The organism is Faecalimicrobium sp. JNUCC 81 (assembly GCF_053667625.1).
In genome coordinates this window covers 2017737-2075407 of sequence record NZ_CM132203.1, presented here as the reverse complement: position 1 = coordinate 2075407, position 57671 = coordinate 2017737, and the positions used below count along the sequence as shown (strand labels likewise).

58 protein-coding genes, 2 pseudogenes and 1 riboswitch (2 of these 61 cut by a window edge) are annotated in these 57671 nt (G+C 26.2%); of the genes and pseudogenes, 41 read left to right on the top strand and 19 right to left on the bottom strand.

The genetic code is table 11. The features are described from left to right. From JNUCC81_RS10260 to JNUCC81_RS10215, 10 genes are all read left to right on the top strand, one after another. A protein-coding gene (locus JNUCC81_RS10260; RefSeq protein WP_454096391.1) for a sensor histidine kinase crosses the window boundary here: on the top strand, positions 1-996 show its 3' portion. It extends 345 nt beyond the left edge of the window; the window shows 996 of its 1341 coding nt (coding positions 346-1341); its start codon lies beyond the left edge, outside the window; the stop codon is at positions 994-996. 151 nt (positions 997-1147) lie between these two features. Further along, complete coding sequence (locus JNUCC81_RS10255) at positions 1148-1912, top strand: hypothetical protein (protein ID WP_454093378.1); 765 nt, start codon at positions 1148-1150, stop codon at positions 1910-1912. A gap of 8 nt (positions 1913-1920) precedes the next feature. After that, positions 1921-3465, top strand: coding sequence for a hypothetical protein (locus JNUCC81_RS10250; protein ID WP_454093377.1), 1545 nt, complete (start codon positions 1921-1923; stop codon positions 3463-3465). A gap of 20 nt (positions 3466-3485) precedes the next feature. Beyond that, positions 3486-4157, top strand: coding sequence for an ABC transporter ATP-binding protein (locus JNUCC81_RS10245; protein ID WP_454093376.1), 672 nt, complete (start codon positions 3486-3488; stop codon positions 4155-4157). Positions 4158-4442: 285 nt separating this feature from the next. Continuing rightward, entirely contained in the window at positions 4443-4637 is a 195-nt protein-coding gene (locus JNUCC81_RS10240; protein WP_454093375.1) for a hypothetical protein, read from the top strand. Between the two features lie 393 nt (positions 4638-5030). Next, positions 5031-5210, top strand: coding sequence for a hypothetical protein (locus JNUCC81_RS10235; protein ID WP_454093374.1), 180 nt, complete (start codon positions 5031-5033; stop codon positions 5208-5210). A 175-nt stretch (positions 5211-5385) separates the two neighbouring features. Further along, positions 5386-5946: a sigma-70 family RNA polymerase sigma factor gene (locus tag JNUCC81_RS10230; protein ID WP_454093373.1), complete on the top strand. Its 561-nt coding sequence runs from the start codon at positions 5386-5388 to the stop codon at positions 5944-5946. Position 5947: 1 nt separating this feature from the next. Beyond that, positions 5948-6946 (top strand): DUF4179 domain-containing protein, encoded by a 999-nt coding sequence (locus JNUCC81_RS10225; RefSeq protein ID WP_454093372.1) that lies wholly within the window; start codon positions 5948-5950, stop codon positions 6944-6946. Between the two features lie 428 nt (positions 6947-7374). Then, a complete protein-coding gene (locus tag JNUCC81_RS10220; protein WP_454093371.1) occupies positions 7375-7524 on the top strand; it encodes a hypothetical protein in 150 nt (49 codons plus the stop codon). A gap of 228 nt (positions 7525-7752) precedes the next feature. Beyond that, positions 7753-7908 carry a hypothetical protein gene (locus tag JNUCC81_RS10215; protein ID WP_454093370.1) on the top strand — a complete coding sequence of 52 codons (156 nt, stop codon included), beginning with the start codon at positions 7753-7755 and terminating at the stop codon, positions 7906-7908. A 155-nt stretch (positions 7909-8063) separates the two neighbouring features. Here JNUCC81_RS10215 and JNUCC81_RS10210 read toward each other — a convergent pair whose 3' ends face one another. The 3 genes from JNUCC81_RS10210 to JNUCC81_RS10200 form a co-directional block, all read right to left on the bottom strand. Continuing rightward, positions 8064-8387, bottom strand: coding sequence for a hypothetical protein (locus tag JNUCC81_RS10210; protein WP_454093369.1), 324 nt, complete (start codon positions 8385-8387; stop codon positions 8064-8066). A gap of 80 nt (positions 8388-8467) precedes the next feature. After that, entirely contained in the window at positions 8468-8782 is a 315-nt protein-coding gene (locus JNUCC81_RS10205) for a hypothetical protein (RefSeq protein WP_454093368.1), read from the bottom strand. A 461-nt stretch (positions 8783-9243) separates the two neighbouring features. Next, positions 9244-9756 (bottom strand): N-acetyltransferase family protein, encoded by a 513-nt coding sequence (locus JNUCC81_RS10200; protein WP_454093367.1) that lies wholly within the window; start codon positions 9754-9756, stop codon positions 9244-9246. A 478-nt stretch (positions 9757-10234) separates the two neighbouring features. On the opposite strand from JNUCC81_RS10200, the gene JNUCC81_RS10195 reads away from it, so the two are divergent. Next, positions 10235-10585 (top strand): hypothetical protein, encoded by a 351-nt coding sequence (locus JNUCC81_RS10195; protein WP_454093366.1) that lies wholly within the window; start codon positions 10235-10237, stop codon positions 10583-10585. Positions 10586-10675: 90 nt separating this feature from the next. Here the strand turns inward: JNUCC81_RS10195 and JNUCC81_RS10190 are convergent, their stop codons facing one another. After that, positions 10676-11614, bottom strand: a complete 939-nt coding sequence (locus JNUCC81_RS10190) for a DMT family transporter (RefSeq protein WP_454093365.1) — start codon at positions 11612-11614, stop codon at positions 10676-10678. A 148-nt stretch (positions 11615-11762) separates the two neighbouring features. Between JNUCC81_RS10190 and JNUCC81_RS10185 the strand changes: the two genes are divergently transcribed. After that, complete coding sequence (locus JNUCC81_RS10185; protein WP_454093364.1) at positions 11763-12665, top strand: AraC family transcriptional regulator; 903 nt, start codon at positions 11763-11765, stop codon at positions 12663-12665. Positions 12666-13359: 694 nt separating this feature from the next. On the opposite strand, the gene JNUCC81_RS10180 is transcribed toward JNUCC81_RS10185, so the two are convergent. Both JNUCC81_RS10180 and JNUCC81_RS10175 read right to left on the bottom strand, forming a co-directional pair. Further along, the gene (locus JNUCC81_RS10180) at positions 13360-13833 is read right to left on the bottom strand and encodes a hypothetical protein (RefSeq protein ID WP_454093363.1); all 474 of its coding nucleotides are present in this window, start codon (positions 13831-13833) and stop codon (positions 13360-13362) included. Between the two features lie 75 nt (positions 13834-13908). Next, a complete protein-coding gene (locus tag JNUCC81_RS10175; RefSeq protein ID WP_454093362.1) occupies positions 13909-14274 on the bottom strand; it encodes a hypothetical protein in 366 nt (121 codons plus the stop codon). 577 nt (positions 14275-14851) lie between these two features. On the opposite strand from JNUCC81_RS10175, the gene JNUCC81_RS10170 reads away from it, so the two are divergent. The 3 genes from JNUCC81_RS10170 to JNUCC81_RS10160 all read left to right on the top strand — a co-directional run bounded on the left by JNUCC81_RS10170 (position 14852) and on the right by JNUCC81_RS10160 (position 16656). Further along, positions 14852-15241 carry a hypothetical protein gene (locus JNUCC81_RS10170; RefSeq protein ID WP_454093361.1) on the top strand — a complete coding sequence of 130 codons (390 nt, stop codon included), beginning with the start codon at positions 14852-14854 and terminating at the stop codon, positions 15239-15241. Between the two features lie 65 nt (positions 15242-15306). Next, complete coding sequence (locus JNUCC81_RS10165; RefSeq protein ID WP_208335040.1) at positions 15307-15597, top strand: hypothetical protein; 291 nt, start codon at positions 15307-15309, stop codon at positions 15595-15597. Between the two features lie 39 nt (positions 15598-15636). After that, a complete protein-coding gene (locus tag JNUCC81_RS10160) occupies positions 15637-16656 on the top strand; it encodes a hypothetical protein (protein WP_454093360.1) in 1020 nt (339 codons plus the stop codon). 54 nt (positions 16657-16710) lie between these two features. Here JNUCC81_RS10160 and JNUCC81_RS10155 read toward each other — a convergent pair whose 3' ends face one another. Beyond that, on the bottom strand, positions 16711-17403 hold the full coding sequence (locus JNUCC81_RS10155) for a hypothetical protein (RefSeq protein ID WP_454093359.1): 693 nt from the start codon (positions 17401-17403) through the stop codon (positions 16711-16713). Positions 17404-17433: 30 nt separating this feature from the next. Further along, positions 17434-17478, bottom strand: a pseudogene (locus tag JNUCC81_RS10150) (hypothetical protein); the annotation flags it as partial. Positions 17479-17793: 315 nt separating this feature from the next. Here JNUCC81_RS10150 and JNUCC81_RS10145 point away from each other — a divergent pair. Further along, positions 17794-17979 carry a hypothetical protein gene (locus tag JNUCC81_RS10145; RefSeq protein ID WP_454093358.1) on the top strand — a complete coding sequence of 62 codons (186 nt, stop codon included), beginning with the start codon at positions 17794-17796 and terminating at the stop codon, positions 17977-17979. Positions 17980-18091: 112 nt separating this feature from the next. After that, a complete protein-coding gene (locus tag JNUCC81_RS10140; protein WP_454093357.1) occupies positions 18092-18844 on the top strand; it encodes an AAA family ATPase in 753 nt (250 codons plus the stop codon). A 194-nt stretch (positions 18845-19038) separates the two neighbouring features. Here the strand turns inward: JNUCC81_RS10140 and JNUCC81_RS10135 are convergent, their stop codons facing one another. Both JNUCC81_RS10135 and JNUCC81_RS10130 read right to left on the bottom strand, forming a co-directional pair. Next, positions 19039-19452 (bottom strand): flavodoxin, encoded by a 414-nt coding sequence (locus JNUCC81_RS10135; protein WP_454093356.1) that lies wholly within the window; start codon positions 19450-19452, stop codon positions 19039-19041. Positions 19453-19646: 194 nt separating this feature from the next. Beyond that, a complete protein-coding gene (locus JNUCC81_RS10130; RefSeq protein WP_454093355.1) occupies positions 19647-19871 on the bottom strand; it encodes an HAD family hydrolase in 225 nt (74 codons plus the stop codon). A 105-nt stretch (positions 19872-19976) separates the two neighbouring features. Between JNUCC81_RS10130 and pdxS the strand changes: the two genes are divergently transcribed. The 6 genes and pseudogenes from pdxS to JNUCC81_RS10100 form a co-directional block, all read left to right on the top strand. Beyond that, positions 19977-20855 (top strand): pyridoxal 5'-phosphate synthase lyase subunit PdxS, encoded by an 879-nt coding sequence (gene pdxS / locus JNUCC81_RS10125; protein WP_454093354.1) that lies wholly within the window; start codon positions 19977-19979, stop codon positions 20853-20855. A gap of 1 nt (position 20856) precedes the next feature. Beyond that, positions 20857-21426, top strand: a complete 570-nt coding sequence (pdxT, locus tag JNUCC81_RS10120) for a pyridoxal 5'-phosphate synthase glutaminase subunit PdxT (protein WP_454093353.1) — start codon at positions 20857-20859, stop codon at positions 21424-21426. A 303-nt stretch (positions 21427-21729) separates the two neighbouring features. After that, positions 21730-22491: a CPBP family intramembrane glutamic endopeptidase gene (locus tag JNUCC81_RS10115; RefSeq protein WP_454093352.1), complete on the top strand. Its 762-nt coding sequence runs from the start codon at positions 21730-21732 to the stop codon at positions 22489-22491. A 183-nt stretch (positions 22492-22674) separates the two neighbouring features. After that, a riboswitch (cyclic di-GMP riboswitch) is annotated at positions 22675-22758 on the top strand. A 161-nt stretch (positions 22759-22919) separates the two neighbouring features. Continuing rightward, positions 22920-29771, top strand: coding sequence for an NPCBM/NEW2 domain-containing protein (locus tag JNUCC81_RS10110; RefSeq protein ID WP_454093351.1), 6852 nt, complete (start codon positions 22920-22922; stop codon positions 29769-29771). A 348-nt stretch (positions 29772-30119) separates the two neighbouring features. Continuing rightward, positions 30120-30569, top strand: coding sequence for a hypothetical protein (locus JNUCC81_RS10105; protein WP_454093350.1), 450 nt, complete (start codon positions 30120-30122; stop codon positions 30567-30569). 222 nt (positions 30570-30791) lie between these two features. Then, a pseudogene (locus JNUCC81_RS10100) lies at positions 30792-30983 on the top strand (hypothetical protein); the annotation flags it as partial. A gap of 51 nt (positions 30984-31034) precedes the next feature. Here JNUCC81_RS10100 and JNUCC81_RS10095 read toward each other — a convergent pair. After that, positions 31035-31892: a patatin-like phospholipase family protein gene (locus JNUCC81_RS10095; protein ID WP_454093349.1), complete on the bottom strand. Its 858-nt coding sequence runs from the start codon at positions 31890-31892 to the stop codon at positions 31035-31037. A 538-nt stretch (positions 31893-32430) separates the two neighbouring features. Between JNUCC81_RS10095 and JNUCC81_RS10090 the strand changes: the two genes are divergently transcribed. The 6 genes from JNUCC81_RS10090 to JNUCC81_RS10065 all read left to right on the top strand — a co-directional run bounded on the left by JNUCC81_RS10090 (position 32431) and on the right by JNUCC81_RS10065 (position 37709). Next, positions 32431-33282 carry a class I SAM-dependent methyltransferase gene (locus JNUCC81_RS10090; RefSeq protein WP_454093348.1) on the top strand — a complete coding sequence of 284 codons (852 nt, stop codon included), beginning with the start codon at positions 32431-32433 and terminating at the stop codon, positions 33280-33282. A 67-nt stretch (positions 33283-33349) separates the two neighbouring features. Continuing rightward, on the top strand, positions 33350-34153 hold the full coding sequence (locus JNUCC81_RS10085) for a class I SAM-dependent methyltransferase (RefSeq protein WP_454093347.1): 804 nt from the start codon (positions 33350-33352) through the stop codon (positions 34151-34153). Positions 34154-34384: 231 nt separating this feature from the next. Continuing rightward, positions 34385-35101 carry a PadR family transcriptional regulator gene (locus tag JNUCC81_RS10080; RefSeq protein WP_454093346.1) on the top strand — a complete coding sequence of 239 codons (717 nt, stop codon included), beginning with the start codon at positions 34385-34387 and terminating at the stop codon, positions 35099-35101. A gap of 88 nt (positions 35102-35189) precedes the next feature. Then, positions 35190-35936: an ABC transporter ATP-binding protein gene (locus JNUCC81_RS10075; protein ID WP_454093345.1), complete on the top strand. Its 747-nt coding sequence runs from the start codon at positions 35190-35192 to the stop codon at positions 35934-35936. Positions 35937-35946: 10 nt separating this feature from the next. Continuing rightward, a complete protein-coding gene (locus JNUCC81_RS10070) occupies positions 35947-36693 on the top strand; it encodes an ABC transporter permease (protein WP_454093344.1) in 747 nt (248 codons plus the stop codon). Continuing rightward, a complete protein-coding gene (locus tag JNUCC81_RS10065) occupies positions 36690-37709 on the top strand; it encodes an ABC transporter permease (protein ID WP_454093343.1) in 1020 nt (339 codons plus the stop codon). The genes JNUCC81_RS10070 and JNUCC81_RS10065 overlap by 4 nt, the downstream gene beginning before the upstream one ends. 29 nt (positions 37710-37738) lie before the next feature. On the opposite strand, the gene JNUCC81_RS10060 is transcribed toward JNUCC81_RS10065, so the two are convergent. The 4 genes from JNUCC81_RS10060 to JNUCC81_RS10045 all read right to left on the bottom strand — a co-directional run bounded on the left by JNUCC81_RS10060 (position 37739) and on the right by JNUCC81_RS10045 (position 42409). Further along, on the bottom strand, positions 37739-39829 hold the full coding sequence (locus JNUCC81_RS10060; protein WP_454093342.1) for an FtsX-like permease family protein: 2091 nt from the start codon (positions 39827-39829) through the stop codon (positions 37739-37741). Then, positions 39819-40586, bottom strand: a complete 768-nt coding sequence (locus JNUCC81_RS10055) for an ABC transporter ATP-binding protein (protein WP_454093341.1) — start codon at positions 40584-40586, stop codon at positions 39819-39821. The genes JNUCC81_RS10060 and JNUCC81_RS10055 overlap by 11 nt, the downstream gene beginning before the upstream one ends. A gap of 165 nt (positions 40587-40751) precedes the next feature. Then, a complete protein-coding gene (locus JNUCC81_RS10050) occupies positions 40752-41585 on the bottom strand; it encodes an ATP-binding protein (RefSeq protein WP_454093340.1) in 834 nt (277 codons plus the stop codon). 158 nt (positions 41586-41743) lie between these two features. Then, entirely contained in the window at positions 41744-42409 is a 666-nt protein-coding gene (locus JNUCC81_RS10045; RefSeq protein ID WP_454093339.1) for a response regulator transcription factor, read from the bottom strand. Between the two features lie 273 nt (positions 42410-42682). Between JNUCC81_RS10045 and JNUCC81_RS10040 the strand changes: the two genes are divergently transcribed. Next, positions 42683-43417 (top strand): class I SAM-dependent methyltransferase, encoded by a 735-nt coding sequence (locus JNUCC81_RS10040; protein ID WP_454093338.1) that lies wholly within the window; start codon positions 42683-42685, stop codon positions 43415-43417. A 189-nt stretch (positions 43418-43606) separates the two neighbouring features. Here the strand turns inward: JNUCC81_RS10040 and JNUCC81_RS10035 are convergent, their stop codons facing one another. Both JNUCC81_RS10035 and JNUCC81_RS10030 read right to left on the bottom strand, forming a co-directional pair. Continuing rightward, complete coding sequence (locus JNUCC81_RS10035; RefSeq protein ID WP_454093337.1) at positions 43607-44041, bottom strand: DMT family transporter; 435 nt, start codon at positions 44039-44041, stop codon at positions 43607-43609. A gap of 10 nt (positions 44042-44051) precedes the next feature. Continuing rightward, positions 44052-44474, bottom strand: coding sequence for a DMT family transporter (locus tag JNUCC81_RS10030; protein WP_454093336.1), 423 nt, complete (start codon positions 44472-44474; stop codon positions 44052-44054). Between the two features lie 132 nt (positions 44475-44606). On the opposite strand from JNUCC81_RS10030, the gene JNUCC81_RS10025 reads away from it, so the two are divergent. The 8 genes from JNUCC81_RS10025 (at position 44607) to JNUCC81_RS09990 (ending at position 52243) form a co-directional block, all read left to right on the top strand. Beyond that, positions 44607-45320 (top strand): cyclic nucleotide-binding domain-containing protein, encoded by a 714-nt coding sequence (locus tag JNUCC81_RS10025; RefSeq protein WP_454093335.1) that lies wholly within the window; start codon positions 44607-44609, stop codon positions 45318-45320. 52 nt (positions 45321-45372) lie between these two features. Then, positions 45373-47166: a glycerophosphoryl diester phosphodiesterase membrane domain-containing protein gene (locus tag JNUCC81_RS10020; protein WP_454093334.1), complete on the top strand. Its 1794-nt coding sequence runs from the start codon at positions 45373-45375 to the stop codon at positions 47164-47166. Between the two features lie 310 nt (positions 47167-47476). After that, a complete protein-coding gene (locus JNUCC81_RS10015) occupies positions 47477-48334 on the top strand; it encodes a polysaccharide deacetylase family protein (RefSeq protein WP_454096390.1) in 858 nt (285 codons plus the stop codon). A gap of 110 nt (positions 48335-48444) precedes the next feature. Continuing rightward, positions 48445-49890, top strand: a complete 1446-nt coding sequence (locus JNUCC81_RS10010) for a sensor histidine kinase (protein WP_454093333.1) — start codon at positions 48445-48447, stop codon at positions 49888-49890. After that, the gene (locus JNUCC81_RS10005; protein ID WP_454093332.1) at positions 49890-50540 is read left to right on the top strand and encodes a hypothetical protein; all 651 of its coding nucleotides are present in this window, start codon (positions 49890-49892) and stop codon (positions 50538-50540) included. The genes JNUCC81_RS10010 and JNUCC81_RS10005 overlap by 1 nt, the downstream gene beginning before the upstream one ends. Next, the gene (locus tag JNUCC81_RS10000; RefSeq protein ID WP_454093331.1) at positions 50541-51191 is read left to right on the top strand and encodes a response regulator transcription factor; all 651 of its coding nucleotides are present in this window, start codon (positions 50541-50543) and stop codon (positions 51189-51191) included. 177 nt (positions 51192-51368) lie between these two features. Beyond that, positions 51369-51692: a PadR family transcriptional regulator gene (locus JNUCC81_RS09995; RefSeq protein ID WP_454093330.1), complete on the top strand. Its 324-nt coding sequence runs from the start codon at positions 51369-51371 to the stop codon at positions 51690-51692. 2 nt (positions 51693-51694) lie between these two features. After that, positions 51695-52243, top strand: a complete 549-nt coding sequence (locus JNUCC81_RS09990; protein WP_454093329.1) for a DUF2812 domain-containing protein — start codon at positions 51695-51697, stop codon at positions 52241-52243. Between the two features lie 76 nt (positions 52244-52319). On the opposite strand, the gene JNUCC81_RS09985 is transcribed toward JNUCC81_RS09990, so the two are convergent. Beyond that, positions 52320-52736 (bottom strand): cytidine deaminase, encoded by a 417-nt coding sequence (locus tag JNUCC81_RS09985; RefSeq protein ID WP_454093328.1) that lies wholly within the window; start codon positions 52734-52736, stop codon positions 52320-52322. Positions 52737-52927: 191 nt separating this feature from the next. Here JNUCC81_RS09985 and JNUCC81_RS09980 point away from each other — a divergent pair, with 191 nt between their 5' ends. From JNUCC81_RS09980 to dhaK, 3 genes are all read left to right on the top strand, one after another. Continuing rightward, positions 52928-53965, top strand: coding sequence for a PocR ligand-binding domain-containing protein (locus tag JNUCC81_RS09980; RefSeq protein ID WP_454093327.1), 1038 nt, complete (start codon positions 52928-52930; stop codon positions 53963-53965). Between the two features lie 309 nt (positions 53966-54274). Then, positions 54275-55414 carry a glycerol dehydrogenase gene (locus tag JNUCC81_RS09975; protein ID WP_454093326.1) on the top strand — a complete coding sequence of 380 codons (1140 nt, stop codon included), beginning with the start codon at positions 54275-54277 and terminating at the stop codon, positions 55412-55414. A 24-nt stretch (positions 55415-55438) separates the two neighbouring features. Beyond that, on the top strand, positions 55439-57199 hold the full coding sequence (dhaK, locus tag JNUCC81_RS09970) for a dihydroxyacetone kinase subunit DhaK (protein ID WP_454093325.1): 1761 nt from the start codon (positions 55439-55441) through the stop codon (positions 57197-57199). A 73-nt stretch (positions 57200-57272) separates the two neighbouring features. Here dhaK and JNUCC81_RS09965 read toward each other — a convergent pair whose 3' ends face one another. After that, on the bottom strand, positions 57273-57671 hold the 3' end of the coding sequence (locus JNUCC81_RS09965) for an anaerobic sulfatase maturase (protein WP_454093324.1). 717 nt of this gene lie beyond the right edge of the window; 399 of the gene's 1116 nt are visible here — the last part of the coding sequence; its start codon lies off the right edge, out of view — the gene reads right to left on this strand; its stop codon occupies positions 57273-57275.

The following is a 57671-nucleotide window of genomic DNA, read 5'->3' as shown; positions in this document are numbered from 1 at the left end:
TTTCTTAGGTTAATCATAATATCTATATTTAAATATATTGGTTTAACTAACACAAGTGTTTATGAATATGGATATAGGATTTTGATGATCTTTATCTTATACTTCACATTAATTTTTCTTAAATTACCTCTTTACAAATTTAGAGAGTATTTAATAAGCAGTCAATATATATTTAAAATTGTGGTTGTTAATTCTTTTATATTTTTAATATCATTAGTATCATTTTATAATTTTAATACAGCTGCCTTATTAAAAAATATCGTTTTCGTTTTAGTATTTTTACTTATTATTTTATTTATTAATTTCGCTACAGTAATAGTTCAAAGAGAAAAGCTAATTCAAAAGAGAAGACTTGATACTATTGAAAAATATGTTCCAGTAATAGATGACTTAATAGATGAAGTAAGGTCTAAGCAACATGAATTTGATAATAAAATATTAGCTATTTATAGTATTCTTGAAACCTCACAAAATTTAGATGAGGCTAAGAAAAAACTTGGTTCGTATAGTGATAGTATAAAAATAGATTATGGAATTAAGAAGATTATGGTTATCGATAATAAGGTTATAGCCGGATTTATTTATTCTAAGCTTAAACTAGCTAATTTAAGAAATATAACATTAGATGTTAATATAATCACTAAATTAGATAAAATTCCTATTGAGGAATATGAGCTGATTGAAATATTGGGAATATTAATAGATAATGCTATTGAAGCAAGTGTTTATAATGATGTTATATATTTAGATATAAATAAAAATAATGATAGTTTAGAAGTCTTATTAAGAAATCCTTATAAGTATATTTCTAATTTAGAATTTAGGAAAATGTTTGAATTAGGATATTCTACGAAATCAAAAAAATCAAGAGGATATGGACTATATAACGTAAAGAGTATCGTCCAAAATAATAAAGGAAATGTATTGTTTTATAACTCTACCATAAACGATAATAACTATATTACAATAGGTGTGTCATTACCATACTATTATTAAAAAGTAAATAATTTGAGAACAAAAAGAGGTTTTAAGGGTATAAAAAAATTACATATCTTTAAAACCTTCTTTTATGGCTATTTCATTGAATAAGAATTTTTTATGCTTATACTATAGTTATAAACTAATTGACCTAAGGAGTGTGATTAATTTGATAAATTTAATTAAATTAGAAATAAAAAAAGTATTTAAACCAGTAATTACAACATTAATAATTACTACCTTGTTGTTTTTGGCTAATGTTATGAGAGTATCAAATGAGTACTACGTACAACAAAGTTTTGAGTTTTGGAATGTATCAATTGATTATATAGCTGTAATATTTCCAATTTTAGTTGTATGTCCTACTTGTTGGGTTATGTATTATGAAAGGAAAAACAACTTTTTACTATATACAGTTACTAGAGTATCTAAAAAACAGTATATACTTTCAAAATGGATTGTTTGTGTATTAAGCGCCTTTTTTATTGTATTTATACCTATGTTTATAGGTGGATTAGTATCATTATTATTTTTAAACAATGTACATACACCAGCATCTTATGAGCCTCTTTTTCACACGAATTTATTTATGGAGGAGTTTTTAATAAATCATACTTATTTATACGTATTTATTCATTGTTTATGGGATGGATTTTTAGCAATGATTATAGCTACTATGGGATTTATATTTTCTATTTACTTAGATAATATATTTGTAATTCTTACAGGACCATTTATTTACGTTACTTTAGATAATTTTATAATGGCTACATTAGGTTTTCATAAACAAAGATTAATTGTGTCGTTTTATGTTAATTGTATGACTGATACTAATATATTTAATTTATTAGTAGGACCTGCTATATCTATTCTATTTATAATCATACTTTTGATAAGCTTTAAATGGAAAAAAGCGAAAGTATATAATTTATAGGTGATATTATGAATTCTTTATACAAATTAGAAATTAATAAACTTTTATCTAAAAAATTAATATTTCTATGGCTAGTTTTAATTATTTTTAATCTAGACACTAGGATAAACTGCAATTTATCTTCGCAACAATTTATATTAGAAGCATTATCTAATCACTACTATACAATATACTTTATGATTCCTATGTTTTTATTAATGATTATTTCTGGTCTAGATGATGATTATAAATATGCACTAATTAGAAGTAAAACATATTGGAACTACTTCAAATCAAAAATATATGCTTATGGGATATTTTCAATATTATTTGTCTTATCTCAAGTTTTAATAATAGCAATTATGTCAATTGGATTAAGAAATGATAATAGTTTTAACAATATAAACTCTACGTTGTATAGTGTTTTATATTTTTATTCTAGTAAATTTGCAAATCCAAGTGAGATTGTTTTGTATATGACTATTTATATGGTTTTAGGATTTTTTATGACTAGCTTACTTATATGTACTATAAGTCGCTATTTTAGTAAAAGAACATCTATAAAAATAATTATATTTGTTTATTTACTTTCTGCTATTAGCATTAAAATAACTAGCTTAAAATTTATATCTTTTTTATTTATTAACACTTACATAATTTTTCATCATAGCTTTATTTTTGGTTTTGGGATTATACTGAATTTAATAATAGAAATTTTATTTATTTTAATGCTTTGCAAAATAAATAAAGATTATTGGAATAAGGGTATTGCCTTAAATATAAATTGTATATTTGATAACAACCTTATAAAAAAGACTTCAAACAATAGGGGTCTTTATAGATATCATAGTAAGTCTTTATTTAATAAATCCAATATAATGTCAATTATATTTGTATTAATAATAATGAGCATGTGGAAATTAGTATCTTCAGAGGACAATCTATCAGTAAATGAATACTTAATAAATGTTTTTTCAGGTTCTTTTATTGGAGAACTTAATCCACTTATTATATTAGAAATGCTTGTATTAAATTTAACACCTATATATTTATTAAGTGTGTTTATTGAACGGGAATGTAACGATAGAACACTATTTTTAAATATAAGGTTAAAAAGTAGCTTAACATGGTTTAAGTCTATAATTACTGTTTCGTTAAAATTTATATTTTTATACACAATATTAAATATATTAATACCTATTTCTATAGGTATATTGCTTGGAATAAACTTTGAAGATGGTTTTTATAATTTACTTTTTACAGTATTTATTACAAAGTTACTGAGTATAGTATTTGAATTTCTTATTTTATTTTTAGTTTATAGCTTTACTAATAATATAACTTTCTCATTTTTTAGTTTAATACTATTTAATTTAATCAGTGTAATTTTATCTAAATTGATTTATTATATACCTTTTGGAATTTCGAGCTTAGTAAGATACCAATTTATATTAGATGAGTACGGAATAAATTATGGTCTAAATTTAAAAGATGTTATCTTAGAGCTACTAATATTAATTACAATAACGATTATTTATCTAAATTCAAAATACAAAAAGTTAATAATTAAATAAACTTAAAGGAGTGAATTAACATGAATGTTGCAATAAAATTAGAAAATGTAACTAAGTCATACAATGGTATAACTATTTTAAATAATATAAATCTAGAAATAAATAAGGGGGAAACTATTGGTATTATAGGGGCTAACGGTAGTGGTAAATCAGTTTTATTTAAATCAATATGTGGATTTGTGTCACCAGATAATGGAGCTACATTTATTAGAGGTTTAAGACTAGGTGAAAAAATAGATTTTCCTGAAAATGTAGGTGTTTTCATTAATGAACCAGGATATATAAGCATATTTAATGGTTTTAAAAATTTAAAGTTTTTGGCTGATATAAATAATAAAATAGATAACAAAAAAATAAAATATACAATGGAAAAAGTCGGTCTAAATCCAAATAATAAAGCGAAGGTTCAAGATTATTCTCTTGGTATGAAGCAAAAGTTGGGAATTGCTCAAGCTATAATGGAAGATCAAGACATTTTAGTTTTAGATGAGCCTTTTAATGCATTAGATTATAAAACATATGAAGATATAAAAAATATTATAAAGTCCCTTAAAGATGAAGGTAGAACTATATTATTAACAAGTCATAATTTTGAGGATATACAACAACTTTGTGATAGGATTTATATAATGGAAGAAGGTAAATTAAAACTTGCGACGAAAGAAATTATTGATAGATATAGGAAAAGATAGCTTATACTATTAATTAAAGTAATGGGGATTACTTTTATAGCTATTTTTCTATTAAATTTATACGTTGGAATTGAGTAGATTCAAATTTATATATTTAAACATAGCTGATTATAATTTTATTAACATAAATTTAGATAATAAAATAAATATATTTAAAGTGTTGAAAATACTAGATTAATTTAAACTATTTCCGAAACGTAAATTTTAAGGTTAGTTAATAAATTTACTTTTCTTTTATCAATGAGATAGATACCATAAAGATTAAAAGGGGGGGAAATAAATTTTATGGAATGCCAGAAATGTAAAATTGAAATGAAGATGGTTGATTTTAGGGCTGTAGTAGTTGGAGTAAAACCATACATAAGTGCCAGAAAAAAAGGTACCTTTAGAGGTGAAAAGATAAGTGATGTTTTATGTTATGTATGTGCAACATGTGGACATATAGAGTTTTTAGCAGAGAATCCCGGGGAATTTAAGTAATCAAACTAATCGCTAAAAACTTATTTAAAGGTATCTAGTAAAAAAGCCCTTAGAATCCATTTATTTGGACTCTAAGGGCTTTAACTTTATTCTAAAAATGTAACTAGTACCTAAAGTAAAAGTTAAGAAATAGCTATTATTTTTACTAGTTTGTATCTATGGAATATTTAATAGAAATCATATGATTTCTATTAATGGAACAGAAATTAATAATACAATATATATTGAGATATTTAGATTTATAATTTTAGTTACAATAATAATACTTGGATATAAATTATATAAGAAAAAAGAACTATTTTAAGTTGACTACTCCTTAAAAAACTCGTTCAAAGATCAATGATAAAAATATCCTTAAAATTCATTGATTTAAATTTTAAGGATATTAACTTTATGCAAAATAAAAAACATAAAGTAATTAAACTTAATTTAATGTGTTTTGATTTTCTTAATTTAAAAGCAATAAAAGATATTATAAAGAGTATTGTTGATAACAGAATAGAACTATTAAATGCTAGTAAATTTAAAAATAATAATGTTGGAAATAACATTATTATTGCAGCTTTATTATAATTAAAACTCATACTTGTTCACCTCTTTTATTAAATAATGCCAGTTATTTATCTGTAATTCAACTAGTCCCTATCAACTAGTTTATTTTTTTATAATTAACAAAAAATATTATTATTTGAAACTTTTTGCATAAGAATAAAGTCTAACCAAGGTAAAAACCATAAGGAGGATTGGCATGACTAATCTATTATCAATAAAAAGATTGCCATTTATAAACAAGAGAAAAGAACTCAGTTTAGAAGAAAGGGCAATAAATGGAGATAAAGAATCATTTGAAAAATTAATGAATCAAGAGCAAGAATATTTATATAAAATGGCTTTTTTATATACAAAGGATGAACATGATGCACTTGATATATATCAAGATACAGTATATAAAGCATTTTTAAATATAAAAAAATTAAAAGAACCTAAGTATTTTAAAACGTGGATTACAAAGATATTAATAAATAATTTTAATACTAAAATCAAAAAAAATATTAATCACATGGACATTGACATTTACTCGGAAAAAATAGCAGATGTAAGTTATGAAGCAATAGAAGATAAAATTGACTTATACGATGCAATTGATAAGTTGGATGAAAAATATAAAACTCCAATAATACTTCAATACTTTCAAGACATGCCTATAAACGAGATAGCTAAAGTACTTGAATGCAATGAGAACACTGTTAAAACATACTTAAGGCGTGGAAGAAAAAAACTTTACAATATAATAGTGGAGGGAAAATAATATGAGTAAATTTGATGAAATAAAAATACCAAGTAATTTAAGTAGTATTACAAATTCAGCTATAGAAAGAGCTGATAGAGATAAAAAAAGAAAGGGGCATAAAAAAGGATTTATTGTGGCAGCAAGTGTATGTATTATCTGTGCAGGGGCATTAGGTGTAGGAACATTAAATCCATCATTAGCAGAATCTGTTCCTATAGTTCATGACTTATTTAAAGAACTAAATAATAAGTTAAATTTAGGGTATGAAAAACCTAATAAAATACAGGGCATAGGAGATACTAAAACTTCTAATGGCGTAAGTCTAACTATAGATGAGGCTTCAAGTGATGGATATAGCATATATCTTACTTATACAATAAAAAGTGAGGAAAAATTGCCAAGAAATGAACAATTTAAACCTTATGGAGAAGATAGTGGGTTTCTTGATTTTGATGGAGTTAAAAGAATAAAAACTAAAGGAATCGAGATGGTAACTGCATCGAGTTCTGGAGGATATTTTAAGGATAATTATACTTACGTTGGAATAAAAAAATACGGCTTACATCAAGGTAATAAGAATATTCCTAAATATATAGATTTAGATTTAAATATAAGCTCAATAGGAATACATTCTAAAAACTCATATATTAACGGGGAATGGAAATTTAAATTAAGAGTAAACACAAATGATACTATAAAGAATATAAAACCGAAAAATACATCAAATATTTATAATGTAACTAATGTTGGAATAAGTTCATCAAACATTGTATTTGACATAGAAGTTCCAAAGGAAAAGTACTCAGATTATAGCTTGAATTTAGATGAATTACTTAAGGTATATTTAGATGATGAGCAGACTCTCTCATCAGAAGGATATAAAATATCAGAAGACAAAAATCGCGTTACTTATAGAGCAGTTATTGTATATAATGATTATCCAGGAAAAAACCATCCAAATAAATTAATATTTGAGTTTGATGATAAAAATAAGGTAGAAGCGTTTTTAAATGATTAGGCCTTCAGAGTACATTTTCGAAAAAAGTCACCAAAGTTTATTTAATATAAGTATTACCAACGCTTAGGAGTGTATTTTATATTAAAGTGACTTAATCTGAATTAGGACACTACTAAAAATACTCTATGTATTGCAACTACTTTAGTGATGTCATTAACTAGTGCCACTGACGGTATTTTTACTTAAAAGATGTAAATATAGTAATTGGCAGGGGAAGTTTCAGAAGGGATGCTTTTTGATATTGGATATGCCGATGGTATTATTCCTGTGTTAGCACAGCCTGAAAAAGCAGTACCTAATGGAACAAGAGTTGGGTAGAATAAAATTTAACTACTAATTAATAAATATATTTATCTAAAACTATATTATTTTTTTAGTTAATACTCTAATATTAACTATAGAATAGTTACAAAAAGGGGGGGAAATAATTGAAAGAAAAAATAATAATACTTTCTGGACCTGCTGGTGTTGGTAAATCAACAACGGCTGATATTCTAGCAAGTAATTTTAATAAAAGCGCTTACATAAGTGGAGATATAATAAGTCATATGCCTGTATCTGGATATGAAAAGCCATGAGAATCTCAAAGTGCTAAGGGTTTAGTATTAAAAAACATTATAGATTTAAGTAAAAACTTTTTAAGCCAAGGATACAATGTTATTAGCGACTGGGTTATATTTTGGGATGATGCAAAAATAATATCAAAACCAATATTAGATTTAGGTTATGAAGTTCATTATGCTGTCTTATGGTCAGATGAAGTTACAAATTTAAAAAGAGATAAATTAAGAGAAATAGACTGTCAAATGGAAGAAAGAGTAAAAGTTCTTAGAAGTGAGTTTAAAACTTCTAATATTCCAAATCAATATTTTTTAGATAATACTAATTTAGACCTAGATCAAGTAGCTTCAACAATACTATCAAATGAAAATTTTATAATAAGTTTAGATAATTTTAACTAGTTCTTAAACATACATTTGAAGATATATAGTAAAAAAGCCCTTAAAATCTATTTATTTTGATTCTAAGGGCATTAACTTTATGTAAAATATGTAACTCTATAGTCCCTAAAGTAAAATTTTAAGGATTATTAAAATTCAATAATATTTATTAAATTTTATTCTTTATTTAAATCTACATTTTCTTTAAAACCACCATCTGAATAGTTTATAGATACTTTTACTTTTTTATCTATTCCGTTACAAAAAATAGCGTAGATATTATTTTGAGGTTTTCCTTTTATTTTACAATCTAATCCGAAATCTCCGCTACTTAAAGTTAAAAGATACCATCGTTTATCTACCTCTATTATTTCGTTTTTTGTAATATTATGCATCTCTAAATATTTATAAATATAATGATATGCTCTCCATCTTATTACAAAGAAACTGCCAAGGATTAAACCCAATAATATTAAAATACTTATTATGGTTTTTTTCATTTATTAACCTCCCTTACAGGAAACCAAGATATGTGCGTAAATCGGCCACATAGTAAATCTGCATTTTCCCGACGTTACCCCTATAAGAATCGGTAAAGCTCCATGTAAAATGCCACAAAAATAAAAAGCCACATAATTACAGATATTGAAGCTATTAAGAATTTACCTGTTGTATTTTTTTCAATATTTTTATATGTGCGATTTTTATATGCGCAACAAAACTCATATTGATATAAAATTCCCACTAGTAGAAGTAGTATAAATAAACTTAAATTAAATATTAAAATATTTGAAATTTCAAATATAGGAAATACAAATAATCTTACCCCTAAAAGGATTGTAAGTATTGTAGAAATATATGATGCTAGTTTTTGAAGTTTTTTTCTTAATGTCATAAAAGTTTCACCCCTTTATATTAAATAATAGAAACTTCTTACCATCCAAAATATTCTCCTCAATAGAATAGTCCATATTTTGATAGAACCCAATTTTCTAACGGTGTTTGTGTTTGCGCTTCAAATGGAGGATTGGCAATAGTATAGAAAGTTTGATTTCTTTTACTACAAATTTGTAAATATATTTTTCAATCGAGGACTAATATAGCATAAAAATCTTTAAATAGATAAAAAATGGATTGAAATGTATTATTTTAGGATTAAAACATAAAAAATTAGATAATTTACTGAAAATACAGTTAAAATATAAATATGAAAATTAATAAAGCTTAGAGTTTTTTTATTTAAAGATATATAATAAAAAGCCCTTAGAATCCATTTATTTGGATTTTAAGGGCTTTAACTATAAAAATGAAATTTAAGGGATATTAAATTAATAGTTTATATTGAAAATAAAATAGTTACTCATTCAGACCATTAGCTAAATCGATAAGAACTTGGTTCTCGACTCTATAAACAGTCCATTCATCCATAGGAATTGCTCCCATTTTTTTATAGAATTCTATAGAAGATTTATTCCAATCAAGACACCACCAATCTAATCTACCACAGCCTCTATCTATAGCTATTTTTCCTAAAGCTGAAAGTAATGCTTTTCCAGCTCCAATACCTCTTATGCTCGGTCTTACATATAAGTCTTCTAAGTATAAATTAGCTTTACCTAAGAAAGTAGAGAAGTTATGGAAGAATAATGCAAATCCAACTGGCTCATTATTATATTCACCTATTATTACTTCAGCCTGTTTTTTAACAAATAAAGATTCATATAATATTTCTTCTGTTGCAACTACTTCATTTAATAGATTTTCATAATCTGCTAATTCTTTAATAAATGTAAGTATTAATTTATTATCTTCTTTCGTTGCAAATCTAATTTTGAAATTAGGAATGTTAGTATTAATATAGTTTTTCATAATCTAGGCTCCTTTTATTTAATCAGTAATTATATTTAAAAAACAACATTTAAATATCTTTATAACTAAAATTATTTTATTACTATCTCTTTATTGCTAATATCAAGAATAGATATACTACATGTTCCACCTAAATTATCTTGTACTAATTTAGATAAATCTTTTAAAGCATTCTCAAAGTCTTCTATTCTTTTTTTATCTACTAATTCAATATTTAGTGAAATAGAGTTATAAAACTGCTCAACCCTAGAAAACTCATTATAATTTACAAGTTTATATTAATAATATAATTTTAGTATACTATTAAATTTATTTCAATTAGTATCATTGGCGTGTATATGTATAGTACTTATCTAGTATTATAAGTGTTATTAATAGGATACTAACTATTAATGTTGCAGATTTATTAAATAATGGATAATTAATATTTCTTCCTATACTATAATTAGTTAAAATAAGTTAAAAAGGAGGAATTGGTATGGATGCTCCAGTTAAAGCGAATATCAATATGGACGTAATTGATAAGATTGATATTAGAGTTGGAACAATTAAATTAGTTGAGGATGTTGAAAAATCAGACAAGTTAGTTAAACTATCTGTTGATTTTGGGGAATTTACAAGAACTATATTAGTAGGAATGAAAGGTGAAAGAGATAATCCTAAAGAAATTGAAGGCCAACAGGCGTTATTTATAGTTAATTTAGCTCCAAAGAAAATGGCAGGTGAAGTTTCAGAAGGGATGCTTTTTGATATTGGATATGCTGATGGTATTATTCCTGTGTTAGCACAACCTGAAAAAGCAGCACCTAATGGAACAAGAGTTGGGTAGAATAAAATCAATGCCATTATAATTCAAATAAATGAATTGTAATGGCATTAATTTTGTTACAAATATACTAACTAGTAACTAGAGTAAAATTTAACTAGTAATATTTTCATCATATTCTTTATTCATTGAACTATTTTCTTTCTTAGTAAGTGAAAGCATAGTAATTGTAATAATTATACATAATGTTCCTATCCACTGTATTAGATTAAAAGTTACATTTAAAAATATTATTGAAAGAATAGATGCTGACAATGGTTCTACACAAGTAAATACGCTAGCCTCATATGGTTCAATATATTTTAGACTTTCTAAATAGCAGTAAAAAGCTGTTAAAGTTCCAAATAATACTACAAATACAATAGCCAAAACTGACTCAAATGACCAGTTTCCTACAACATCAAAAGGTGACTGTATAAAACTAAAAGCAATTCCTCCAATAAGCATTCCCCAACCGACCACACATAAGGAACCATATCTTTTTAATAAAGATGAAGGCTGTAGTGTGTATATAGCACATGCAAAAGCAGATAGCACTCCCCAGAAAATAGCCGGTTTTGATATTGCCAAACTGTTTAAATTTCCTTTTGTAATGATTAAAAAAGTTCCTAAGATTGCCATAATTACGCAAGATATTTGTTTTAATGTTGGGAGCTTTTTATTATAAAGAGCTAAATAGATTGTGATAATAATTGGTGATAAATATTGAAGTATTGTTGCAGTAGCAGCATTTCCATGGTGTATAGCTGCAAAATAAGAATATTGAACTCCAAGCATTCCAAGTAAAGAAAATATTAAAATCTTTATAATATTTTCTTTGTCTTTCCATATTTCAATTACATTTTTATCACCTTTAAGTAAAGAAAAAATTAAAATAATTGCTCCAGAAAAAAACATTCTTATAACAACAAGCCACTCTGGTGTAAAGTTCTTACTTTGAAATAAATATTGAGCTACCACTCCAGAAACTCCCCAAAGTAATGTAGCAAACATTACTAGAAATAGACCTTTTGCCCTTAAAGAATCATTCATAAAATTTATTTCCTTTCTATGTAAAATTTATTTAATTGATAGTATAATTATATTGATATTGAAAATGTATTTATACAAAAATATAAGCTATAAATATAACTATATTGATATAAGGCTTATAATCTAACTTTTAATAAAGGAGAATATTATGCAAATTCATAATATAATTATTGATGAAAATCAAAAAGAAACAACTAAACATGGATCTTTTGAGTTTCCACTTGCTATATATTCAACTCAAATTAACAAAAATGTATTGGGTTTTATTGATTGGCATTGGCATGAGGAACTTCAATTTTGTATTGTTACAAAAGGAACTGTGAGCTTTAACATTGAAGGAGATATAGTAATTTTATCTGAAGGAGAGGGGCTATTTATTAACTCGCAGCAGCTACATAGTGCAAAGAACTATAAAGACATTGATAGTTCTTTTATTTGTTTTGATTTTCATCCAAATTTAATTTATGGTTTTACAGGAAGTATAATAAATATAAAATATGTACGACCATATGTAGGCAACTCAATGGTTAAGTATTGTATCTTAAAAAGTGATACTAAGTGGAAATCTGATATTTTAAAAGATTTGTTAGAGATTCATAAAGAGTATACAAAGAAAAATTCTGGGTTTGAATTACAAATACTTATATCACTTTTGAATATATGGAATAGTTTAATAAAAAATTGCCTCATATTATACCATGACGATAAAAATATTAACGATAGTTCTAGATTAAAAAAAATCATTAATTATATTCATAATCATTATATGGAAAAGATCAACTTAAAAGATATATCGGGCCAAGTTAATTTATCTAATAGTGCATGTTGTAGAGAATTTAAAAAACATATGAATTGTTCTATTTTTGAATATATTACTAATTATAGATTAATAGTCAGTGAAAATTTATTAATTACAACAAATGAGTCTATTACTAATATAGCTTACCAATGTGGATTTGGAAGTGCTAGCTATTATATTGAAAAGTTCAAGTTACAAACTGGAGTTTCACCTTTTGTTTATCGAAAGAAAAAACAATCAATATCTGATTAAAATATACTTGCATATAATATTTTGTTAGTATATACTATCTTTAGTATATTTTGGAATTATAGTTATGTATCATAGAAACTCAGTTAAGAGGGGTGACAACCTGCTGAGAGCTGACGGTGCCGGGAGGGATTTATAAGGATACTTTGAAAATTCCATCCTCTTATGATTTGTGAAAATCATAATGAATGGTAAAAGCCAAAAGAATAAGTCAGTTTGCCAAACTTTAGTGCATATAAAAGTAATAGCCTTGTGGTGGCTGCAATAGACGACTCAGTGAGGAATAATCCAACGGGGTATAAGCGTGGTACCTTATATGACATTGGAAATACCAAACAAAACCATTTGTCTTGAAGCAGAGAAATCTGTGTATAACACAAGAACTATGTTAAAGTAGCCTTAGGACAATATCGATAGAATATAGATTATATTTCTGAAAGTTAGGTGAAATTTATGAGTAATCATTCTCATGTAGGAGTATCGTACTTTGTACTGGGGTAAGAAGCCTAGGGTCGCTCCCAACAGCTCAGACTTATCTCCCTAGTGACTGAATATATATGAAATTATTGTGAGGTACAGTGAAAACTGTCTATGGTGTATAATTATAATTCTAAAATTTATCTAAATAAAAAGAGTAAGTTATGACTATTAAATTTATATGAGTAGCCATAACTTACTCTTTTTATTCTTTTATTTATTAATTCATAGATTTAACAAATTGTTCTAAAAAATTAAAATCTATATTCTCTTCAATAACATTATATATACGTACAGTATCAATACCTGGTATCACCTTAAAATTCTTATAGACCTTAAAATTCTTCTTGTATAAGACTATTGTAGTTAAAAACTCTTTACCATTTTTAAAATTTATAACATAGCTTTCCTCATCATCGAGTTTTTCTTCTAGCTTATTTTTTAGCAATAATACTGGTATACTTTTATATTGTTTTAAAAAGTTTTCTAATTTCCCAATTCTTGTTATATCTGTTGTTGATGTTACAGTACCACCTTCAAGTATATTATTTCTATGGATTACTTCAATAGTTAAATTATTTTTCGGCAAGTTATCTAAATTAGCTCTTGATGATAAGTTCTTTGGGAAAAGTACAAAGGCTAAAATCACAATCACAATTATAACTTTCCATGGGATAGCATTTCTTTTTTTCATATTTATCCCTCCCTTTAACGGTATTGTCAAAAATATTCAGTATGTTCGCCAATTTACCACACAGAAAACTGGAAATTAACCTCTTTCAGTAATTTCATTTGTTATCAATGATTTTGAAACATACATTGCTTTTATTATATTCTTGAAGCGGGTGTGATGAGAGGTACCCTCTACGAATTTTAGCTGCGCTTTTTCACATTTGCTGATAACTGAAGATACAGGTCGTAGCGCCTCTAACAATTCTTCTTTTGTATATTTGTCCGAAATATTTTCACCTGTTATCAATGATTTTGAAATATACAATGCTTTTATCCTGTTCTTAAGAAGTGTGTGATGAGAGGTACCCTCCGCAAATTTGGGATGTATTTTTTCACAGTTACTGATAGTTGAAGATACAACTTGTAGTGCCTCTAACAATTCTTCTTTTGTATATTTGTCCATAACATTTTCACCTCAAATTCTTATTTATATTATATTACAGTCTTTAACTTAATTATATCTAAATTTAAAGTTTAATAAAAGGTCTACAAAATAGCTGTTTTCATGGACACTTTTATTCTAAATAATACAAATTCATAAAGTGAAATTTAGAAACTAATACAGTTTTAAAATTAAATCTTGTATTATAGAGCACTAAATATAAAGTAGGTGATATATACAATGGAGTTAAACGTGTTAAAGGATTTTATAAAATTATACCCATTTAGGTACAAAAAATGGCCTTTCAGGCATAATGTATTGCAAAATTAAGGTTCATCTGGTAGTTTAGTAGTGGAATCAAGAAATTATCATAAGCAAAGAGGAGAACTAATAAACTGTGAATGTAGAAAACTTATGCTTAGATGAGAATATAAAATTAAGATTTATAGGAAAAAATCAGGATGCGATATAACTACAAGAAATAAGGCATATTACTATGACATTATAATGATAAATTACAGTTTAATATTTGATTGGTTTTTATAGGTGCTAAATTTAAATGATATAAATATTATATATAGTACTTAGGGGGCAGGAGATGAGTAAAATAAGTAAAATTATAGTAAGTGTAACTACAATAGTAGCAGTACTTATAGCGTTGGCTTTGATTAAAAATATTAACGATGGATACAAATTATCTATTACAAATACAACTGATTCAACTATTATTGATTTAGAATTAAGGTATAAAGTTGGTGGAGTAATAAAAACAATTTCTAAAATAGATCCAAATAAATCTTGGAAAGAAAAAGTAGATACTAAACAAATTCAAGGAGAAAATTCAATATTCTTAATATATAAAGATAAAAAGGGTAATATACATGATGAATGCTTAGTTGGATATTTGGAAAACGGATATAGTGGACAAGTTTATGCAGTTATTAATAAAATTGATGAAGATGGAAAATTAGAGATAAGTTTAGAATAAAAAAATATTTTACTATTCAATTAGTAATAGCAATAAAATATGAAGTAATATTGGGGGAGGATAAGATGAAAATTAAATCAGAAAATATAGCATCTATTATAATAATATTAACTATAGTATATGTTATAGGAACTCCTACTGGAGCATTAAGGTTTGCAATTGCAAGAACAGGAAATCCAATTACTGCAGTAAACCTTAAAATATCAGATAAGCCTTATAAGAAGAAAATAGGAAAAAATCAAATGATATATACTCTAATAAACCCTCCTGTTGAAAAATCTACTTATAGTGAATTGAAAAACTGGATTATAACAAAGTATGGACTAATATACTGGGGTAACTTTTATGGTTTGTAAAATTAAATCCTAACCATAGTAGAAGGAGGATTGTAAAGTATGTCTGAAAAAGTAATGATTAAACCAAATAGTATAATAAAGTATATAATAATAGTAATTTTTTCTATGATAGGATCTATAATATTTTATTCGTCTAAATTTCTTGGAACATTTCCAATACCTGTCATAATTCCATTTTTACTGGTTCTTATATATAAAGAAGTACTAAGTATAATAATAATAGGGTCTATTAGTATTTTAGTTACTAAATTATTTATGCCAGAATTAGGATATAATATAGTTTTAATAATAATGGGTATACCTTGGCTAGCCTTAATTGCTTATTCAGGAAAATATGTAAATGAATATATACATGAAGAAAATAGATTAAAAAGATTAAGTATAATAATATCAGTTGTATTATTTATGATAATCAGTGTTTTCTTTTATATGGGGTTAAAGAGAGATCCTATAACTTACTTAAAATCTAAGTCTGTACTTGAAGAATATGTTAATAAAAATTATAAAGGGAAGTTTATTTTAAAAGACTTTAATTGTTATACATTTCCAGAATTATATTATACGTATAGTATTAAGGATAAAAAGGATGGAAAAGTTTATTATTTATCTTATAATTTATGCAGTAAAAATATATTAGATGGATATCAAAGTGATAAAATAGATCAAAATGTTGAATCAAAGTTAATAAATAAGATAATTTCAAAAACTAATTTTAAAAAAGAAAATATAGAAGTTATGTATATAAGTACAGGAGAAAAATATGATATAGATTACGATTTAGAGAAAAACTATTCAAAGAAAGAAATAGAGTTATTAGACTTATGTTTATATAAAGATATAAATAAGATAAGTAGTGAAGAATATCTTTATAATAATTATGATGAATTTTCAAAGGGTGCCTATGAAATAATAAATGCACTTAAAGAAACTGATTATAAATACAAAGAAATTTATATTAGTTCAAGTTCATCTAAAGAAAATTATAGTATAAATATTAATAATATAAATAAAGTTAACTCTTTAGAATACATAAAAAATAATGTAGAAATACAAAAATAACAAACCGAATAAATAAAAACGACTGTATTGTATAAATACAGTCATTTTTATTTATCATTCATTGCTAAATTTCATATCTTTTACAATATTTTCATTACTATCTAAAAATTTAATTGTAAAATCTTCGCTATTTACACCATTATGAATATTATTTATTGTATTTTCAGCTATTTCTAAATACTCTGGATATACGGCTAAGAAATAATCGTTGATTTTTAGGTCAATTTTATAATCTTTTTTACCTAAAGTAATAACCAATTTAGAAGCATTGCTATTTTTACCGTAAACAATAACACTATAAGTAATTTTATCTGTTGATGGTTCTAATTTAGACATAAAATCTATAGTATAGCCCACATCATTTCCAGTATAATACCCATAGCCTTCATATGAATTTGCATATCTAGATTTACCATATTTAACTAAGGCTTGCGTAGCTAATCCGTCTTCGTTTTTGAAAAGATAAAATTTCTTATCTTCTAAATCTTTAGAATCAATAAATTTGCCACTATTATCTTTGAAAATTTCTATGGCTAATTCTTCATTAGATAATTTATCAGACCCTGTTTGATCATAAACATAATAAGTATACACACTAAATATCAATATACTTATCATAGATAGGACTTTTATACTTTTGTTAAATATGTTTTCTGTATAAGAATCATTTATACTTTCTAAAGTATTATTAAGTTTAGTCTTTTTAACTACTTTTTTTAATAACTTATAACATAATAGACCTAACATTGCACCAGTAGTATTAAAAATAATATCATCTATATCAGATACATTATATCCTACAAATAGCTGAACTACCTCTATACTTAATGATGAAATAAATCCTAGAAAAAGTATTTTAGATATCTTATTATACTTTTCATAATATTATACTAATTTTATGAAATTATACCTATTTAGGTACAAAAAACGGCATTTTAAGCACAATGTATTGAAAAGTTAAAGTTAATTTGATAGTTTATTAGTAAATCTAAGAAATTAAATTATGCTAAGATAGAAAATATAGTAATTAATTATGACAATTACCTAAAATGAATTAGAAAAAGTTAAAGAAGAAACTTTAAAAATAGATAAATTATACTATAAAATACAAATATTATAATTAAGGAGAATGAATATATGATAAACATTGATAAATGTCCAAATTGTGGTTGCGATGAAATAGAGAGAGGAATACAAAAAGGTTATGGAAGTATGCAGCCAATGGATTCATTTGGACTGAGCTCAAATATAATAGCATATATATGCACAGAATGTGGTTATATAATAGCTATGAGAGTAGAGAAGCCAAAGAGATTTAAATAAATTTTTAGGGTGTTAATCTTATGGTTTTAAGTAAGTTTACTTTTATAGCTTATGAATAATATTAATTAAAATCAATAACGTGTTATACTAAGTTTGCAAGGAGTGATTACTATTGGAAGAGATAAATATTAAACAATACATTAGATATGTAAAATTAAACAAAGATAAAATAGATAATATAAATAAGTATCCATTTTGTCTACCAATTATAAAAAATTTAGACAAATTAGAATTTCATCCTAAAGTTACATTCTTAGTTGGAGAAAATGGGAGTGGAAAATCCACACTATTAGAAGCAATAGCAGTATCTTACGGATTTAATCCAGAAGGTGGTAGCAAAAACTTTAACTTTTCAACTTGTGATAGTCATTCAGACTTACATAAATACATAACACTATCAAAAGGATTTAAAAAGCCTAGGCAAGGATTTTTTCTAAGAGCAGAATCCTTATACAATGTTGCATCTAATATAGATGAACTAGATAAAGAGACTATGGGTATGCCGATTATAAACGCATATGGAGGAGTATCCTTACATAAGCAATCTCATGGAGAATCATTTTTATCTATTTTTCTAAACAAGTTTTCAAGAAATGGAATTTATATTCTTGATGAACCAGAAGCAGCTTTATCTCCAGCAAGGCAAATGGCAGTATTAACTAGATTAAATGAACTTGTTAATGAAGGATGTCAATTTATAATAGCAACTCATTCGCCAATACTTATGGCTTATCCAAATTCAGTAATATATGAAATAAAAGAAGAAAAGATAACTACTGTAAATTATGAAGAAAGCGAGAATTATCAAATTACTCAAGATTTTTTAAATAATAGAGAAAAGTTTTTAAAAATACTTATGAGTTAATTAAATATATATTTAAATTAAATAAGATCCCCTAGAAATCAAAATGATTACTAGGGGATCTTAAATGTGTATACAATAATATTTAAATTTTAAGTTGTAAATAAATAATTAAATACAACAGAAAGAATTTTAACTACTAAATTTGATCAATGGACCTAATTTGCAGGTCGTTGTTTACATGAGTGTAGCGAATTTTATTTAGAATATTTTTCACCTAAAGATCTAAGTGAATCTAATATTGAAGCCTCTGGGTCATAATTTGCAATTACGCTTTCTTCAACTATATTAGCTCCTAAGCTTGTAATTCTTTCTTCCCAGTCTCTCATCCATTGGCCATCTCCCCAACCATAAGATCCAAATAGTATTACTTTTTTATTATCTAAAGAAGAGATACTTTCCATAAAAGGTTCCATTTCACCTTCTTCTAAAACTTCATCTCCCATTGCAGGGCAACCTAAAAATAATACATCAGCTTCATCTATATCATTTAGAGTAGCTTTATCAACACTTAATAACTTAGCATCATCATTACAACCTGAAAATATAGATTGAGCCATTGTTTCAGTGTTTCCTGTGCCACTCCAATATATTATATTAACTTTATTCATATCAATCTACCTCCGTAAATATTATTTAACTTAATTAGATAATAGCATATTAATAATTATTTGTAAATAAAAATGATAATTAATATCAATAAAAATAAAACACTCTAGATAAATGGTTTATAACTAGAGTGCTTATGATTTTGAGAAACTGAGCTGATTTGTAGGTTGTTGGTGACATGAGCAAAGTGAATTTTTTATAATATGAAATTTTCAATGCCGAAAGCTATACCATCATTATGTACAGTTTTAGTTACTTTTTTAGCATAACCTTTAACTTCATCACTTGTATTTCCCATATCTATACTACATTCAACAGTTGATAGCATTTCTACTTTATAAGTTTCTATATCTTCAATGTCAAAATTGCTTTTTAAGTATTTTCTAGATACATTGTATTGAAAAAAAATGTATGGATACAATTGAGTTTAAACAAGTATTTCAGAAGATATTAATTGATAATACGTATAAATTGTACTACTATTTTTATTGTTAAAGTAAAAATTTAAAGGTAGGGGGAATTTTGTATGAATAGTAGATATGGATTAAATAAAAATTTAGCACAAATGTTAAAGGGTGGAGTAATAATGGATGTTACAAATCCAGCTGAAGCAATAATAGCAGAGAAAGCAGGAGCTTGTTCAGTAATGGCTTTAGAAAGAGTCCCATCAGATATAAGAAAAGATGGTGGGGTAGCAAGAATGTCAGACCCTAAAATGATTAAAGAAATTCAAGAAGCGGTAAGTATACCAGTAATGGCAAAGGTTAGAATAGGACATTTTGTAGAAGCACAAATACTTGAAGCTTTAGAAGTAGATTTTATAGATGAGAGTGAAGTATTAACTCCAGCAGATAATATATATCATATTGATAAATCTAAGTTTAATGTTCCTTTTGTATGTGGAGCTAGAAATTTAGGAGAAGCTCTAAGAAGAATAGGTGAAGGTTGTGCAATGATAAGAACTAAAGGTGAAGCTGGAACAGGAGATGTAGTTGAAGCAGTTACACATATGAGAACTATGATATCCGATATAAGAAAAGTGGTATCTATGGGAGAAGAAGAGCTTATGAATATTTCTAAGGAAATGGGTGCTCCATATGATTTAATAAAATATGTTCACGAAAATGGTAAATTGCCAGTAGTTAACTTTGCAGCAGGAGGAATTGCGACTCCAGCAGATGCAGCTTTAATGATGCAACTTGGATGCGATGGTGTATTTGTAGGATCTGGTGTATTTAAATCAGATGATCCTGAGAAGAGAGCAGAGGCTATAGTTAAGGCAGTTACACATTACAATAATCCTAAAAAACTAGCTGAGATATCAGAAGATTTAGGTGATGCTATGAGTGGAATATCTGTAAGTAGCTTAGCAAATGAAGAAAAGTTAGCAGTTAGAGGATGGTAATATGAATATAGGGGTATTAGCAATGCAAGGTGCTTATAGAGAGCATATAAATATGTTAAAAAAATTAGGTACAGAATCTATAGAGATTAGAAATAAAGAAGATTTTGAAAATATTGATGGGATTATTATACCTGGTGGGGAAAGTACAGCAATAGGAAAATTACTTAAAACACTTGATTTACATGTTACATTAAAAGAAAAAATTTTAAGTAAAACTCCTGTATGGGGAACTTGTGCAGGTATGATTTTACTTGCTAAAGAGATTAAAAATGATGATGTACATATTGGTACAATGGATATAGAGGTTGTAAGAAATGGATATGGAAGACAATTAGGAAGTTTTAATACAGAAGAAAAAGTAAATTACATAGGAGATAATATTCCTATGGTATTTATAAGAGCGCCTTATATTAAAAATGTAGGTGCTAAAGTAGAAGTACTATCAAAAGTTAATGGAAAGATAGTAGCAGCAAAAGAAAATAATATGCTAGTTACATCTTTTCATCCTGAATTAACTGATGATTTAAGAGTTCATAAGTATTTTTTAGATATGGTTAAAAAAAGAAATTAGATATTACTAAAATAGCTATAAGTAAAAAGCTATGACCATGAAGTCATAGCTTTTTTATGTAAAACCTATCTTTACAATCTATAAATATTACGTTATTTTAAGTCAACGTTAACTCAGCTAAAATAGTAAAAGAGTTTAAAAAATTATCATAAATTAATTTAAAATATACAAATTTGAGATTATTATAAAGCCTACAATAATTAAATATAATAGGCTTTATTTTTATGCAAGTAATATTAATAGTAGTGGCATAATAAATTTATATATAGTACAAAAAATATAGGTAGATAAGGAGGGTAATATATGAATAAGGAATTGAAGTTTTACACGATTTCATTAATCACCATAAGTATGATTTTTTATACAATATCGATAATAACAACACAATTTAATATATTAACTTTCGGGACACCTATTTTTATGATAATTTATGGTATTGCAGGATATTCACCTTCTATTGCAGCATTTATTACATTTAAAAGATACTATAATAAAACTAATGAATTTAAATTATTTTTAAAATCTATAATAAATATAAAACAAAAGCCGATTATGTATTTATACACTATTTTTGCTCCAATTATATTATGGGCATCTGCATATATAGCTTTTAAAACTCAAGGCAACAATTTATTGATGCTACGATATCCACTTAGCTTAATTATTTTTATTGTACCTTTTGCAATTATTGGAGGAGGACTTGAAGAAATTGGATGGCGTGGATTTCTATTACCGAGGCTTCTAGAAAGATTTTCTCCAACTATAGCTACTTTAGTACTTGGATTTGTTTGGTCAATTTGGCATATTCCAATGTGGTTTGTTGTAGGTTCACATCAACAAAAACTTATGTTTATACCATTTGCTATAAGTTGTATTGCTACATCATTTATAATGACTCCGTTATTTTATAAAACAAAAAGTATTTGGTTGTGTATACTTCTTCATGCAATAGACAATGCTTGTTTTTATGTATTTTATGTTTCAGTAGATTCAAATTTAATTACATCTATTTTTACATTAATTACTGCAATTATAATATTTTATATATTTCAAGAAAAATTATGAAAAAATAATATTATAAATTATTAATTTTAAAGAAACTAGAATTTATAATCAGATATAGAAGCTAAGAATTCTAAAAGTTGATAAAAAATCGATTAAGTCTGATTAATCAAAATTAAATGAAAATTTATACTATGCAAATGATGGAAAAAAATGTATAATAATAATGAAAATAATTTTAAAATAAAATTAAATAGGCAAACCTAGGGAAATCTGGGGACGCAAAGCTATAGGGACTAAGGTTTATAACTATGTCAGCCAGTTGCCAAAGAGTACATTATACTTTTTGTTTTTAAGCTTAGTTAATTAATATTATTACTTTTGTTTATTGTGAAAATATTAAATTTATTAGGTAATATACAAGGCTACTCTTTTTGAGTAGCTTTTTTAATGTACTTCTGAGGGTTATAAAACTAATCAGGAGGTAAAATATGCACAGAAAAAAAATAGCAGCCGTAACTATGGCAGCGATAATCACTAATTTCTCAGCTACAACAATAGAAGTTTTAGCAAGTGAGATACCGAACAGCAACACTTCAAAATTAGAAATTTCATCTGAAAATGAAGTTAAGAAAGCTACTATAAGTAAATTTGATTTATATAATAATGATAAATTAAATGCTTATAATGAAGTATTCAAAATGGACAACTCAAACATAACATCTATAACTAACAATGGTGGGAAATATGGAAGTGACAACATTGAGAAATCTATAGATGGAAATCTAAAGACACACTGGGAAACTGGAAAACCAAATAGCTCAGAATTCACAAATGAAGTAGTAGTTGGGTTAAATGAAGTAACTAACTTAAACAGAATCGTATATGCGGCAAGACAAGTATCGGCAAAAGGTAAAGGTTTTGCTCAAGAAGTTGAAATATATACTTCTCTTACAAATGAAGGCGATGACTTTAAACTAGTAACTAGTGGAGAGTATAAAGGATCTAGCGGAGATATAGTAGAGATTAAGTTCAATTCAACTGAATTTAAAAGAATAAAATTCAAATTTAAAAAAGCTAATCAAGAGTGGGCATCAGCATCAGAATTTATGTTTTATAAAGCAGATGAAATAAGTGATAAAATGAAAAGCTTATTTACAAATAGCTCTAAGAATCAAGTTAGTGAAGAATTTAATAGTATAGAAAAAATAATTGCTTTAGAATCAGACGTTAAAAATCATCCACTATACGAGGATTTTAAAGAAGATATAGATAATGCTAAGTTAATTGTTGATAAAAAAGAAGTTAGTTATACTGATGCAAAAGTATCTAAGTTTAAAGATATAAACAGTGACTTACTTCCAGCATATAATGAAATTTACAAACTACCTTCTAATAAGATAGTATCGATAACTGCTAATGGTGGAAGTTATGCAGAAAATGCAATATCTAGAGCAATAGATGGAAATCCACAGACTAAATGGCATTCTGCTAAGCAAAATTCTTCAAGTTTTACAAATGAAGTTGTAATGGAATTAAGTGAATTAACTAAATTAAATAGAATAGTATATACTGCACCTCGTGGTTCAAATAGAGGATTTGCTGAAGCATTCGATATATACGCTTCAACAACATCTAAAGGTGACACTTTTGACTTAGTATCTAGTGGAACATCACAAATAACTCAAAATTCTATTGAAATAAGATTTAATCCAACAGAGTTTAAAAGGGTTAAATTTGTATTTAAAAAAGGATATGAAAACTGGGCTTGTGCAGCTGAGTTTGGGTTATACACTCAAGATAAATTAAGCGAAAAAATGGATAGACTATTTAAAGATTCTGCGATGAGTCAAATTGGAGATGAATTTAATACTGTTGAAAAAATAAAAGCATTAGAAGAAGAAGCTAAAAGTCATCCATTTTATGAAGATTATAAAGAAAATTTACTAAATGCTATAGAATTAGTACAACAAGGGGAAGTAACATCTACTAATGCAATTATAAGTAAATTTACACCTTTTTACACGTCTCATATAAATGAGTATGATAAAGCGTTTAGAATAGGTAGTGAAAAAATAGCAAATATATCGAATAACGGCGGTCAATACGGGGGATCAGCATTAAAATTTGCAGTTGATGAAGATATAAATACACATTGGGAAACAGGAAGACCAAACTCTGATTCATTTAAAAATGAAGTAAACTTAACTTTAAAAGAAGCTCAAGTTTTAAATAGATTAGTATATAAAAGTAGAAATGGTGGTAAAGGATTTGCTAAAAACTTTAGTATATATGTTTCACCAACAACAAAGGGAGATAACTTTAGTAAGATAACTACTGGAGAGTATACAGTCACAAGTGATTTATTAGAAGTACAATTTAATCCAACGAAAGTAAAAAGATTAAAGTTTGTATTTGATAATGTTCAAGACAGCTGGGCTTCAATTGGAGACTTAAGGTTATATAAAGAAGACAAAGTTTATGATAAAATGAAATCTTTATTTACAAATGGATTAATGAATGAAGTAGCAGAAAACTTCAACACATTAGAAAAATTAAGTGCTCTAGAAAATGAAGTAAAAGGACATCCATTAGAAGAATTATTTAAAGTAGATATAAATACTGCAAAAGACATAGTTCAAGGAAACTTAGAAACTACAAAAGTAGTTGTAGCAGAACAACATGGAGATATGGTACAACATGCAGACAAGAATTTAAAATTTGGATTTGGAAATAACAATCAACCAACAGGAGTATTAGCAAAGCCAGGCGAAAAATTAACTGTTTATGTAGATGCAGATCCTAATAAACCTCTACCTCAAATATTCTTCTCACAACAAGAGGGAAGTTGGTCAACTTGGGGAAGAACTTTAAGTCTTCATCCAGGCAAAAATGTTATAACGGTACCAGAAATACCAAAAGATGATTGGTACAAGCATGATGTAACTAAAGGTGGACCAATATATATTGTAAATCCTTATACACCTGAGCAACAGCCTAAGGCACCAGTAATAAGATTTGTTGGAGGACAAAAATTCCCATTTGTAACAAAAGATACTAATATAGAAGAATTTAAAAAGTCCTTAATAGAATATAAAAAGAAAATTGATGAAGATAAAAAGAAAAACCCTAATGTATTGGACAGAGAAGTAATAGATACATTTGAATTTGTAAGTGACCACATATTCTGGACAGGTACTGCAACAGGTGCATATCAAGCTTACATAGAGCAAGGTGTAAATCCTTTAGATACTATAAAATCTTATAATACTCATATGAAAGAATTATTTAAATACTATGCTTTAGATGGAAGTAGCATAAAAAATGATCCTAAATATATAAGAGATAATGTAAGACTTGCTCAACCATTTGGATATATGTATGCAGCATCAGGACATATAGGTGTCCAAGGTGATGTGATGGCGAGTTTATTAGTTCCTTTTGAAGATAGAGGCGGATCTTGGGGGTTAACTCATGAAATAGGACATAGAATGGATGTAGGAGCAAGAGTATTTGGTGAAGTAACAAACAATATGCTACCTATGTATATGTCTGGATACTATAATAAATTAGATAAGAGAATACCATATGACTCTCATGTTTACAAAAATGTATTAAGTGAAAGTTCTAATAAATATACTGAAGGTGGATTCTTCGAGAATCTAGCAGTTTACTGGCAATTAGAAATGTACAAGCCAGGTTATTGGGGACAATTAAATAGATTATACAGAGAAAGAAATGTAAGCCTTGGGGAAGAAAATCCTACTAATGTAAAAATGCAATACTTAATTAAATTCTCATCTGAAGCAATTGGAGAAGATTTAAGTGGATATTTTGCAAGACATGGATTTGAAGTAAACGAAGAGACTAGACAAGAAACTAGTAAGTATCCAAAGCTAAGTAAGAAAATTTGGTATTTAAATGATAATAAATTTGATTATAAAGGAAAAGGATTTGTTGATAAGAATGTATTAGAAGTTTCATTAAATCAAGTTGAAAATAAAACGAAGATAACATTTAATGTAAAAGATAATGCTAAATCAGATTTACTAGGATTTGAAGTAATCAAAGATGGTGAAATAATAGGATTTACTTCAAACAATAGCTTTATAGATACTAGTGCAGACCATAGCAAAAATTCTAAGTACGAAGTTGTACCTTATGACCTTAACTTAGGAACAGGAAATAAAGTTGCTATAAACTCATTCTCACCAAGTATAAAAGTTCAACAAGATAAATTAATTCTAAGATTAAATGAAGAATTTAACCCTATGGATTATGTTAAGGGAAATAGTAACAATGGACAAGATTTAACTTCTAAGGTTAAATTTGAAAGTAACGTAAATACTGCTAAAAAAGGTTTATATAAAGTCAGATATACTTTAGAAGATGCAGGTATAACTACAGAAAAGGTTGTAGCAGTTGAAGTAGTAAGTAATTATGATTATTTATCAGATGTTCAGTGGAAATCTGTAGAGACTCAATATGGTACTCCAAGAAGAAATACTAATATAAAAGGCAGAGTAAATGGAGACATAAAGACATTTGAAAAAGGATTTGGAATACATGCAAATGGTAAAATAGTCTATGACTTATCTGGTAAAGATTATGATAAATTTGAAGCTTTGCTTGGAGTAGATATGGGCTTACAAGCACAAGATAAATCTAGTATAACATTTAAAATAGTAGGAGATGGAAAAACATTAGCTACTACACCAGTTTTAAAACATGTAGACAATATGATAAATATAAACGTAGATGTTAAAGATGTAAAAGAATTAGTTATAGAAATACATGATGGTGGAAATGGAAATAGTTCAGACCATGGTATAATAGCTAATCCAAAACTAACTACTAATAATTCAAAGCCAGTTATAACTGCTAAAGATAAGGTTTATAAATTAGGAGATAAAGTAGACATTATGGGCGGTATTATAGCAAAAGATGCTGAAGATGGAAACTTGACTTCGAAGATAGAAATAATATCTAACAATTATAAAGAAGGACAAACTGGAAGATTTGAAGTTGTATATAAAGTAACTGATAGTGATAAAAACTCAGTAGAGAAAAAATCATATATAACGGTATATGAAGAATTATCAGTTAATAAATCTAAGTTTAGTCAATTTGATAATTTAGCTAAGTACAATAAAGAATTTAAATTACCAGTAAAATCTGTAAGTAACAATGGTGGAAATTATGGTAGCAGTGTTATATCAAAGGCTATAGATAATAACATAAATACTCATTGGGAAACAGGAAAAGCAAATAGTAGCTCATTTAATAATGAAGTTATATTTGACTTAGGGCAAAATTCTGATATAGATAAAATGGCATATTCTGCTAGAAGAGATGCTGGTGGTAAAGGATTTGCTAGAAAATTTGAAATATATGTTTCAGATGAGGCACAAGGAGACGACTTTGTATTGTCAGGAAAAGGTGAATATACTGGAAGTAATACTGATATTGTAGAATTTAAAATATCTAAGAATAATGTAAGAAGAGTTAAATTCAAATTCATTGAAGCTAATCAAGGTTGGGCAAGTTTAAGTGAAGTATCATTTTATAAAAAAGATACTTTATCAGATAAAGTAAGTAATGATTTATTTACTGATAATAGTAAAACTGAGATAACAGAAAAATATAATACATTAGAAAAAGTAGCAGCTTTAAGAGAAGAGGTTAAAAATCATCCTGCATTTAAATTGTTTGAAAGTGATTTAAATAAAGCTGAAGAAATAATAAAAGCTAAATTCCCAACTTTAAAAGTTGAAGAAAATACTTTTGTAAAATTAAATAGTGAATTTGATTTAATGTCAGGTGTAGTTGCAAATGATCAAGAAGATGGAAATATAGCTAATAAAGTTGAAGTTAATAGCAATGGATTTACTACAAGTAAAACTGGAAAATATACTATAACTTATAAAGTAACAGATAGTGATAAAAATATAGTAACAAAGGAAAGAAAAGTCGTAGTTTATAGTGAAGATAAATACATAAGTGATATTAGCTGGAAATCAGCAGTATCTGGATGGAAAAATGTAAACAAAGATTTTGCAGTAAATACAAGTAATAAAATAAAGCTTAATGTAAATGGACAAATAAAAGAGTTTAATAAAGGTATAGGAGCAGCCACAAATGCAGAAATAGTGTATAACTTAGATGGAGATTACACTCATTTTACAACATATCTAGGTACAGACAAAAACTATAATGACAATAGAACAAGTATAATATTTAAGATATTTGCAGACGGAAAAGAAGTATATACTTCAGATACAATAAGAAAAGATAGTAAAGCTGAATTTGTAAATATACCTGTAAGCGGAGTAAAAGAATTAAAATTAGTAGCAAATGATGCAGGAGATGGAGGACTTGGAGATTTTGCTTCATGGGCAGATACTAAGTTATACACTACAAACTCTAAGCCAAAACTAGTTATACCAAAATCAGTTGCAACTAAATTAGGTGAAAAAATAGACTTAAATGAAAATTATGTTGCACTAGATGCAGAGGATGGAGATATAACTTCAAAAGTTGAAGTAACTGGTAAAGTTAATTTTAATAAACCAGGAAAATATCCGATAACATATAAAGTTACAGACAGTGATGGTAACGAAATAAGTAAAACTAGAACTATAGCAGTAGTAAACATGCAAGATTATAAGTACTTAAGTGATTATGATTGGAAATCTACTCAAAATAGTTACAAAACTCCAAATAAAGATAAATCAATGAGTGATAAAGCTTTAAGATTAACAGATGAAAATGGAGCAGAAGTAGTATATGAAAAAGGTATAGGAGCACATGCAACTTCAACTATAACATATGATTTAACTGATAAAGACTACGCATACTTTAGTTCATATGTAGGTGTAGATAGACAAATGTTTGGAACAGTTGCTTCAGTAAGCTTTGAAGTTTATGTAGATGGAACTAAGAAATTTGATAGCGGAGTTATGAACTCTAGAGATTCTCAAAAATATGTAGAAGTTGGTATAAATGGAGCTAAAGAGTTAAAACTTGTAGTAACTGATGGTAAAAATGGAATCGGTTCAGACCATGCGTCTTGGGGAGGAGCGAAACTTCATTTTGCAAATCCTAATGGAGAAGGTATTGAAAGTGAAGAAATAAAAGAACTTAGAAAAATGTTAGAACATACCCAAACTATTACTAAAGATATGATGGGAGCAACAACTCATATTGAGGCAAGATGGAGTAATTTTGAAGCTGGTAAAAAATTAGCTAAAGATTGCATAGAAGATGGAAATAAGAGTGAAGAAGAAATAAAGTCTGTAATGTGGCAGTTAAATTACTTTATAGAAGAATTACAAATTAAATAAAGTTTTAAATAAAAAAGCATTATCATTATAAAATGGTAATGCTTTTTTATTTAAAAAATATATTTCTTATTTTTTTATCGTGGATTTAAGAACTATTTTTAATTATATAGTTTAGGGTTTATTTTTCAATAATATCATTTGACATGGAAAACATTGCTATGTAAAACTATATTGGTCTATAGTATACTTAATAAAGTATTATAAATAGTGGGATAGAGGTGATGATATATAAGCTAAGTATGTTAATATACTGTAGATTATTTTAAGTTAACGTATAAGTTTAATTATACCTGATCATGAATTTATAAATACTATAAAAAGAATATTAGAAAGGGTAGGGATAAAACATTGGGGTTAAAAAATTATATATTAATAGCTGTATTAGTATTAGGAATGACTGGATGTACTAGTGAAAAAGATAAAGCTAAAAATTTAGAAAATGGGAATTCAACAACTAAGGTTGAAAAATCTAATGATAAAAATGCAGAAAAAGAAAATAAAAATATTCAAGAATTAAAAGACAAGTTTAAGGAAAGCTCTTATAGTAGTGAATCAAATCCTAAAGAGTTATCTATGGATGAGTCTATTGATTATGCTAAAAAGGTTATTCCTGAAAATGTCAAGGAAATTAGCAACAAGTTTGAAAAAGAAGTTGGAGTAACTCAAAAAATATATGAGTATGAAGACTATGAAATTGAAGTAAGGTACATGCACCCTTATAAAGAAGATGGAAACCAGGTTGATGAATATGACTTAAGTAAAACTGTAGGTATATATTTTAATTTATTAAATAACTAAAAAAATGTGGTGGTTCTAAAACCACCACATTTTTTTAGTTATTTTTTACCAATTACCAACTATATGAGAAGTTCTTTTGTACTTTTCTGTTTGATTAGTTTTATAAATTATATTATTTATATTTTTTATTGTATTTGGATATTTTATAAAAGCTGATATTTTTTATCTCAAGAAGATGTTGCTGAAAAACTAAGTGTATCCAGACAAACTGTAAGCAAATGGGAAACTTACCAAACTGTTCCTGAATTAGTTAAGGTAAAATTACTAAGTCAACTTTATAATGTAAGTGCGGAGTATCTTATCAGTGGAAGTCATATTGGAGGGGATCTTACAAGTATAGAAATGATAGTTGATGAAATTGATTGGAGCAGTGCATGGAGTAAATGGAAAAAAAGAAAAATAAATAAAATATAAAAGGATTAGTAATATTAAGTGGAAACTTAACATTAGTAATCCTTTTATATTTTAGTAAGTGATCTTTTTAATAAAATTTAATATATCTTCATAAGCTTCTTTTGCATCGTTATAACCATCATTATATAAAGTAATGAGCTTAGTTTTATCCTTTTCAACCTGACTAACCTTAACAGGTTTCTTAGGTCTAATTACAAGAGCATTACCATCTTCAGACAATTCCTTTACTAAATCTAAGCTTTTATTATAATTAAGGTGTCTACTTTCAATAGCATCTATAAGCTTAGGATACTTTCTATACTTTCTTTTTATAATATTAGAAAACTTAACCTTACCCTTTATGTAATTTTCATCCCTTGTTAATACAACGATATTTCTCTTGCAACAATTATTTATAGAATACTCTATTGGAATAGAATCGGAAACACCACCATCTACCAACTTGTAATTATCAACTTCTACGATATTTGCAAACATTGGAATAGAACAAGAAGCCTGTAAATAAATAATATCCTTATTCAAATCCTTTAACTCAAAGTACTCAGGCTCCCCAGTTTCACAATTGGTGGTTACTGCAATAAACTTCGATTTAGACTTACTAAAAGCATCATAATCAAAAATGTTTAATTCATTTGGAATTTTATTAAACATAAAATCCATACCAAATATAGAGCCTGTTTTTATAAAATTACGTAAGCTTAAATAGTTCTTATCATCTAAATAATCAACAGTTACATTAAATGCTCGTTTAAATTGTTTAGATAAATAAGATGCAGCATGGCAACTCCCCGCAGAAACTCCAATTACAGTATCTACTTCTATATTTTTTTCGATAAAAAAATCTAATACTCCAGCAGTATATATACCCCTCATACCGCCACCCTCTAAAATTAATCCTACTTTTTCCATATTAAACCCTTCTTATTTAAAATTTATATCATAAATATTTTACCACAACTAAAGCGATAAATAGGTTACACTTAATTAAATTTAGGATTAATCCATAAAATTTATTTTATTAAAAAAATTATAAAATCTTATAGATAAGATTAAATATTTAATTTATAATCATTTATTTGTAAGTTTATTAATAGGCTATATATGTATGAAATTTTAATAGTTAAAAATATCACTATACACAGTAAACTAAGTTGTAAGGAGGAGTAATCATATGGTATGAGCAACATTGGTAGTAGGAGAGAGCTATAATAATTAAAATGATTTTGAATTGATTTAAAAAATAAATTTTGACGTGTCTAAAAAGTCTGTATCACATTAGTGATACGGACTTTTTTATTAATATTGAAAGATACTATATGATATATTACAATTATATTGTAATAGAAAATTGTAATATCAGAAGATATTTATAAAAGGTCAGAAGACTTAGTCATCTGACCTTTTTTGTATAAAAATTTATATTTACATAATTATAGGAGGGGAATATATGAATGAGTTAAATTATTGGGAAAAGAAATGGAATGAAGTAGGAAAAAACTATACACTAAACAAAAATACTACAAAAGAAAATATAAATATATGGAATAACTCATCAAAAGACTATGATGAATCAGTAGGAAGTGAAAGAATAGATGAAGTAATAGAAACTCTTGAAAATAGTGGATATATAAATGAAGATAGTACAGTTTTGGATTTAGGTTGTGGTACTGGAGCATATTCTATAGCCTTAAGTGGTGTTTGTAAAAATGTAGATGCGCTAGATTATTCAGATGGGATGCTTGAAGTATTAAAAGAAAAGATAAAATTTCAAGGTATAAACAATATAAATATAATTAAAGATGATTGGAACAGTTTAGATTTGAAAGATAATAATATGTATAAAAAATATGATTTTATACTTTGTAGTTTAAATCCTGGATGTTATAGTTCAGATGCATTATTTAAAATGAATGGATCGTCTAAAGGATATTGCTGCTATATAGGTACAGATGGAATGAAAAATAATAATATATTAGATAAATGTGATTATGAAATTTTAGGTAAAAATATAGATAAAAATGATATAAGTAATATAATATATCCTTTTAATATATTATATTTTAATAATTATAGACCAATTGTATTTTATACTCCTTGTAATTGGATATATAAAATGGATAAAGAAAAAGCGATAAGTAAATTAATAAAAAGATATAAAAAATATATTGATATAGATGAAAAAGTTATGGATAAGTTAGAATGTTTTGTTACAGATAACTTAAAAAATAATATGTTTATTGAAAATAGTGAAAAGAACCTTGGTATTTTAGTTTGGGATGTGAATAAAAATAAATTATAAAAAATATAGACTTACAAGTTAATCACGTATACAATTATAAAAAATATATACATTAGGGGGAATGCTAATGATTGAAATTGTTAAAGATCATTATAATAAAAATGCATTAGTAGAATGGAGTAGATTATCAGATTTATACAGTTATATTGAGTTTCAAACAACTTTATACATGATAGATAAATACTTTAAAAAATCAGGCAAGGTACTAGATATGGGATGTGGACCAGGAAGGTATTCAATAGAATTATTAAAAAAGGGTTATGAAGTAACTTTATATGATGTTTCTCAAGAAGAATTAAAGGTAGCAAGAGAAAAGATTGAACAAGAAAAGATGAAAGCTAATGACTATATATGTGGAGATTGTAGTGATTTATATATATTTGAAGATAATTCATTTGACGTAGTATTGGTTATGGGACCGATGTATCATGTTCAGGATAATAAATTAAGAAAAAATATATTAAAAAATATAAAAAGAATATTAAAGGAAGATGGAATGGCTTTAATTGCTTATCTAAATGGTCTTGGCATTATTAAATCATCATTACATGAATGTAGTTTTGAATATGCTAATATTAAAAATATAGAAAAACTAATGTTAAATAAACCTTGGAGCAAAGAAGAAGCATTTACAGAAGTGTATATAGCAAATCCATCAGGAGCTATTAATGAAATTAAAGACTCGGGTTTAAATATAGTAACATATTTTGGAGCGGAAAGTTTTGCATCTGGTATTCATCATGAAGTGAGAAGGATGGGAAATGAGGAATCAAATTGCTATAAAAACTTAATAGAGTTATGTAAAAAGACTTGTGAGATGAAAGAGTATAGAGATTCTACAGAGCATACTCATTTTATAGTTAATAAATAGATTTTTAAAGACTAGCATAATGTTAGTCTTTATTTTTAACTTTTTAAAATTAATTAATTTACTCTATATAAAGTTTTCAAAAGCTCGTAAAACTATATGTAAACTTAGAAAGTAAAAATTACTTTGTTTAAATATATACAACGTTGTATAAAAACTTATTGACTATATACAATATTGTATATATAATAATCTTAACAAGAGAAAAATGAGTTTAATAACAAGGAGATAATCATGGTAAAATTAATTATTTTATATTACCTAAATATAAAATCAACTCATGGATATGAAATCCAAAAATTTATCCAAGCAACAGGACTTGATGTATGGGCGAAGGTGAAATCAGGGTCTATATACTATGCATTAAGTAAGATGGAAAAAAACGGTGAAGTTGAATTATATAAAGAAGAAACACATGGTTCTAAAGTGAGAAAAATATATAAAATAACTGAAAAAGGAAAACTTGAACTTAAAAACACGATAAAGCAAGAATTAGATAAACCCCTTATGCCAATTGGAACAGATAAATTTATTATACCTATAACCTTTAATAGATTAGATAAAGAAGCTGCCATTAAGATTATAAATAAGCATATCAAAAATCTTGAAGAAACTCTAGAATACTGGGAATATTGGGAAAATATAAAAATAAATAATTCAACTTTAGATGTTGAAAGAATATCTTTTGAAATGACAGTAAGTGGTATCAAAGACTCTATAAGATGGCATAAGGCAGTAATTAATGAGTATGATGAATATATAAAATATAGTCAAAGCCAAGAACTTATGATTAAGAATATTGATTTTGGTGAGGTTGAAGAACAAAACAATATAGATAAAAAATTAAACCAAGAAAGAATAGAAGAACTTAGAGATATTATATTAAATAATCCAGAAAGGTCAAAAGAAGCTTTAGAAGAACTTATGAATTTAATGAGCCAACATAAATAAAATTACAGTAAGTATTACTGTAATTTTATTTTAAAAGCTATATACAATATTGTATATAAAATATTTTATATAAAATGGAGGATAAAAGATGAATACAATTTTAGAAATTAAATCACTTAAAAAGAAATTTGGAGAAAAGCAAGTAGTTAATGGACTTAGTTTTAAATTAAGAGAGGGGGAAATCTTAGGATTTTTAGGTCCAAATGGAGCAGGTAAAAGTACAACAATAAGTATGATAACAACTATACTAGATAAAGATTCAGGTCATGTATTGTTTGAAGGAAGAGAAGTAAGTGAAGATGATAATAATTTTAAAAAGTCATTAGGATTTGTACCTCAAGATATAGCTTTATTTAATGATCTAACTGCATATGAAAATATTAAATTCTTTGGATCCTTATATGGATTAAAGGGAGAAATATTAAAGGTTAGAGTAAAAGAAATACTAGAATTGGTAGGGCTATATGATAGAAAAAATGATTATCCAGATTCTTTTTCAGGTGGTATGAAAAGAAGACTTAATATAGCTTGTTCAATAGCTCATAAACCTAAGATACTGATAATGGATGAACCAACAGTAGGTATTGATCCACAATCAAGAAATAATATTTTAGAAGTAACTAAAAGTTTAAAAGAAGAAGGAACAACAGTAATATATACTTCACACTACATGGAAGAAGTTGAATCTATATGTTCAAGAATTATTGTAATTGATAATGGAAGTATTATTGAAAGTGGAGATAAAGAAGAAATAAAAGCTAAGTACAAAGAAAAAGGTTTAAATAATTTAGAAGAAATATTTTTATATCTTACAGGTAAAGAACTAAGAGATTAGGGGGCAGGTCATGAACGAGTTTAAAGTATTATTTAACTTAGGTATGAAAAGAAGAATAAAAGATTCATTTTTAATAGGATATGGAGTAATCTTTCCATTAATGTTAATTGTAATATTAGGATATATGGCAACCAATTATTACTCAGGAGAAGAAGGTATAACTTCATATTACTATTACTCTATGGTAACTATTCCATTTTGCACATTTTTATCATCGATAACTCTTATATATATTGCAAGAGAAGAAAGTTTATATAAATGTGGAGAAAGGTTTATTATAGCTCCTATTAGTAAAACATCTATAGTGTTTTCAAAAATAGTTCCATCTACAATATCTATATCAATATACAACTTCATTTTACTTATTATTTGTAGTTTAGTGTTTAAGGTTGATTTTAGAGGTAGATTTTTAGAAATATATGTTTTAGTTATAAGTTTAGGGTATATGTCATCTGCATTAGGAACTTTTATAGGATTATGTAGTAAAGATTTTATGACTATTAAAAATATAGTAAGTACTCCAATTTTAATTATGGCAGTTTTAGGGGGAAGTTTTTTTCCAATCGGTTCACTAGGAAAAATATTTGAATCTATAAGCTATATATCACCTTTAACATGGGTAAATAGAGGGATTTTTATGATGTTAAATGATAATACCATGAGTATATATATAATCTCTGTAGTAATAACAGCTATATTAGGAATTATATTTACAATAGCATCAATTAAAGCATTTAAAAAGGAGGCGTTTATATGATGATATCGCTATTAGTTGCGAAAAATGAATTTTTAAGAAGTTTAAAAAACAAGAAAAAATTAATACTAATGATTTTATTACCTTTAATATCAATAGTTTTAGCTATAGGTGTAAATAGCTTAATGAAGCCATCTATTAATATAGGAATTATAGAAAATTCAAATAAAAGCAATTACTTTGAAGAGAGTATTAAAGATATAGATAGAATAAAAGTTAGTACAGCTAATAAGAAAACTATTAACACTGATATGATTTTAGCAAAATATTTAGGCGTTGTTGAATTTAAAGAAAATAATAAATTTGAGGTTTATTGTTTAGACAAAAATATGAAAGTAAGTATAGAAAAAGTTGTAGATGAAGTTATCAATATTGGAAACACAAATAAAATTAAGGATTTACTTAATATACTAGAAAAAGGTAATTTAAGTGAAGCTCAAAGGGGTAGTGGATTTATATTTCTTACCTTAATGATAACTTGTATTACAACAGCTACTATTTTAATAAAAGATAAAGAAGATGGCATATTAAATAGATACTCTACATCACCTAATAAATTATCTAGTTATATACTAGGTAACTATATATATAATCTACTAAATACTATTATGCAAGTTTTAATATCAACATTATTATTATATTTGTTAAAATTAAATATTGGAATTGGTACAGGAGAGTTTATTATAATAGGTATAGTAATATCAATTGTTACATCAAGCATAGCAACTTTAATTACTGTTTTATCAAAGAGTGAATTACAAGCTAGTTTATTAGCATCTTCAATAGCTCTTATAATGTCTTTATTTGGAGGAGCATTTTTGCCAATAGATAAAATGACAGAAGCTTTGAAATTTATAAGTAATTTATCAATAACAAAATGGATTATAGAACTTACATCTTCAATAGAAAAAGGAATATATTATGAAAATAATCTAATTATAATATCATGCATTACTTTATTATCAGTAGGTATAATATCAGTATCAATTAATATTGGAAAAAGAAAATATATAAAATAAAAGGATACTTAATTAAGTATCCTTTTATTTTATATATTTTCTTTATTATTTATAATATCTAAGCTTTCATAATAACTTGCAAAGAAATAAGAACCATAAACTATAGCTACTATTACTAAAGTTATAAATATATTTTTAGTTATTCCAACACTTGATAATTCAATAATTAAACTATATAGAAATTTAGAAAAGAATAGAGAGTGAAGTATAGCTAGACCTAGTGGAATCATGAAAAAAATAAAAGCTTGCATAAAGATAGCCTTTTTTAAATCACTTTCGTTAACTCCAAGTCTTCTTAATATATCAAATCTCTCTTTATTAATAGTAGATTCTGAAATCTGTTGAAGAGCAAGTATAGCCCCAGCAGATATTAACAATACTACACCAAGATATATTGCTATAAATGAGAATGAAGTATTAAGTGCAATTTTTTCTCCATCTATAACTAACTTTGAATTGAACGATAAATCATAATCATTATAGGTATCATGGAAATTATAGTATGCATCCAAGAATTTTCTATCATAGTCATTGTTTAGTTCAATATAGTTACAATTTAGATAAGTAGTTGTAGGATATAGGTTATCTAACACCTCATCTTGAACTATTATAGTACCAGAATCGAGCATTACAGACTTGTCATAGTAATTTATACTATATAATTTATCTTGAGATAGATTAAGGTTATATCCATTAATATTTAAACTTAAATTTTTATTATTTTTAATTAAATCTTCAAATGAATTTTTAAATCCACTAGAAGAGCTATTTATTACAAATCCATTTTTTTCTAAAGGTATAGGATTTAATCCTTGCTGTTTTCTAGCATTATTATAATCGCTTATGCTGACTATTGATATTGGATAATTATCACTAGATCTTTTAGGTAGTAGTTTAGCAAATGTTATATTTTTTAATTTATATACTTTAACCTCACTATAGCTTTTTACTAACTTATCAAATGGGAAATTACTCTTGATTAAATCATCTTTAAGTGAAGTATATTTTTTATTAGCCAATGATTTATCATTGCTAAGTTTAGGATTATCATAGTCATCATTGCTATATCTACGTATAGTTGCAGAATAAGGGGAATCTTTACCTAAATCTTTGTAAAGATAGTTTGCAGTATCCATACCAAAAGGAATAATAATTAAAGCTGAAAAAATTATTAAACAAATTATAGTAACTGAAAAACTCATTGTTTTAATACGGCTACTCATTTGACTAATTCCAAACATATTTAAGTTGTTATAGTATATTTTTTTACGCTTTTTTATTTGCTTAACAACAAAGTCAGATACAGAAATGAAGAATAAGTAAGTAGCTAATACAATTAAAGATATGGATATACAAATCATAAATACATTAATTCTATCTTGAAATAATACAAAATATGATCCAATCATAAGAACTATAGATAAAATAAATATTGATATACCCGAAAAACTACTCTTAGAAATAGAAGATTCATTCTTCTTGTTTGCATTTATCAAATCGATTAATTTATATTTTTTTATAGTTTTTTTATTTAATTTATTGACTACACATAAGGATAATCCAAATAAAATTATAGTTTTTATAAGTGAACTTATTGAAATTGAAAACCTGAATGTTGAAGAATCAAGGTTTAACATCTTAAATGTAATAATACTAAGTCCTTGTGAAACAAATATACCAAATATTAACCCAAGGGCTAAAGAAAGAGAACCAATAATAGTAGTTTCTTTAAACATTAATTTATTTATATCTCTTTTATCCATTCCAAGACTTGTGTATATCCCAAATTCTCTTTTACGTTTTTTCATAAGAAAATTATTAGAATAGGTTATTAAAAATGCAAATATTATACATATAATTACAGAGAATACAGTTAATATACCTCTTGACATATATACATATGGATCAAGTAAGCCATTTCCATTAAGAAGAGATAAATTATTATCTATAGAATTAAATGTGTATAAAAGAGTTGCTCCAAATGAAAGGGTTAAAAAATAGATCATGTAATCCTTCATACTCTTTTTTACATTATTTTTAGCTAATTGTTTAAATGATTCATTTGAAATATTAGATATATACTTTTTACATTTATTTTTTCTTTCTTTCCTAGAAGACATGTTGATTGTCACCTCCAAGAATTGAGATTACCTTGATTATTTTATCAAAGAATTCTTTACGAGTATCATTTCCGCGGACTAATTCATTGAATATTTTACCATCTTTTATAAATAGTATTCTTTTGCAGTAGCTAGCAGTAAATGCATCGTGAGTTACCATTAAAATAGTAGCGTTAAGTTCCTCATTTAAAACTTCAAGGTTTTCTAAAAACATTCTAGCTGATTTAGAATCCAAAGCACCAGTTGGCTCATCTGCAAGTATTAGTGATGGATTTGTAACTATTGCTCTTGCACAAGCAACTCTTTGTTTTTGTCCACCAGACATTTCATATGGGTATTTATTAAGTATTTCATTAATTCCCAGTTTAGAGGCTATTTTAATTATTCTAGAATCAATTTCATTATAATTAACACCTGATATAGACAGTGCTAAAGCAATATTATCACGTGCACTAAGTGTATCTAATAGATTAAAATCTTGGAATATAAATCCAAGTTTTTCTCTACGAAACTTAGATAATTCATTTTCATTCATAGTAGTTATATTATCATTACCTATATAAATACTACCAGCGGTTATATTATCTATAGTTGCTATACAGTTTAATAAAGTGGTTTTTCCGCTTCCTGAAGCACCCATTATTCCTATATATTCACCATCTTCAACATCAAAACTTATATTATCAACAGCCTTAGTAAGGCTTCCTTTGTTTCTGTAGAATTTTTCTATGTTATTTACTCTTAATATTTTATTCATAATTCGTACCTCCATTTGCTGATATAATAGTATCATTATAAAAATATATCATCCACAGTTTTACATAACATGGACATAACACTTTTGTAATATTATGACCATTTAAATAATATAGAAGTTATAAAATTTTATTAGTATATGATTCTTTATATAAAAAAGAGGCTACTATCTAGCCTCTAAAAAAGTTAATTTTATTGTTGTACCTTCTATAGTATCAGGCAATATTTCAATATCGACTTCTAGCTTATTGCATAACTTTTTACATAGGAATAAGCCAATCCCAGTTGAACTAGATCTTTTTCTACCGTTAGAACCAGTAAACCCTTTTTCAAAAACTCTAGAAAAATCTTCAGGTGGTATACCAATTCCATTATCTTTTATGTATAGGCTTATTTTGTTACAATCTTTTTCGCTATAAATTTCAATTATAGGTTTATCATCTTTATACTTAATAGAGTTACTTAGCAATTGACATATTATAAATTCTACCCATTTAGAATCAGATAGAATATAAAAATCTAAATCATGCATAATAGGCCTTATATTTGCATTTATTATTTCTTTTGACTTTTTCTTTATTATATTCATTACAACATCTTTTAAATAGATTTTTTTTATATGGTAATCTTTTTCCACTGTATCACTTTTTGACACATATAATACTTGTTCTATATAGTCATCTATTTTATTGATTTCTTCTTCTATACTTAAAGTAGTTATATTTTTATTATTTTCTATCAATAATTTAGAAGTAGAAATAGGTGTCTTAACTTCATGAACCCAAGTTTCAATATACTGTCTATATTCTTTAAATCTATTGTTATAACTCATATTCATGTCATTTATATACTTGCCTTCAATATTTAAAGCCTTATGAAGAAGTGCGCCTTCTATGAAGTTTGGTTTATTCATTACTTCTGTAATATAAGATTTTTCTTCTAAATTATCAAAACTTTGGAAGAGTTCATCGAAATATTTTTTCTTTTTTATAAAATCCAAATAGCTTATTGTAATTAGATTAACACCAAATATCATCTCAATATAAACAATATAATAGAGGTTTAAGCCAATAAGATTTAAAAAAATGAATGCAATTATAAATGTAATAATTATTATAAAAATACTTAAGCCTTTGCCTTTTAAATACTGGGATATTGTCATACCATATAACCTTGTCCTCTCTTAGTTATTAAATAATCATCAAGACCTATATCTTCAAGTTTTTTTCTAAGCCTATTTATATTTACAGTAAGAGTGCTATCTTCAACGAATTCGGCCATATCCCATAAGCTGCTTATAATTTCGTTTCTAGGAATTATATTTCCTTTATTATCCATTAGTATTTTAAGTATTCCAAGTTCATTTTTAGTAAGTTCCACACTCTGGTTATTATAAGATACTTTGCTTTTTAATACATCGAGTACAGCACCATTATGTGTAACTATTAAAGGCTTACTTTTGCCAGAAGTTCTTTTTAGTACAGATGCTATACGTGCTAAAAGTATTCTAGAATTAAATGGCTTATTAATAAAATCATCTGCACCTAAGTTTAAAACATCAAGCTCATCAAGATCACTTTTACTACTTGTAACCACTATAATAGGTATTTCTGATTGTTTTCTTATTTCTCTACAAATGTAAAAACCATCATATACAGGTAAATTAAGATCAAGAAGAACTAAATCAGGATGTAAATTAAGAACAGTTTGTATTATATTTTTATAATCATCACTAGTAGAACATTTATAACCATTTCTCTCTAGAAGAGTAAGTACTTCATTTCTAAGTTTTTCTTCATCTTCAACTATGAAAATTAGTTCCATATATATCCTCCGTAAATTAAAACTTTATTATATATTATTATTTTACCATAATATAGGTAGCTTTAACCGATTAAAGATATTAAAGAATTAGCTAAAAGTTAATACTTTTAGCTTTTAAACAATATTTTTAATAAAACCTAACTAATATATGATATTGAGTTCATAATGCTAAAAACATTACAGAAATATTCTTTAACATAAATTATAAAAAAAGCTATGATACAATAAATTTATAAAATAAATATCTAAAAAATGCTTAAAGGAGAAATTAAGATGAAAGAAAATAAATATGATAATGATAATTTTTTTTACCAATATAAGCAAATGAATCGATCGATTAATGGACTTGCTGGTGCTGGAGAATGGCATGAACTTAAAAAAATGCTACCAAAATTTTTAGGAAAAAGAGTCCTAGATTTAGGGTGTGGTTTTGGATGGCACTGCAAATATGCAATTGAAAACGGAGCAAAGTCAGCAGTGGGAATAGACTTATCAGAAAATATGTTAGAAGAAGCTAAAAAAATTAATTCAGATAAAGCTATTGAGTATATTAAAATGTCAATAGAAGATATAGATTATCCTAAAGATTCATTTGATGTTGTAATAAGTTCACTAGCATTTCACTATATAAGATCATTTAAAGATATATGTGATAAGGTATATAACTGCCTTACAAGTGGTGGAGATTTTGTATTTTCAGTAGAACATCCAATATTTACAGCTCAAGGAAAACAAGATTGGCATTATGATGAAAATAGTAATATAATCCATTGGCCAGTAGATAATTATTTTACTGAAGATATACGTAAATCAATATTCTTAGGTGAAGAAGTCGTAAAGTACCACAAGACAATGACTACTTATATGAATACTTTAATACAGTCAGATTTTGAAGTTACAGGGATAGTAGAACCTATACCAGAAGAATCAATGTTAAAAGAAATACCTGAAATGTCAGATGAATTAAGACGTCCAATGATGCTATTAATATCTGCAAGAAAAAAATAAATAAAGTTTTATTAATACATAAAAAAGAAACTAAAAGTTAATATATCAAAGTGATGAAAATGCTGAATTTGAGGTGCTTTATCTTGAATACACTAAAGAAGTAATTTCAGATTTTTCTGTAGAACCGCCAAAGAAATATAACTTATAAGTATATAAAATAAAAACCGTATCATAAAATTGATACGGTTTTTATTTTATATTATCTATAAATAGATTATATCCAAGTCCAATTATTACTAAAATACCTCCAATTAATTGGTAAATAGAAAGGTACCCACTAGCTATATAGTCTATTAAAATTCCTGTAAAAAGTTGTCCAATAAATATTAAAAGAGTTAAATAAAAAGATGTAACTTTAGAAGTTAAATAAGAAGATAAAGTAACAGATATAACTCCTACAAGTCCTCCAGTATAATAAAACCATGGAGCACTATAAGACTGAGCACTAAAAAGTTTAAAAGTTTCTCCACTTATAAACAGCAGTAAAAGTGAGCCTATAAGACCTAAAATATAGTTAAAAAATGTACTTTGATACATGCCTATTTTATCAGCTAAAACGGAATTAACAGACCTAGAAGCGACAATTGTAATTCCTGATAAAACTGCAATAATTATATAAATCATAATATTCTCCTTATTGTATAGTCATCACAAATATACCTAATATAATGATGACAAACCCTATTATTTTCTTTTTATTAAATTTATTTACTGGTAAATTAAAGTATCCAAAGTGATCTATAATTATAGATGTAATTAATTGACCAAATAATCCAAGGGATATAGTTAGTGAAACACCTAACTTAGCAAAACTTATATTACTAAATATAACTGTTAAAACGCCTATAAGCCCACCTGTAAACATATAAAAAGGTATACCCTTAAGATTTTTAATTTTTGATTTTGTTGCAATGAGCACGATTATAATTCCAACAAGCCCTATAATATGTATTATGACACTAGAAGCATAATTACCTGAAGCTTTGCCAACAGTACCATTTAAAGAAACCATTAAAGCTAGCAATGCTCCTGTAAAAACTGAAATAATATAATTCATTATCAATCCCTCTTTTCCTATAATAATTAATAAAATACCATAAATAATTAATAAAAATAATGACATATGTCACATATATGTATAAAATAGAAAAGATAATAGAAAAAATAGAAATTGGAAGGATAAATTAGAGTGAAAAAGATAGAAGATTTATTTGTTATAGAGAGTTATTACAATGAACTAAATATGAACCAATTCTTTGATAAAGATATGAAAGAAAATATAAAGTTGTTTAAGTTTGAAAGAAATGAATATCTATGTAGAGAAGGGGAAGATATGCCATATTTTATATTTCTTGTAGAAGGAAAAGCTAAGCTATTTAAGACATTACCTAATGGAAGAACATTACTTTTAAGTTTTTATACACCTCTTAAAGTAATTGGGGATATAGAGATTGTAAAAAATCAAGCAGCATCAGGCTCAATACAAGCATTAAGTGATTGCTACGCTTTAGTTGTACCTATGGAAAAAGCTAGAGAAGAATTAACAACAGATAGTAAATTTTTAAAATTTACTTGTGAGAGTTTGGCAGAAAAACTCTTTGTAATAAGTATGAATAGCTCTATAAATCTACTTTATCCACTTGAAAATAGATTAGCTAGTTATATTAATGAGTTATCAGTTCCAATGAGACATTCAAATTCTAAAGAATATATAAATTTTGATGAAAATTTGATTAATATAGCTGAACTTTTAGGAAGTAGTTATAGACACTTATTAAGAACTTTTAATGGATTGTGTAAAAAAGGAGTACTAGAAAAAGATGATATTGGATATAGAGTTATTAATAAAGAACTTTTAACCCAATTAGCAGGAGATTTATATAAAGATGCTAAGTTTTTATAAAAATAAGCTAATAGGTTAATATATAATAAACAAAAAATATAAAGGAGCATCTATGTATAAGAAAATTTTAAATAAATTTATATTATTAATGAGATACAATTTTTCTACATTAATTCTATTTGAATTATTTCATAAAGGATTAGCATTGATAATTGTATTGCCATTTATTAGGTACATAGTTAATAGTTCACTTAAAAATTCAGGTATGATATATTTAAGTACAGATAATATAGTAAAAATATTAACTAATCCTATATCGATAATTCTAATGTTTTTATCAATTGTAGTACTAGCTTTTTATATGTTTTTTGAGTTTACATCTGTAGTTATTTGTTTTGATAAATCCTCTAAACTTGATAATATAGGATTATTTGAATTAATTAAAATATCAATACAAAAATCTATAAAAATATTTTACCCTAAAAATATATTACTTATAGTTTTTGTACTATTAATAATACCATTAACTAATTTAACTTTAACTTCAGGATTTATAAGTAGTATAAAAATACCGGAATATATATTAGATTATATAGTATCTAATGAAATTTTAAGTATAATATATATAATATCAATGCTGATTTTATATGTTTTAGTTATTAGATGGATTTTTAGCATTCATGAAATTACATTAAAAACAGATAGCTTTAAAGAAGCAAGAAAAAAAAGTAATAATCTTACAAAAGGAAAAAAGATTAAGATACTTATATACTCTGTAAGATTATTTATATTGATTGCCATAATAAGTTTTATTATTTATTATGCAGCAATTATATTTATAGGATTGTGGACAAAGTACTTTACTGATGCTAGTCATTTAAAACAGATATTTATAAGTAGATCAATTATGTTTAGAAATTATGCAATATTTATTTCATCAATTGTATCATTTACAATTAGTATTGGTCTCATTTCATCCTTTTATTATGAATATAGTGAAGTTGAATTTTATAAATATAGTAGAAAAATAAATAAAAAATTAAGAGACAAAAGTATATTAAAAATAATAATTATTGTTTTACTTATACACATGGAATCAAGGGCATTTTCTATTAATAGTAATAGATTATATAATACTGAGTTTTTTTATAATACTACAGCAGTATCACATAGAGTTGGGGGAACTTTTGCTCCTGAAAATACTTTAGTTGCATTTAATGAAGCTTTTAATAGTCAAGCGGAATATGCAGAAATTGATGTTCAAGAAACTAAAGATGGAGAACTTATTATAATTCATGACTCAAACTTTAAAAGAACTACGGGAATAGATAAAAATGTATGGGATGTAAATTATAAAGAGGTTAAAAACTATGATGCAGGAAGTTATTTTGATTACTCGTATAAGGGTGAAAAAATACCAACTCTTGAAGATGTAATAAAATATACTAGAGGAAAAATAAAATTAGTAATAGAAATAAAAATTCATGGACATGAAAAAGGTGATATAGAGAAAACAGTTATAGATTTAATAAAGAAATATCAAATAGAAAACCAATGTATTATAGCGTCTATGGATAAAAATGTATTGAAAAAAGTAAAAAAACTAGATTCGAATATTACGACTTGTTATTTAACAGCGATTGCATACGGAAATTTTTATAATTGGGATTACGTTAATATATATGGAATTGAGTCAACTTTTGTAAATCAAGAAATTATTGATAATATACACAAAGCAGGCAAAAAAGTTTTTGCATGGACTATTAATAATCAGGATATAATGGAAAAAATGATAGATTTGGATGTAGATAGTATAATTACTGATAATCCATACTTTCTTCAGGATACAATTTATTGGAAGCAAAATGGATTTATTAGCAAAATAGCGAATAAAATATTTGATTAATAAATTATCAATCTTACAAATTAGATAAATTAATTTTAAATAAAAAAACTACTTAATAAATATTTAAGTAGTTTTTTTATTATTCAATAGATTTGATTTGAATTTTATAGTGTTTAAATTATATATTATGCGATTGAATAAGACATAAAAACTTAAAAAATGATAAAAAATTACATATTTTACAACTTTGAAACAATTATATTACAAAAAAAATATTTGCAGCCATTAATATATATTTTGTAAGTAGGAGAGAGAAATATTCAACTATAAAACTACTAAAATGACATTGGAGGAGAATTAAGTGAGAAGAATGAATTATAAGAAAGTGGCTGCAATTGTGGGGGTATCAGCAGTACTGGTATCTAGTTTAGGAGTAAGTAATTTACAAAAATCCGAAAAAGAAAATATAAAAGTAAATAATGTACAATCAAAGAATATACAAAAGCCAAAAGAAGAAATCAAATATAAAAATACTAATATAGAAGGACAAAAACACATTTATGATGCAAAAAAAATAGGAGAAAAACTTAGTAAATGGGATTCATCTAATGATGGTAAAAAAGTAGTGTTTTTAACTTTTGATGATGGAGCATCTAATAGTGTTACACCGAAAATTTTAAAAACATTAGACGAAAATAATGTAAAGGCAACATTTTTTATTACAGGTAAAACAGTAGAAAATGGAGGGGAAAAGTCAAGAAAACTTATCAAGGAAGAATATAGTAAGGGACATGCTATAGCTAATCATTCATATAGTCATGATTATAAAAAGTTATATCCTAACAGAATAGTGAATTTAGAATCTTTTAAAGAAGATTTTAAAAAGAATGACGATATACTAAAAAGTATACTAGGAGAAACTTTCTCAACTAGAGTACTTAGACTTCCAGGTGGACATATGTCTTGGAAAGGTACTGATAAATTGGATGTACATTTAAATGAAAGTGATAGAGTGTCTATTGACTGGAATGCATTAAATGCAGATGCAGAAGGTAAAAAGAAAAATGCACAAGAGTTAGTAGAACATGCAAAAAAGACATCAAAAAATAAAGAGATGGTAGTTTTATTAATGCATGATACTTATGGAAAAGAAGAAACAGCAAAAGCTTTACCAGAAATAATAAAGTACTTTAAAGATAATGGATATGAATTTAAAACTCTTGGATAATTTTTAATTAAATCACATAATAACGTTAGTCTAAGGTATAATAAAGTATAAATTATATCTTAGATTATAAGAAAGTATTCTATAATTTATTAGAATAAATGGTGATAAAAATGAAGTTTTGGAAGAAGATATTTTCATATTCAGTTATGTTATTTTTGATACTATTTAATGGAGCAGGAATAATATTAATAGAAAAAATACATAGTGATAGTTTGGAAACTGTAATAAAGTCTACAATAGATAGATATTTAAATATAGAAGCAATTATATATTCAAATACAGATTATTTAGTTGACTCTGATATTGATATTGAGAATTCAGTAAGCAATAAAAACTGGTTAGAAATTATTATAAATGGGTACTCCATAGATTATAATATGGTAAAACCTAATATTGAGATATATTCTAAAGATAACAAGCTTATTATGTCAAACTCAAATATAAAAATAGATGAAGTTAGAAAAGAAATAATTCATGCTAAAAAGAATGAAAGGTCATTTCTAATAAGAACTGTTAACAATAAGAAATATTTATTTGTAAGTTCTATTATAAATTTAAAGAATACTGATTTTAAATTTATATTATCAACAAATATTGAATATTTATACATACAAAAAATTAATAATTATAAATTTTTCTTAGCTTTAGATATAGTAATATCTATAATTTTAGCTATAGGAATGTATATTATTTCAAAGAAATTAACGGATCCAATAGTAAGGCTTAGTAAAACATCTAAAGATATAGCTAATGGAGATTATACTAAAAGGGTTATGGGAAATAAAAATAATGATGAGATAGGAGTTTTAGAAAATAATTTTAACATTATGATAGATGTAATTGAAAATAATATTGAAGAGTTAAAATATATGAATGAGTCAAAACAAAGATTTATAGATAGTTTAAATCATGAAATAAAAACGCCTATTACATCAATAATAGGATACTCAGAATTATTATTAAAGGGAAAAGTAAGTGAAAGCACTAAGATAAAATCACTTACATATATTAATTCAGAAGCAAAAAGATTGGAAGTATTAAATTCAACTTTACTTAAATTGATATTAATTAGGGAAGAAAAAATAAATGAAGAAAAAATCTCAATAAAAGAGTGTATAATAAATACATACAGTTCATTAAGATATAAATTTGAAACAAATAATATTGATCTAAAAATTGATATAGAAGATGAGTACATATATGCAGATAAACAATTAATTATAGTATTACTAACAAATATTATAGATAACTCAATAAAAGCATCTAATAAAGATGATAATATTAGTGTATCTGGAAAATATATTAAAGATGATAAATCTTATATTTTAAAAATAAAAGATAATGGGATAGGTATACCAGAAGAAGATATAGATAAAATTTTAGAACCTTTTTATATGGTAGACAAAGCTAGAAGTAGAAAAAATAATGGAGTAGGTTTAGGTCTATCTATATGCTATGAGATATGTAAAGTCCATAACATTATTTTTAATATAAATAGTAAAGTAGATTTAGGAACGGAAGTTATTCTTAAATTTAGCAAGGAGAATAAATCTTAATGAAAAGAAAAGTATTAATATTGATGATTTTTGTATTTATTATAATTTTAGTTTTTATGTCTAAAGTAAAATATTCTTTTAAAGAAGATTTGCTGTATAGTCAAAGTGATTTATCTAATTATGATGGAAATCAGAATGAAAATAATAAATTAGTGTCAAGGCAACAAGCCATAAATATAGCAGTAAAAACATTTAAATATGGTTTAAATATTGATTTAACTGCTTCTGATATGAATCAATATGTAAGTTTGTACAAAAATTTTACAGAACAAAGTAGCTATATATGGCAAATAGGGTGGAATAAAAAAGATTTATCAAAAACTTATACATGTTCAATAGATTCAGTATCAGGAAATATACTTTCAATATATATAACACCACGTGAAAATAAATCAAATGATATATATCCAATTGATTTAGATGATAAAGAAGTTTTATTGATTACAAAAAAGTTAACTAATGAGCTAGGTATAGATTTAGATCAATATAATATGGAACGTAATTATAATAAAAACGGGGAGCTACAGAGAAATAAAAATTTTAAATTTATAAATAAACATGATGAAAATAATATATTTAAGATTAGTATTGACTCTATAAGTAAATCAATTGCGACATATGAAGATAAAAGTATTTCAGGAGGAGTATAGATGAAAATATTAGTAGTAGAAGATGAAGATGCTATTAGAGATTTGATAACGATTAATTTAGAAATGGTCGGCTATGAGGTATTTAGTGCAGAAGATGGTTTGGTAGCCAAAAAATTTTTAGAAAGTGAATCTGTAGACTTAATACTACTGGATGTTATGATACCAGGGATAGATGGATTCTCATTAATTGAGCAAATTAAAACGTCTGAAGTTCCAGTAATTTTTGTAACAGCGAAGGAATCTGTTTTAGATAGAGTCAAGGGCTTAAGATTAGGAGCTGATGATTATATAGTAAAGCCTTTTGATACAATGGAGCTTCTAGCAAGAATTGAAGTGGCTTTAAGAAGATATAATAAAAATGAGGATGTAATTAAATTCAAACATTTGCAAGTATATACTAATCAGAGAATCGTCAAGGTAGATAATAAAGAAATTTATTTAACAGCTAAGGAATATGATTTATTGTTTTTATTTCTTCAAAATAGAAACATAGCTTTAGCTAGAGAGCAGATACTAGATAGAGTTTGGGGATTTGCATATATAGGAGAAAGTAGAACTGTAGATATTCATGTTCAGAGAATTAGAGAAAAGTTATGCTTAAAAGATCATATAAAGACAGTTTTTAAAGTAGGATATAGACTTGAAGATTAATATTTTAAAATTAAGACTTAACTTAATATAATGAATTAAAATGACCTATTTATAGGTCATTTTTTATTAAATAACAAGTTGACAAGTATTACGGTTGGCGATATACTTATATTACGTCAGACGATATATCGTCAAGTGATATAATGTTTAACGTAATATTATAAAGGAGGTATAATAATGGGAGAAAGCTTTCAACGAGGGGCTTTGACAGAAGCCACTTACTATATACTTCTAGCCTTGTGTGAACCTAGACACGGGTATGGAATTATGCAGTATATAACAGAAGTTAGCAATAATAGAGTTAATTTAGGTGCAGGTACTTTATATGGTGCATTAAATACATTAGTAGAAAAAAAGTGGATAAAATCTGTTTCTACAGAAACTAGAAGTAGAAAAAAAGAGTACATTATTACCAAAGATGGAATTGAAACTTTAAAAGAAGAAATGAGAAGACTTGAAGAATTACTTCAAACTGGTAAAGATATATTGAAGGGGGAATAGATGTGTTACAAAAAATACACAAGCTTTATTGTTCTTATGAAAAAGAAGAAAATTGGATAAATGATATGGCGACTAAAGGAATGATGTTAAAAAATTATACTTTAGGTACTTATTTTTTCGAAAAATGCAAACCAGGAGAATATATTTACAGGATAGAACTATTAGAAAATTTACCAAACCATCCTGAGAGTAAGTCTTATATAGAATTTTTAGAAGACGCAGGTGTAGAATATATTTGTTCATATATGAGATGGGTTTATTTTAGGAAAAAATCATGTGAAGGTCCTTTTGATTTATACTCAGACTTAGATTCTAGAATAAAGCATTACAATAGAATTTTACAGCTATTTTTAATTGTATTCTTTATAAATATAATAGCTATGTTTTCTAACTTAATTATGGGTATACAAGCTATGGTAAATCAAAATATATATATTAACTTAGGTTTTGCAGCTATATCTTTTATAGTATCATGTTTAATTGGTCGTATTATGTTTATATATAAAAAGAATTTAGAAAAATTAAAAAAAGAAAAACAATTAATAGAATAATGTAAAAAATAAACTTTAAATAGATAAAAAATAAGTTATCTCAAATAATATTATTTGAGATAACTTATTTTTTATATTATTTTAAATCTTTGTTAGTAAATCCTAATGGAAGAAGTTCTTCTAAAGTATATTCTTTAAATTCATCTTTATTTTTAGCAAGATAAATTTTAAATGTTTTAGGATCACAAAACTCTGCTATTACCTGTCTACATACTCCACATGGTGCACAATATTCAGTTTCTTCAGCCCCATTTTTATTTCCAACTATAGCAATTGCAGAGAATGTACGTTGACCTTCTGAAACAGCCTTAAAAAATGCTGTTCTTTCTGCACAGTTAGTCGGTGTAAAAGCTGCATTTTCTATATTACAACCTAAATATATCTTTCCGTTTGTACCAAGTAATGCTGCTCCAACATTAAAATCAGAATATGGAGTATAAGCAAAGCTTTGAGCTTCATAAGCTTTTTCAACTAATAATTTTGCGTCTATCATTAATTTCACCTAACACTTTCTATAATATAATCCCTTTATATTATACTCAAAAATAAGGATAATAATAAAAGGATTATTATTATAACATTAATAAATAAAAATGTATATAAATTAATAGTAATTAGACAGATTATCTTTCAATTGATATAATTTTATACATAAGCATAGTAGACTCAGAGGAGCTGTTAAAAGTGAAAAAGGATAATTTAAATTTAGACAAAATAATAGATTTTAATAAGTGGCAAAAATTACAAGATTCTCTTGCACTAGTTACAAAGATGGCGATAATTACGGTTGATTATAAGGGGAACCCAGTTAGTAAGCATAGTGAATGTCATAAGTTCTGTGAGTCAGTAAGAGCTAACAGCCAGATGGCAAAATACTGTCAAAAATGTGATTCAAGGGGTGGGTTAGAGGCTGTACGCTTAAACGAACCATATATATATTTATGTCATTATAATATAGTAGATGTTGCTATACCTATTATTATAGATGGTAGATATATAGGTGCAATTATGGCAGGCCAGGTAAAATTGTCTGATTATAATGCCACTGAACTATTGGAAAAGATAGTGACAACATCACATAAATCTTTGGCAGAGGAAACTCTTAATGATCTAAAGGTGCATTATGATGCATTACCAGTATTATCTTATGATGAAGTGAAAAATATTGCAAATATGCTATTTTCATTATCTTCTTACTTGATTGAAGAAGCATTAGATAAAAACTTGCTATTAGAAATGTATCAAAACTCAATAAAAAATGAAACTAAAGTAGACTCAAATATATTTTCAGGGTATAGTATACAAAATATTGAAAATGTAAAGAGAGAGATATCAAATGTTATGATAGATGCTTATACAGACGGGAAAACTTATGATAATGAAAAAATGAGTAGGATAAGTTCTACAATAAAACCGGCAATAGATTATATTTATGAAAATAAAAGTGAAAATGTATCCGTAGAAAAGATGGCTAAGATTTGTCATATAAGCCCAAGCTATTTTAGTAGATTATTTTCAAAAGAAATGGGAGATAATTTTTCTAACTATATATCTAGATTAAAAATTGAGTGGTCCAAAAGTATGCTTGAAGAAACGGATATATCTGTTAATCAAATTAGTGAAGAACTTGGATTCAACGAGGCAGGTTATTTTATAAAGATATTTAGAAAATATGAAGGGGTTACGCCTTCTGTTTATAGGAAGTATTATAAGAATAAGTAGAGGAACTAAAATAGAGATTAATCAGTTAAATAAATAAAAAGCACTATATTCAAATTTATTAAATTTGTATATAGTGCTTTTTATTGTTGAGATATATATTTACTATATTTATAGATGAAAAATGCTTAAAATGGTTAAGAGCTTAACAATAAGTAAAAAAATTACAATATTATAATTTTATATCATAATATTACGATTTTAAATTGTAATATCATGACATATTAGTCTGATGTAAAAATGGGAAAACGATACTATAATTAAAAATAAGAAATAGAAAATAAAAAATAAATATAGGTGGGGGAATTTTACATGAGAAAAGCATTTATTTGTCCAATGAAATACGTACAAGGGGAAGACGAATTACTAAACTTAGGATATTTTGTAAAAACATATGGAGAATCAGCTTTATTAATAGCTCATCCAGATGATGTAGAACGTGTTAAGGATAAACTAGATTCAACGTCTGAAAAATTCGAAATTAAATTTGTAGAGAGTGGATTTAAAGGAGAATGTTCAAGACAAGAGGTAGCAAGGTTACAAAAAATAGCTAAAGAAAATGGATGTGCTTGTACTATAGGTCTTGGTGGAGGTAAAGCTATTGATACAGCAAAATGTGTTGCAGAAGGTGATGCATTAATAATTGTTCCAACAATAGCTGCAACAGATGCTCCAACAAGTCACTCAGCAGTATTATATACACCAGATGGATCTTTTGATGATTATGCATACTTTAAACAAAGTCCAAGTGTAGTACTTATAGATACAACAGTTATAGCAAAAGCACCAACTCGTTTCTTAGTTTCAGGAATGGGGGATGCACTATCTACATACTTTGAAGCAAGAGCTACATCAAATTCGTACTCTAATGTTAACGCAGGTCTACCTTGTGGATTTAGAGAAGGGATGTGTGGTGAAGCAAAAGGTACTAATACAGCATTAGCACTTGCTAAATTATGTTATGAAACTCTTTTAAATGATGGACTAAAAGCAAAAGTAGCATCAGATTGTAATTTAGTAACGCAAGCTTTAGAAAATATTATAGAAACAAATATTCTTTTATCAGGTCTTGGATTTGAAAGTGGAGGCCTAGCTGGAGCTCATGCAATACATGATGGATTAACTATCTTAGAAGGAACGCACAAGTATTTCCATGGTGAAAAAGTAGCTTTCGGTACAATAGCTCAATTAGTACTTGAAAATGCACCAGAAAGTGAAATCAATGAAGTACTAAACTTCTGCTTAGAAATAGGATTACCAGTTTGTTTATCAGATATAGGAGTAGATAGTATTACAGATGAAGAACTTATGGAAGTATCAAAGAAAGCTTGTATACCAGAAGAATCAATATACTCTATGCCATTCCCAATAAGTGTTGAAGCAGTTGCTGCAGCAATTATTACAGCAGATCAGTTAGGTAAAAATTATAAAGCAAAAAATCATAGAAATTAAATATACATTATAGAGGTGTAAAGTATGAAAAAAATAATTAATAAACCAGAAACTGTAGTAATGGAGATGTGCAATGGTATAGCTATGGCACATCCAGAATTAGAGTTTGTGAAAAAATATAAAGTAATGAAGAAAAAAGAGATAAATAAAAATAAAGTTAGTTTAATCAGTGGTGGAGGAAGTGGTCATGAACCAGCACATGTAGGCTTTATAGGAAAAGGGATGTTAGATGCTGCTGTTTGTGGAGATGTATTTGCATCTCCATCACAAATACAGATTTATCAAGCGATAAAAGAAACAGCTAGTGAAAATGGTACACTTTTAATTATAAAAAACTATAGTGGAGATATGATGAACTTTAAAAATGCTGCTCACTTAGCAAGTGAAGATGGTATAAAGGTTGATTATGTTAAAGTAGATGATGATATTGCAGTTGAGGATAGTTTATATACTGTAGGTCGTCGTGGAGTAGCAGGTACTGTGTTAGTACATAAAATTGCTGGAGCAGCTGCAGAACAAGGCATGTCATTAGAAGAAGTGAAGGAAGTAGCACAAAAGGCTATAGCTAATGTTAGAAGTTTAGGATTTGGGCTTACATCTTGTACAGTGCCAGCAAAAGGTACACCAACATTTGATATAGGTGAGGATGAAATAGAATTTGGAGTAGGTATACATGGTGAGCCAGGAATAAAAAGAGAAAAAATGGCTACAGCTGATGAGTTAGCAAAAAGAATAGTTGATTCCATATTAAAAGATATGAATATAAATGATGAAAATCAAGAAGAGATTGCTTTATTAATAAACGGATTTGGAGGAACACCTTTACAAGAACTATATTTATTTAATAATTCTGTAGCTCGTGAATTATCTCAAAGAAATATTAAAATTTGTAGAACATTTGTTGGAAATTATATGACAAGTATTGATATGGAGGGAGCATCTGTATCAATTATGAAGTTGGATGAACAACTAAAGCAGTTATTATCTGAAGAAAGTGATACTCCTGCATTTAAAGTATCTGGTCCAGTTGAAGAAGTAGAATATATAGATATAAATACAGAAGATAATGAACAAGACTTATTATCTTATAAAGTAGAAACAGATGAAAAATATTCAAATATAATAGATAATAAAATAACTCTAAACAATATGATATATATAATAGATAAAATGAGTGAAGTCATTATTGAAAATGAAGTTCCATTTTGTGAATTAGATTCTCATGCAGGTGATGGGGACTTTGGAATGAGTGTGGCTAAAGGATTTAAACAGTTAAAGAGAGAATGGAAAGATATACTTTCAGAAGATGATATGAATATAGGTAAGTTTTTAAATACTTGTTCAATGGTAATAATGGAGTATTGTGGAGGAGCATCAGGGCCAATATGGGGATCTGCATTTAGAGCGGCAGGAAAAGAAGTTGGAGAAAATAATGAGTTAACATTATCGGATTTTGCAGATATGATGCAAGCAGCTGTTAGTGGAATTCAAGCTACAGGAGAAAGATCTTTTGGACGTGGAGCAGTAGTAGGAGATAAAACTTTAATAGATGCATTAGTTCCTTGTGCTGATTCTTTAGTAAATAGTTCAAAAGAAAATCATAGTTTTAAAGAAGCTTTCGAAAAATCAGCTGAGGCTTCTGTTAAAGGAGCTAAGTCAACAGAACAAATAGTGGCTCGTATGGGGCGTGCAGGAACTGTAGGAGATAGAAGTTTAGGTTATCCAGATGCAGGAGCTTATGGATTGGGTGTAATATTTACGGAGATTTCAAATAGTTTAAAATAAATTTACTATATAAATATAATAATATCAAAAGTTATAAAAAACTGTATCATAAACAGATGATACAGTTTTTTTATTAAATAAGTTTAGAAATGCAAATAAGTTTGTTTATATTATTATCTAAAAAATGTATAGTGCTATCACATTGATAGTTAAATGAAGGAATACCATTTATAAAAGGCTCTAAATTACGTCTACAACCTCCACCACAAAGCTTAAAGTATTTGCAAGCTCTACATTTGTCGTGAATATATAAAGACCTTTCAAAGAAATCTTTAGCTTTATTAGAAAACCTAATATCTTTTAAGGAATTTTCATTAATGTTACCAAGCATCCATTTATCAATACAATAAAAGTCACAAGGATAAATATCACCATTAGATTCTATTACAGTATGTAAACTACAAAATCCGCCCATACCACAGCTGGTAGGGTTATATCCTTTTAACACGTTTATATAATCCATAAAGTTTCT

Excerpts from the sequence above, each read along its gene's own strand:
- JNUCC81_RS10225 (WP_454093372.1), top strand. The coding sequence starts at position 5,948 with ATGAGTAAATTTGATGAAATAAAAATACCAAGTAATTTAAGTAGTATT.
- dhaK (WP_454093325.1), top strand. The coding sequence starts at position 55,439 with ATGAAAAAAATAATTAATAAACCAGAAACTGTAGTAATGGAGATGTGC.
- JNUCC81_RS10160 (WP_454093360.1), top strand. The coding sequence starts at position 15,637 with ATGTCTGAAAAAGTAATGATTAAACCAAATAGTATAATAAAGTATATA.
- JNUCC81_RS10190 (WP_454093365.1), bottom strand. The coding sequence starts at position 11,614 with ATGAATGATTCTTTAAGGGCAAAAGGTCTATTTCTAGTAATGTTTGCT.
- JNUCC81_RS10245 (WP_454093376.1), top strand. The coding sequence starts at position 3,486 with ATGAATGTTGCAATAAAATTAGAAAATGTAACTAAGTCATACAATGGT.
- JNUCC81_RS10145 (WP_454093358.1), top strand. The coding sequence starts at position 17,794 with ATGATAAACATTGATAAATGTCCAAATTGTGGTTGCGATGAAATAGAG.
- JNUCC81_RS10000 (WP_454093331.1), top strand. The coding sequence starts at position 50,541 with ATGAAAATATTAGTAGTAGAAGATGAAGATGCTATTAGAGATTTGATA.
- JNUCC81_RS10185 (WP_454093364.1), top strand. The coding sequence starts at position 11,763 with ATGCAAATTCATAATATAATTATTGATGAAAATCAAAAAGAAACAACT.
- JNUCC81_RS10070 (WP_454093344.1), top strand. The coding sequence starts at position 35,947 with ATGAACGAGTTTAAAGTATTATTTAACTTAGGTATGAAAAGAAGAATA.
- JNUCC81_RS10205 (WP_454093368.1), bottom strand. The coding sequence starts at position 8,782 with ATGACATTAAGAAAAAAACTTCAAAAACTAGCATCATATATTTCTACA.
- JNUCC81_RS10060 (WP_454093342.1), bottom strand. The coding sequence starts at position 39,829 with ATGTCTTCTAGGAAAGAAAGAAAAAATAAATGTAAAAAGTATATATCT.
- JNUCC81_RS10030 (WP_454093336.1), bottom strand. The coding sequence starts at position 44,474 with ATGAATTATATTATTTCAGTTTTTACAGGAGCATTGCTAGCTTTAATG.
- pdxT (WP_454093353.1), top strand. The coding sequence starts at position 20,857 with ATGAATATAGGGGTATTAGCAATGCAAGGTGCTTATAGAGAGCATATA.
- JNUCC81_RS10080 (WP_454093346.1), top strand. The coding sequence starts at position 34,385 with ATGGTAAAATTAATTATTTTATATTACCTAAATATAAAATCAACTCAT.
- JNUCC81_RS09975 (WP_454093326.1), top strand. The coding sequence starts at position 54,275 with ATGAGAAAAGCATTTATTTGTCCAATGAAATACGTACAAGGGGAAGAC.
- JNUCC81_RS10175 (WP_454093362.1), bottom strand. The coding sequence starts at position 14,274 with ATGGACAAATATACAAAAGAAGAATTGTTAGAGGCACTACAAGTTGTA.
- JNUCC81_RS10075 (WP_454093345.1), top strand. The coding sequence starts at position 35,190 with ATGAATACAATTTTAGAAATTAAATCACTTAAAAAGAAATTTGGAGAA.
- JNUCC81_RS10085 (WP_454093347.1), top strand. The coding sequence starts at position 33,350 with ATGATTGAAATTGTTAAAGATCATTATAATAAAAATGCATTAGTAGAA.
- JNUCC81_RS10035 (WP_454093337.1), bottom strand. The coding sequence starts at position 44,041 with ATGATTTATATAATTATTGCAGTTTTATCAGGAATTACAATTGTCGCT.
- JNUCC81_RS10015 (WP_454096390.1), top strand. The coding sequence starts at position 47,477 with ATGAATTATAAGAAAGTGGCTGCAATTGTGGGGGTATCAGCAGTACTG.
- JNUCC81_RS10115 (WP_454093352.1), top strand. The coding sequence starts at position 21,730 with ATGAATAAGGAATTGAAGTTTTACACGATTTCATTAATCACCATAAGT.
- JNUCC81_RS10005 (WP_454093332.1), top strand. The coding sequence starts at position 49,890 with ATGAAAAGAAAAGTATTAATATTGATGATTTTTGTATTTATTATAATT.
- JNUCC81_RS10170 (WP_454093361.1), top strand. The coding sequence starts at position 14,852 with ATGAGTAAAATAAGTAAAATTATAGTAAGTGTAACTACAATAGTAGCA.
- JNUCC81_RS10200 (WP_454093367.1), bottom strand. The coding sequence starts at position 9,756 with ATGAAAAACTATATTAATACTAACATTCCTAATTTCAAAATTAGATTT.
- JNUCC81_RS09985 (WP_454093328.1), bottom strand. The coding sequence starts at position 52,736 with ATGATAGACGCAAAATTATTAGTTGAAAAAGCTTATGAAGCTCAAAGC.
- JNUCC81_RS10020 (WP_454093334.1), top strand. The coding sequence starts at position 45,373 with ATGTATAAGAAAATTTTAAATAAATTTATATTATTAATGAGATACAAT.
- JNUCC81_RS10090 (WP_454093348.1), top strand. The coding sequence starts at position 32,431 with ATGAATGAGTTAAATTATTGGGAAAAGAAATGGAATGAAGTAGGAAAA.
- JNUCC81_RS10195 (WP_454093366.1), top strand. The coding sequence starts at position 10,235 with ATGGATGCTCCAGTTAAAGCGAATATCAATATGGACGTAATTGATAAG.
- JNUCC81_RS10095 (WP_454093349.1), bottom strand. The coding sequence starts at position 31,892 with ATGGAAAAAGTAGGATTAATTTTAGAGGGTGGCGGTATGAGGGGTATA.
- JNUCC81_RS10010 (WP_454093333.1), top strand. The coding sequence starts at position 48,445 with ATGAAGTTTTGGAAGAAGATATTTTCATATTCAGTTATGTTATTTTTG.
- JNUCC81_RS10055 (WP_454093341.1), bottom strand. The coding sequence starts at position 40,586 with ATGAATAAAATATTAAGAGTAAATAACATAGAAAAATTCTACAGAAAC.
- JNUCC81_RS10110 (WP_454093351.1), top strand. The coding sequence starts at position 22,920 with ATGCACAGAAAAAAAATAGCAGCCGTAACTATGGCAGCGATAATCACT.
- JNUCC81_RS10155 (WP_454093359.1), bottom strand. The coding sequence starts at position 17,403 with ATGTTAGGTCTATTATGTTATAAGTTATTAAAAAAAGTAGTTAAAAAG.
- JNUCC81_RS10165 (WP_208335040.1), top strand. The coding sequence starts at position 15,307 with ATGAAAATTAAATCAGAAAATATAGCATCTATTATAATAATATTAACT.
- JNUCC81_RS10040 (WP_454093338.1), top strand. The coding sequence starts at position 42,683 with ATGAAAGAAAATAAATATGATAATGATAATTTTTTTTACCAATATAAG.
- pdxS (WP_454093354.1), top strand. The coding sequence starts at position 19,977 with ATGAATAGTAGATATGGATTAAATAAAAATTTAGCACAAATGTTAAAG.
- JNUCC81_RS10135 (WP_454093356.1), bottom strand. The coding sequence starts at position 19,452 with ATGAATAAAGTTAATATAATATATTGGAGTGGCACAGGAAACACTGAA.
- JNUCC81_RS10065 (WP_454093343.1), top strand. The coding sequence starts at position 36,690 with ATGATGATATCGCTATTAGTTGCGAAAAATGAATTTTTAAGAAGTTTA.
- JNUCC81_RS10240 (WP_454093375.1), top strand. The coding sequence starts at position 4,443 with ATGGAATGCCAGAAATGTAAAATTGAAATGAAGATGGTTGATTTTAGG.
- JNUCC81_RS10210 (WP_454093369.1), bottom strand. The coding sequence starts at position 8,387 with ATGAAAAAAACCATAATAAGTATTTTAATATTATTGGGTTTAATCCTT.
- JNUCC81_RS09995 (WP_454093330.1), top strand. The coding sequence starts at position 51,369 with ATGGGAGAAAGCTTTCAACGAGGGGCTTTGACAGAAGCCACTTACTAT.
- JNUCC81_RS10230 (WP_454093373.1), top strand. The coding sequence starts at position 5,386 with ATGACTAATCTATTATCAATAAAAAGATTGCCATTTATAAACAAGAGA.
- JNUCC81_RS10235 (WP_454093374.1), top strand. The coding sequence starts at position 5,031 with ATGCAAAATAAAAAACATAAAGTAATTAAACTTAATTTAATGTGTTTT.
- JNUCC81_RS10215 (WP_454093370.1), top strand. The coding sequence starts at position 7,753 with ATGGAAGAAAGAGTAAAAGTTCTTAGAAGTGAGTTTAAAACTTCTAAT.
- JNUCC81_RS10180 (WP_454093363.1), bottom strand. The coding sequence starts at position 13,833 with ATGAAAAAAAGAAATGCTATCCCATGGAAAGTTATAATTGTGATTGTG.
- JNUCC81_RS10250 (WP_454093377.1), top strand. The coding sequence starts at position 1,921 with ATGAATTCTTTATACAAATTAGAAATTAATAAACTTTTATCTAAAAAA.
- JNUCC81_RS10045 (WP_454093339.1), bottom strand. The coding sequence starts at position 42,409 with ATGGAACTAATTTTCATAGTTGAAGATGAAGAAAAACTTAGAAATGAA.